This is a genomic window from Escherichia sp. WS2035 (genome assembly GCF_046487065.1).
Classification (GTDB): Bacteria; Pseudomonadota; Gammaproteobacteria; order Enterobacterales; family Enterobacteriaceae; genus Escherichia; species Escherichia coli.
Genome location: NZ_JBJQKD010000001.1, coordinates 343,137 through 400,807 on the forward strand (window position 1 = coordinate 343,137; position 57,671 = coordinate 400,807).

49 protein-coding genes and 1 pseudogene (2 of these 50 cut by a window edge) are annotated in these 57,671 nt (G+C 52.5%); 22 read left to right on the forward strand and 28 right to left on the reverse strand.

Going from position 1 to position 57,671, the window contains the following annotated elements; translation table 11 throughout:
- From nfrA to cusR, 4 genes are all read right to left on the reverse strand, one after another.
- Nucleotides 1–2,758, reverse strand: partial view of a bacteriophage adsorption protein NfrA gene (nfrA, locus tag ACJHX4_RS01675; RefSeq protein WP_001295846.1) — the 5' portion only. Its footprint begins 215 nt before the window's first position; only the first 2,758 of its 2,973 coding nucleotides appear in the window; its start codon is at nucleotides 2,756–2,758; its stop codon lies beyond the left edge, outside the window.
- On the reverse strand, nucleotides 2,745–4,982 hold the full coding sequence (gene nrfB / locus ACJHX4_RS01680; protein ID WP_000383919.1) for a cyclic di-3',5'-guanylate-activated glycosyltransferase NrfB: 2,238 nt from the start codon (nucleotides 4,980–4,982) through the stop codon (nucleotides 2,745–2,747). Before nrfB ends, nfrA begins: the two co-directional genes overlap by 14 nt.
- A 149-nt stretch (nucleotides 4,983–5,131) precedes the next feature.
- Nucleotides 5,132–6,574, reverse strand: a complete 1,443-nt coding sequence (gene cusS, locus ACJHX4_RS01685; protein WP_000253846.1) for a Cu(+)/Ag(+) sensor histidine kinase CusS — start codon at nucleotides 6,572–6,574, stop codon at nucleotides 5,132–5,134.
- Nucleotides 6,564–7,247 carry a copper response regulator transcription factor CusR gene (gene cusR, locus ACJHX4_RS01690; protein WP_000770953.1) on the reverse strand — a complete coding sequence of 228 codons (684 nt, stop codon included), beginning with the start codon at nucleotides 7,245–7,247 and terminating at the stop codon, nucleotides 6,564–6,566. Before cusR ends, cusS begins: the two co-directional genes overlap by 11 nt.
- 156 nt (nucleotides 7,248–7,403) lie before the next feature.
- Here cusR and cusC point away from each other — a divergent pair, with 156 nt between their 5' ends.
- The 5 genes from cusC to pheP all read left to right on the forward strand — a co-directional run bounded on the left by cusC (nucleotide 7,404) and on the right by pheP (nucleotide 15,020).
- Entirely contained in the window at nucleotides 7,404–8,786 is a 1,383-nt protein-coding gene (gene cusC, locus ACJHX4_RS01695; protein ID WP_000074221.1) for a Cu(+)/Ag(+) efflux RND transporter outer membrane channel CusC, read from the forward strand.
- A gap of 23 nt (nucleotides 8,787–8,809) precedes the next feature.
- Nucleotides 8,810–9,142 (forward strand): Cu(+)/Ag(+) efflux RND transporter periplasmic metallochaperone CusF, encoded by a 333-nt coding sequence (gene cusF / locus ACJHX4_RS01700; protein WP_000709873.1) that lies wholly within the window; start codon nucleotides 8,810–8,812, stop codon nucleotides 9,140–9,142.
- 15 nt (nucleotides 9,143–9,157) lie between these two features.
- A complete protein-coding gene (gene cusB / locus ACJHX4_RS01705; protein WP_000717135.1) occupies nucleotides 9,158–10,381 on the forward strand; it encodes a Cu(+)/Ag(+) efflux RND transporter periplasmic adaptor subunit CusB in 1,224 nt (407 codons plus the stop codon).
- Nucleotides 10,382–10,392: 11 nt separating this feature from the next.
- Nucleotides 10,393–13,536 carry a Cu(+)/Ag(+) efflux RND transporter permease subunit CusA gene (cusA, locus tag ACJHX4_RS01710; RefSeq protein WP_000574008.1) on the forward strand — a complete coding sequence of 1,048 codons (3,144 nt, stop codon included), beginning with the start codon at nucleotides 10,393–10,395 and terminating at the stop codon, nucleotides 13,534–13,536.
- Between the two features lie 101 nt (nucleotides 13,537–13,637).
- A complete protein-coding gene (pheP, locus tag ACJHX4_RS01715; RefSeq protein WP_001295847.1) occupies nucleotides 13,638–15,020 on the forward strand; it encodes a phenylalanine transporter in 1,383 nt (460 codons plus the stop codon).
- Between the two features lie 157 nt (nucleotides 15,021–15,177).
- On the opposite strand, the gene ybdG is transcribed toward pheP, so the two are convergent.
- The 6 genes from ybdG to ACJHX4_RS01745 form a co-directional block, all read right to left on the reverse strand.
- Nucleotides 15,178–16,425: a mechanosensitive ion channel YbdG gene (ybdG, locus tag ACJHX4_RS01720; RefSeq protein WP_001153132.1), complete on the reverse strand. Its 1,248-nt coding sequence runs from the start codon at nucleotides 16,423–16,425 to the stop codon at nucleotides 15,178–15,180.
- Between the two features lie 107 nt (nucleotides 16,426–16,532).
- Nucleotides 16,533–17,186: an oxygen-insensitive NAD(P)H nitroreductase gene (nfsB, locus tag ACJHX4_RS01725; protein ID WP_000351450.1), complete on the reverse strand. Its 654-nt coding sequence runs from the start codon at nucleotides 17,184–17,186 to the stop codon at nucleotides 16,533–16,535.
- Nucleotides 17,187–17,264: 78 nt separating this feature from the next.
- Entirely contained in the window at nucleotides 17,265–17,648 is a 384-nt protein-coding gene (locus tag ACJHX4_RS01730; RefSeq protein ID WP_000360948.1) for an MmcQ/YjbR family DNA-binding protein, read from the reverse strand.
- 64 nt (nucleotides 17,649–17,712) lie between these two features.
- Nucleotides 17,713–17,961 (reverse strand): DUF1158 domain-containing protein, encoded by a 249-nt coding sequence (locus ACJHX4_RS01735; RefSeq protein WP_000682524.1) that lies wholly within the window; start codon nucleotides 17,959–17,961, stop codon nucleotides 17,713–17,715.
- Nucleotides 17,962–18,026: 65 nt separating this feature from the next.
- Nucleotides 18,027–19,145 (reverse strand): YbdK family carboxylate-amine ligase, encoded by a 1,119-nt coding sequence (locus tag ACJHX4_RS01740; protein WP_001130670.1) that lies wholly within the window; start codon nucleotides 19,143–19,145, stop codon nucleotides 18,027–18,029.
- Between the two features lie 204 nt (nucleotides 19,146–19,349).
- Nucleotides 19,350–19,619 (reverse strand): hypothetical protein, encoded by a 270-nt coding sequence (locus ACJHX4_RS01745; protein WP_071550428.1) that lies wholly within the window; start codon nucleotides 19,617–19,619, stop codon nucleotides 19,350–19,352.
- Here ACJHX4_RS01745 and hokE (ACJHX4_RS01750) point away from each other — a divergent pair.
- Nucleotides 19,588–19,740, forward strand: coding sequence for a type I toxin-antitoxin system toxin HokE (hokE, locus tag ACJHX4_RS01750; protein WP_000956455.1), 153 nt, complete (start codon nucleotides 19,588–19,590; stop codon nucleotides 19,738–19,740). The two genes, ACJHX4_RS01745 and hokE (ACJHX4_RS01750), sit on opposite strands and share 32 nt — an antisense overlap.
- 119 nt (nucleotides 19,741–19,859) lie before the next feature.
- On the opposite strand, the pseudogene ACJHX4_RS01755 reads toward hokE (ACJHX4_RS01750), so the two are convergent.
- Nucleotides 19,860–20,121, reverse strand: a pseudogene (locus ACJHX4_RS01755) (hypothetical protein); the annotation flags it as partial.
- On the opposite strand from ACJHX4_RS01755, the gene hokE (ACJHX4_RS01760) reads away from it, so the two are divergent.
- Nucleotides 20,090–20,242: a type I toxin-antitoxin system toxin HokE gene (gene hokE / locus ACJHX4_RS01760; RefSeq protein WP_000956465.1), complete on the forward strand. Its 153-nt coding sequence runs from the start codon at nucleotides 20,090–20,092 to the stop codon at nucleotides 20,240–20,242. The pseudogene ACJHX4_RS01755 and the gene hokE (ACJHX4_RS01760) sit on opposite strands and share 32 nt — an antisense overlap.
- Before the next feature lie 109 nt (nucleotides 20,243–20,351).
- Here the strand turns inward: hokE (ACJHX4_RS01760) and ACJHX4_RS01765 are convergent, their stop codons facing one another.
- The 8 genes from ACJHX4_RS01765 to ACJHX4_RS01800 all read right to left on the reverse strand — a co-directional run bounded on the left by ACJHX4_RS01765 (nucleotide 20,352) and on the right by ACJHX4_RS01800 (nucleotide 29,179).
- Nucleotides 20,352–21,137, reverse strand: coding sequence for an SDR family oxidoreductase (locus ACJHX4_RS01765; RefSeq protein WP_000560684.1), 786 nt, complete (start codon nucleotides 21,135–21,137; stop codon nucleotides 20,352–20,354).
- A 32-nt stretch (nucleotides 21,138–21,169) separates the two neighbouring features.
- A complete protein-coding gene (locus ACJHX4_RS01770) occupies nucleotides 21,170–21,967 on the reverse strand; it encodes an SDR family oxidoreductase (RefSeq protein ID WP_001189480.1) in 798 nt (265 codons plus the stop codon).
- Nucleotides 21,968–22,020: 53 nt separating this feature from the next.
- Nucleotides 22,021–23,088: an ABC transporter permease gene (locus ACJHX4_RS01775; RefSeq protein WP_001072401.1), complete on the reverse strand. Its 1,068-nt coding sequence runs from the start codon at nucleotides 23,086–23,088 to the stop codon at nucleotides 22,021–22,023.
- Between the two features lie 17 nt (nucleotides 23,089–23,105).
- Nucleotides 23,106–24,650 (reverse strand): sugar ABC transporter ATP-binding protein, encoded by a 1,545-nt coding sequence (locus tag ACJHX4_RS01780; protein ID WP_000937457.1) that lies wholly within the window; start codon nucleotides 24,648–24,650, stop codon nucleotides 23,106–23,108.
- Nucleotide 24,651: 1 nt separating this feature from the next.
- Nucleotides 24,652–25,272, reverse strand: a complete 621-nt coding sequence (locus ACJHX4_RS01785; RefSeq protein ID WP_000359101.1) for a DUF2291 family protein — start codon at nucleotides 25,270–25,272, stop codon at nucleotides 24,652–24,654.
- A 46-nt stretch (nucleotides 25,273–25,318) separates the two neighbouring features.
- Nucleotides 25,319–26,254 (reverse strand): D-ribose ABC transporter substrate-binding protein, encoded by a 936-nt coding sequence (locus ACJHX4_RS01790; protein ID WP_000776799.1) that lies wholly within the window; start codon nucleotides 26,252–26,254, stop codon nucleotides 25,319–25,321.
- 103 nt (nucleotides 26,255–26,357) lie between these two features.
- Complete coding sequence (locus tag ACJHX4_RS01795) at nucleotides 26,358–27,878, reverse strand: FGGY family carbohydrate kinase (protein WP_000457341.1); 1,521 nt, start codon at nucleotides 27,876–27,878, stop codon at nucleotides 26,358–26,360.
- 350 nt (nucleotides 27,879–28,228) lie between these two features.
- Nucleotides 28,229–29,179, reverse strand: coding sequence for a sugar-binding transcriptional regulator (locus ACJHX4_RS01800; protein ID WP_001118418.1), 951 nt, complete (start codon nucleotides 29,177–29,179; stop codon nucleotides 28,229–28,231).
- 362 nt (nucleotides 29,180–29,541) lie between these two features.
- Here ACJHX4_RS01800 and ACJHX4_RS01805 point away from each other — a divergent pair, with 362 nt between their 5' ends.
- Complete coding sequence (locus tag ACJHX4_RS01805) at nucleotides 29,542–30,372, forward strand: transketolase (RefSeq protein WP_001070509.1); 831 nt, start codon at nucleotides 29,542–29,544, stop codon at nucleotides 30,370–30,372.
- Nucleotides 30,365–31,300: a transketolase family protein gene (locus tag ACJHX4_RS01810; protein WP_001246063.1), complete on the forward strand. Its 936-nt coding sequence runs from the start codon at nucleotides 30,365–30,367 to the stop codon at nucleotides 31,298–31,300. The genes ACJHX4_RS01805 and ACJHX4_RS01810 overlap by 8 nt, the downstream gene beginning before the upstream one ends.
- 1 nt (nucleotide 31,301) lies before the next feature.
- Here ACJHX4_RS01810 and entD read toward each other — a convergent pair whose 3' ends face one another.
- Both entD and fepA read right to left on the reverse strand, forming a co-directional pair.
- Nucleotides 31,302–31,961 (reverse strand): enterobactin synthase subunit EntD, encoded by a 660-nt coding sequence (gene entD / locus ACJHX4_RS01815; RefSeq protein ID WP_075207775.1) that lies wholly within the window; start codon nucleotides 31,959–31,961, stop codon nucleotides 31,302–31,304.
- Between the two features lie 174 nt (nucleotides 31,962–32,135).
- Nucleotides 32,136–34,376 carry a siderophore enterobactin receptor FepA gene (gene fepA / locus ACJHX4_RS01820; RefSeq protein WP_001034890.1) on the reverse strand — a complete coding sequence of 747 codons (2,241 nt, stop codon included), beginning with the start codon at nucleotides 34,374–34,376 and terminating at the stop codon, nucleotides 32,136–32,138.
- Between the two features lie 242 nt (nucleotides 34,377–34,618).
- On the opposite strand from fepA, the gene fes reads away from it, so the two are divergent.
- The 4 genes from fes to wzz(fepE) all read left to right on the forward strand — a co-directional run bounded on the left by fes (nucleotide 34,619) and on the right by wzz(fepE) (nucleotide 41,300).
- Nucleotides 34,619–35,821, forward strand: a complete 1,203-nt coding sequence (fes, locus tag ACJHX4_RS01825; RefSeq protein WP_000125858.1) for an enterochelin esterase — start codon at nucleotides 34,619–34,621, stop codon at nucleotides 35,819–35,821.
- A gap of 2 nt (nucleotides 35,822–35,823) precedes the next feature.
- Complete coding sequence (gene ybdZ, locus ACJHX4_RS01830) at nucleotides 35,824–36,042, forward strand: enterobactin biosynthesis protein YbdZ (protein ID WP_000885787.1); 219 nt, start codon at nucleotides 35,824–35,826, stop codon at nucleotides 36,040–36,042.
- On the forward strand, nucleotides 36,039–39,920 hold the full coding sequence (gene entF / locus ACJHX4_RS01835) for an enterobactin non-ribosomal peptide synthetase EntF (protein ID WP_000077758.1): 3,882 nt from the start codon (nucleotides 36,039–36,041) through the stop codon (nucleotides 39,918–39,920). Before ybdZ ends, entF begins: the two co-directional genes overlap by 4 nt.
- A 246-nt stretch (nucleotides 39,921–40,166) precedes the next feature.
- A complete protein-coding gene (gene wzz(fepE) / locus ACJHX4_RS01840) occupies nucleotides 40,167–41,300 on the forward strand; it encodes an LPS O-antigen length regulator Wzz(fepE) (protein WP_000096765.1) in 1,134 nt (377 codons plus the stop codon).
- On the opposite strand, the gene fepC is transcribed toward wzz(fepE), so the two are convergent.
- From fepC to fepD, 3 genes are read right to left on the reverse strand one after another with little or no spacing between them, the layout of a single operon-like run.
- Entirely contained in the window at nucleotides 41,297–42,112 is an 816-nt protein-coding gene (gene fepC / locus ACJHX4_RS01845) for an iron-enterobactin ABC transporter ATP-binding protein (protein ID WP_000140634.1), read from the reverse strand. The genes wzz(fepE) and fepC overlap by 4 nt on opposite strands.
- Nucleotides 42,109–43,101: an iron-enterobactin ABC transporter permease gene (fepG, locus tag ACJHX4_RS01850; protein WP_000640932.1), complete on the reverse strand. Its 993-nt coding sequence runs from the start codon at nucleotides 43,099–43,101 to the stop codon at nucleotides 42,109–42,111. Before fepG ends, fepC begins: the two co-directional genes overlap by 4 nt.
- The gene (fepD, locus tag ACJHX4_RS01855) at nucleotides 43,098–44,102 is read right to left on the reverse strand and encodes a Fe(3+)-siderophore ABC transporter permease (RefSeq protein WP_001295850.1); all 1,005 of its coding nucleotides are present in this window, start codon (nucleotides 44,100–44,102) and stop codon (nucleotides 43,098–43,100) included. Before fepD ends, fepG begins: the two co-directional genes overlap by 4 nt.
- A 110-nt stretch (nucleotides 44,103–44,212) precedes the next feature.
- Between fepD and entS the strand changes: the two genes are divergently transcribed.
- Nucleotides 44,213–45,463, forward strand: coding sequence for an enterobactin transporter EntS (gene entS, locus ACJHX4_RS01860; protein WP_001041812.1), 1,251 nt, complete (start codon nucleotides 44,213–44,215; stop codon nucleotides 45,461–45,463).
- A gap of 3 nt (nucleotides 45,464–45,466) precedes the next feature.
- On the opposite strand, the gene fepB is transcribed toward entS, so the two are convergent.
- Complete coding sequence (fepB, locus tag ACJHX4_RS01865) at nucleotides 45,467–46,423, reverse strand: Fe2+-enterobactin ABC transporter substrate-binding protein (protein ID WP_001234367.1); 957 nt, start codon at nucleotides 46,421–46,423, stop codon at nucleotides 45,467–45,469.
- Nucleotides 46,424–46,611: 188 nt separating this feature from the next.
- Here fepB and entC point away from each other — a divergent pair, with 188 nt between their 5' ends.
- The 7 genes from entC to ACJHX4_RS01900 all read left to right on the forward strand — a co-directional run bounded on the left by entC (nucleotide 46,612) and on the right by ACJHX4_RS01900 (nucleotide 54,036).
- Complete coding sequence (gene entC / locus ACJHX4_RS01870) at nucleotides 46,612–47,787, forward strand: isochorismate synthase EntC (RefSeq protein WP_001295851.1); 1,176 nt, start codon at nucleotides 46,612–46,614, stop codon at nucleotides 47,785–47,787.
- Nucleotides 47,788–47,796: 9 nt separating this feature from the next.
- Entirely contained in the window at nucleotides 47,797–49,407 is a 1,611-nt protein-coding gene (gene entE / locus ACJHX4_RS01875; RefSeq protein ID WP_000026831.1) for a (2,3-dihydroxybenzoyl)adenylate synthase EntE, read from the forward strand.
- Nucleotides 49,408–49,420: 13 nt separating this feature from the next.
- On the forward strand, nucleotides 49,421–50,278 hold the full coding sequence (gene entB / locus ACJHX4_RS01880) for an enterobactin biosynthesis bifunctional isochorismatase/aryl carrier protein EntB (RefSeq protein WP_000997105.1): 858 nt from the start codon (nucleotides 49,421–49,423) through the stop codon (nucleotides 50,276–50,278).
- Nucleotides 50,278–51,024: a 2,3-dihydro-2,3-dihydroxybenzoate dehydrogenase EntA gene (gene entA, locus ACJHX4_RS01885; protein ID WP_000347643.1), complete on the forward strand. Its 747-nt coding sequence runs from the start codon at nucleotides 50,278–50,280 to the stop codon at nucleotides 51,022–51,024. Before entB ends, entA begins: the two co-directional genes overlap by 1 nt.
- A 2-nt stretch (nucleotides 51,025–51,026) precedes the next feature.
- Complete coding sequence (entH, locus tag ACJHX4_RS01890) at nucleotides 51,027–51,440, forward strand: proofreading thioesterase EntH (protein WP_000637953.1); 414 nt, start codon at nucleotides 51,027–51,029, stop codon at nucleotides 51,438–51,440.
- 180 nt (nucleotides 51,441–51,620) lie between these two features.
- On the forward strand, nucleotides 51,621–53,726 hold the full coding sequence (cstA, locus tag ACJHX4_RS01895) for a pyruvate/proton symporter CstA (RefSeq protein WP_001043115.1): 2,106 nt from the start codon (nucleotides 51,621–51,623) through the stop codon (nucleotides 53,724–53,726).
- Nucleotides 53,727–53,838: 112 nt separating this feature from the next.
- Nucleotides 53,839–54,036 (forward strand): YbdD/YjiX family protein, encoded by a 198-nt coding sequence (locus ACJHX4_RS01900; RefSeq protein WP_000460431.1) that lies wholly within the window; start codon nucleotides 53,839–53,841, stop codon nucleotides 54,034–54,036.
- 9 nt (nucleotides 54,037–54,045) lie between these two features.
- Here ACJHX4_RS01900 and hcxA read toward each other — a convergent pair whose 3' ends face one another.
- Complete coding sequence (gene hcxA, locus ACJHX4_RS01905) at nucleotides 54,046–55,134, reverse strand: hydroxycarboxylate dehydrogenase HcxA (RefSeq protein ID WP_001120425.1); 1,089 nt, start codon at nucleotides 55,132–55,134, stop codon at nucleotides 54,046–54,048.
- Nucleotides 55,135–55,242: 108 nt separating this feature from the next.
- Here hcxA and ybdL point away from each other — a divergent pair, with 108 nt between their 5' ends.
- A complete protein-coding gene (ybdL, locus tag ACJHX4_RS01910) occupies nucleotides 55,243–56,403 on the forward strand; it encodes a methionine-oxo-acid transaminase (protein WP_000183901.1) in 1,161 nt (386 codons plus the stop codon).
- Here the strand turns inward: ybdL and ACJHX4_RS01915 are convergent, their stop codons facing one another.
- Together ACJHX4_RS01915 and ACJHX4_RS01920 are read right to left on the reverse strand one after the other, a co-directional pair.
- Entirely contained in the window at nucleotides 56,404–57,033 is a 630-nt protein-coding gene (locus ACJHX4_RS01915) for an IbrB-like domain-containing protein (protein WP_000502950.1), read from the reverse strand. It abuts the gene before it with no gap.
- Nucleotides 57,006–57,671 carry the 3' portion of a phosphoadenosine phosphosulfate reductase gene (locus ACJHX4_RS01920; RefSeq protein WP_000029772.1) on the reverse strand. It continues 555 nt past the right edge of the window, so 666 of the gene's 1,221 nt are visible here — the last part of the coding sequence; the start codon falls outside the window, past its right edge — the gene reads right to left on this strand; its stop codon occupies nucleotides 57,006–57,008. Before ACJHX4_RS01920 ends, ACJHX4_RS01915 begins: the two co-directional genes overlap by 28 nt.

The following is a 57,671-nucleotide window of genomic DNA, read 5'->3' on the forward strand; positions in this document are numbered from 1 at the left end:
GAGCATAAGGCTCAATAGTCTGCCCGTTCGCCACCTTCTGATGCCAGCTGACGCGATAATCTGCCGTCCACGCCTGAATATCCTGGCGGATATATTGCGCCGCATCGAGGTACAGGTTTTGGGCAAACCAGCCTGAACCGTTCGGGTGCCATTCGTCGCTGTATTTGCCGCCATTAAAGAATGAGGCGCTGGCGCGCAGCATGGTATCGGATGCGCCATTTTGTCCGTTCAGCGGCAACTGCTGTTCGACGGCGAGGAAAAAGATCTGATCGCGCAGTGGCTTCCAGCGCAGACCGGTGCCGGACATCGGATTTTTCACCGGCATCATCACCCCGTTTTCACCGGTATCGGCAAAGACGCGGCTATAAACTGAGAGCAGGTCGCCTTCCAGCAGCATATTGCGTCCGAGGCGGTACTCGGCTTCCAGTTGCCCGTAGCTACGATAGCTTTTCCCTGGCGCTGCGCCGCCGACATTATTGTTAGCGGTACTCATTGCGCCGGAACGCAAGCCGATAGAAGAATCGAAACTGAACGACCAGCGGCGACCGACCTCCTCATGCAGACGGCGGAAATTGAAGCGTTGCTGATTTTGCTCTGGGGTCAGTGGGGTTATCAGCGCCTGATTATCAATGTCATCAATCACCAGTCGGGCGTAGTGCTGCGTCGCAGGCATGTCATCCAGACGTTGGTTCACGTAGGCCAGTTGTCGGATAAGTGCCGGATCGTCCGGTAGCCCTTTATGCGCCTGTTCGAGCATTTCCCGCGACTGTGCGATATCACCGCTATCCCACAAGGCGTAACCAAGCGCTGCCTGGGTGTTGCTATTATTCGGTTCCAGTTCCAGCGCGGCGCGCAAATCACTCACCGCCGCCGGGATATTATGACGTTGGCGATAAATTGTTGCCCGCGCAACGTAAGCGTTGGCAGAAGGCGCAATATTGATTGAGCGCGTGAGATCGTTCAGTGCGAGTTCCGGCTGACCTGGAATGTAACGTTGCGCATGCAGCCACCAGTAGAGGGCATTGTTTCCCAGTCCACGTTGTTCTGCCTGTTGTAACCAGCGATCGCGAGCCGCGCCATTTCCTGCCGCCTGGGCGGTATTGGCGGCAGCAAGCAGATCCTCATTGCTCATGTCGTGAAGACTGATTTTCTGCCAGGCTGTCAGTGCGGTGGCATAGTCCTCAACCTGATACGCCTGATAGGCTACCGCACGATGTTGCCAGGCGTCCGGTTGTCGTTGTTCGGCCTGAAGCCATGCATACAACGCCACACCGGGTAGCGTGTCCCGATAACACTTTGCCAGACGGTTCCAGGCGGCAGCATCGTAAGAAGGCGACATATCGCCCAGCAAGCGAACTATTGCCGGGCAATTATCAGCAATACCCGGCAACTGACTTTGCCACTGACGTTGCTCCGCCAGCGGTAAAGGTTTCGATAAAATTGCCACCTTCGCCGGCGTTGCCAGGTAAGGATGACTTTCCAGCAGAGACGCCAGTCGCGCCATTAACGTCTGGCTGACACGCGCATCGCCCTGAAAAGGATAGCGTTGCAGCAATAAATCGGCAGCTTCGCGTGACTGCCCGTTCTGCATCAGTTGCCAGGTCAGTTGATCCAGACGGGTAAGACTTGCCGGTTCTTGCTGATACAGCAATCGTGCCAGACGCAGAGCTTCAGCCTTGTTACGGGTTGCTACGCTAACGGCATAACGCTCCTCAAGCATTTCATTGGCGGGGAGGGTGGCGAGCAGTTTTTGCGCTGCGTCGTACTGACCTTCTTTTAACAGCACTGGTAGCGTCGCGCCAACAACATACTGGCGGTTATCGGCAAACTGCACCGTATAATTCGCCAACGCCTGAACGGGGTTGGCGCTGTATTTAGATAACAGATAGAGCCAACTTTTCTCTTGTGCGTCCGTGGTAAACAGCGGCTTATTTTCAATGAGATAATGCTGGAGGCGTGCTTTTTCGCCACGATAAGCCAGCGCGGTCGCATAAGTAATATATGACTGAGGATCGGTGAAGATCCCCTGTGATTGCAGCGCCAGGATCCGATCATCCAGCTGCGCGGCAAGAAGCACGTCAAACCACTGACGGCGTTCTGCCGCGCTTAATGTGTTCTGCTGGCGTGCTTCATTATATAGCGTATCTGCCTGGGACCATTGTTTCAGGTAGATTGCCCGTTGCAGCAGATCGGTTCGCAACGTTTTTCCTTCCGGCGATGCAGCAAACGTCGCATCGTTAAGTTGCGCTCTGGCGACAGGTAATTGTGCCAGCCGCAGGGCATTCTGCCCGACTTCACTGCGACAACGCAGGGTCGGCGCAGCATCGCACGCTTTTTGCTGGGCAAGCAGTTCTTCAACAGTCGTAACGCTTTTCACTTCAACTGGAATAGCCGCCAGACTGCGCTCAAGCCGGTCATCTCCAGGGTGACGTTTCAGTTGATCCTCAAGCAACAGCCGCGCCCGGTCATCATGACCAAAATGGCGATAGGCTTCCGCAAGGTATAAAGTCAGCGGAATATTATCCGGCACCTGCTGGTGTATATATTCAAATTCGCGGATGGCGGTTGCTTCGTCGTTATTTTTCTGTGCCTTCAGCGCCTTATCGAGACGGGGATAAATAACAAAATGGCGATAATCGCTCAGCCCCAGCTCTTCTGCGCTGGTGCCGATATTGTCTGCGAGTGCGCTGGTACTCAATAAAGATGTCAGCAGTAAACCAGACCATCCGATGACGCGATTAAGGTTATTCTCCTTCATTTTCGGACTCCAGTTGTGCAACCTGTTCAGTGTTTAAACCTGCTTTGAGTAATAGTGATTGCATCGAAACTTGTAATTCGCGTTGAATTGTCAGGACGCGATCCAACGTTTCCTGGCTAATAACGCCTTCGGTGACCAAAAACTTGCCGAGCGGCAGAGAACTGCGTTCATGGCGCAATAACAACACGTTAATTGCTGAACGATTAATATGACCGAGCGTGGTCAGTATTTCTGCGAACAGGAACTGATGCGGCACATATTGCCGCCAGATTTCACCGGCCTGCTGTTCCGTGAGCCACTGATGCTGAACTGCATTGTACAACATTGCCCGCGGATCGTGACCGCGTCGGCGTGCATACCAGTGGCGTAATCCGGTGACAATTTGTCCTCGCAGAACAATGACGTAACGCACTTTGCGTCCGACTTTACGCGTCAGGGCCGCCAGCGAAACCGGGTCAATACCATCTTCACTGCCGACAATTAACTCATCATTGTCCAGACGCAGCGGCAGTACCGCATAATGCAACGCCACGGAGGCCGGCATTTCGGCAATCAGCGAGGAAGGGATCTGCCAGGCATCGATGGATTCCCACGCCACGCCGTTTTGCTCTGCCAGCGCCTGTGCCAGTTGCTCGGCGCTAATCAGCCCCTGCATCAGCATTGAACCGCCCAGGCGTAGACCTTCGACGCGATTACGCAGTGCTGTATCGAGTTGTTCTTCAGTGATGACCTGATTTTCCAGCAGGATTTGACCTAACGGACGCAACGAGCGGGTATCGCCAGTCACGCTGGGGAAGTCATGCGTTGTTTTATCCCACGCGACACGACGTGGATCGCCGTGTTGAAGTACCTGTTTTAACGCGCGCCAGTTGGCCATGAAGTTAATCAGGTTGCCCCAGAAAAGACGCAGGACAGATAGCAGCCCCTGCGTCAGGCCGTAGTAGCCAGTAACGAAAATCACCCGCTGCACGATGCGGTTAATCATCAAGCCAAAGTTTAGCCACAGCAGAGTCATTAACCATGCGCTGCCGCTGAAAATAGAAAGGAAATGCCAGGCATCGGGCCACAAACTTTCATACGCCAGCAACAGCAAAAGCTGGATCATCACCAGCATCGCGAGGAAGCTGACAAAGTTACTGATTGCCCCTTTGCGGTCGCGCCAGAGAAAGTAGTTCAGCGTCAGGCTGGAGGTCCATTTGTGGGTTTTAAAGCCCTGGAAAACAATGCCGATGATCCAGCGAGATTTTTGCCGAACCGCAGTCGAAAAGGTATCGGGGAAATATTCGCGCACACAGATCATGTTTGACGTCCGCGCATGCTGTAAAAATTTACGCTGCTCGCGTTCTTTGGCTTCGTCCACCACCGGAAAACGGACAAAAATTTCCGTCATACCTTTCTCTTTCAGGCGGAAGCCAATGTCGTAATCTTCAGTCAGACTCTGCACGTCGAAAGCAATACCGTCACCGTCAGCTAACAGTGCGGTCACGGCGCGGCGGCTGAAACAGGTGCCGACTCCTGCGCTGGGCACCTGTCCGGCGAGGGCTTCACGCACCGGAACATCTTTGCCATGCAGTTCTGAAAACTCATCAATGTAGGTCATGCTGGTGAAGTGCGTCCATTCGCGTTCGAACGGATACACTGGGATCTGAATCAGATCTTTACGCTCGACCAGATAGTTGAACAGACGCAATTCCATTGGTGAAATCACATCTTCGGCGTCATGCAGAATAAAACCAGCAAAAGCGAAATTGGCGCTACGTTCAAATTGGGTGATGGCGTCCAGCACGTTGTTCAGACAGTCGGCTTTGCTGGTGGGGCCAGGACGCGCGCAGACTACCTTATGCACGTTCGGGAAGCGAGCGCACACTTCGTCAACATCACGCTGAGTATCGGGGTCGTTGGGGTAGGTGCCAACAAAGATATGATAGTTTTCGTAGTCGAGCGTGGTCGCCGCCAGCTCGGCCATATTGCCGATGACGCCCGTTTCATTCCACGCCGGAACCATAATCGCTAACGGTTTTTCATCTGGTTTATACAGTTCGCGGTAACTCATTCGCGGGTAGCGGCGATAAACACTCAACTTGCGTTTAATGCGGCGTACCCAGTAGACGACATCAATAAAAAAATCGTCCAGCCCGCTGATGAACATAATGACCGCTAACGTTATCGCGATTACTTTTAAGCCGTAGAGCCAGGTAGCAAAAACATCAAGAAGCCAGTCCACACAAAAACCTTACATTAACGCTGGTTATGTTTAGGGTGGCGTATATTAAGGTTTTTTATGAATTGTGACAGCTTTTTATCATTAATAGGTATTACTATTGCGGCATGTTATTTTTACACTGGTTATAAAAGTTGCCGTTTGCTGAAGGATTAAGCGGGTAATATGATAACAAACCTTGTCCCCCGAGCATCTGACGTTACCGCAACTGTGCCTTTATGCGCGACAACAATCGATTTCACTATCGCCAGGCCAATGCCGCTACCTTCGCCTTTTCGCTGGCGGGAAGGATCAACGCGGTAGAAACGGTCAAACAATCGCGGTAAGTGTTCGGGCGCAATGGGCGTACCGGGGTTTTCGACGGTAACTTGCACCAGGTGATCGACCGTCTGGCAGCGCACAACAATTGTCTCTCCGGTTGGCGTATAACGCAGGGCATTAGAAAGCAGGTTGCTTAACGCCCGACGCAGCATCAGCGGATCGCCCGCAACCTGACACTCGTCGCCAACAAACCGCAGCTCCACGCCGCGATCTTCTGCTAACGCCTCGAAAAAATCGAACACTTTGCCGACTTCATCCGCCAGGTTGAGCATTTTCTTTTCGGGGATTAGCTGGTTGTTATCGGCCTGAGCGAGAAACAGCATATCGCTGACCATTTTCGCCATTCGCGTCAGTTCTTCGAGATTAGAGTAGAGCACATCTTCCAGCTCCTTCTGGCTGCGCGACTGGCTGAGGGCGATTTCCGTTTGCGTAATGAGATTAGTAATAGGTGTGCGAATTTCGTGGGCGATATCCGCTGAGAAATTGGACTGTCGGGTAAAGACATCCTCAATACGCTCGATCATATGGTTGAACGACAGTACCAGCTGTTCCAGCTCAATGGGCACGGTCTGCGGGTCAAGGCGAACGTCGAGATCTTTCGAGGTGATATTCTGGATTTGACGGCTGACGCTGCGGATCGGCGCGTGACCTTTATGTACCGCCAACAGCACGATAAAGACGATCAGGATGCTGATTACCGATGCGGTCATAATAAGTTTATTCATCAAATCATTGATGTAATGAAGATGAAAATCGATCGAAAGCGCGATGTAGAGCGTATAAATCGGTTTGCCGTCAACCAGCGGGCCAACCGGCAAGTTAATCATCCGCCAGTTGCTGTGTTCCATATGCCCGTGACCGTGCCCTGGCATCATCATCGTCGGGCCGGAAAGGAGATACACCTCGCCAGCCTGCGCGTCTTTATCGGGTATGGCGTCACGCGTAAACTCGCGGATATCCGGCGCACCGGGGGAGTGATACACCGTTTTACCGTGGCTATTTGCCAGGGAGATCAACACATTGGAATAACCACTGACGATATCTTCCAGCGTCATTAAGCGTCGGGCTTGCGTTTCGTCAGGGTGATTAAGTACCCGTTCAAGGGTGGCGCTAATCTCCTTTAAATCATTAATATCCTGCTCGGCAAAATGCACTTTTACCGAGTGGATCATGATCCATGCAAAGGCGAAAAACGCCGCGATGGTGGCGAGGCTGATAAAAAAGGTCAGGCGGGTTGCCAGCGAAAACGGGCGCTGAAATGGCTTACTGACCATCCGGCACCTCTAGCATGTAACCCACGCCGCGCACGGTCTGAATCAACTTTGGCTCAAAGTCGTTGTCGATTTTGCCGCGCAGCCGCTTCACCGCCACATCAATGGCGTTGGTATCGCTGTCAAAATTCATGTCCCATACCTGCGAGGCGATAAGCGAGCGGGGCAGCACTTCGCCCTGATGGCGGAGGAAAAACTCCAGCAGAGTAAATTCTTTACTGGTCAGAGTGATGCGCGTGCCGCTGCGGGTGACTTTGCGGCTGACGAGATCGACCATCAGATCGGCAACCTGAAACTGACTTTCGATAATTACCGCCGCTCCGCGCCGCAGTAGAGTGCGCACCCGCGCCAGCAGTTCAGCAAAAGCGAACGGCTTCACCAGATAGTCATCCGCCCCCAACTCCAGCCCCTTGACGCGATGTTCAATGGTGCCAAGCGCGGTAAGCAACAGAATCGGCATCCCCTTATTGGCGGAACGCAACATGCGCACGATATCCCAGCCGTTCACGTCCGGCAGCATAATATCGAGGATTATCAGATCATAATCACCGGTCATCGCCAGATGGTAGCCATTCAGCCCGTTGTCGGCCAAATCGACCACAAAACCGGCTTCGGTTAACCCTTTGGTCAAGTATTCTCCGGTTTTCTTTTCATCTTCGACAATCAACAGTTTCATATTTCCTCCGCATGTTGCCCGGGCAATTCTAGAGTAGCGGGATCAGATGGCAATCGCTTATTGGCAAAATGACAATTTTGTCATTTTCCTGTCACCGGAAAATCAGAGCCTGGCGAGTAAAGTTGGCAGCATAAAATCACCAGAAATTATGAGCCTATGTCTCCTTGTAAACTTCTGCCATTTTGTGTGGCCCTTGCGCTAACCGGTTGTTCACTGGCACCGGATTATCAGCGTCCGGCAATGCCCGTGCCGCAGCAGTTCTCACTCAGCCAGAACGGCCTGGTTAACGCAGCAGATAACTACCAGAACGCGGGCTGGCGCACCTTTTTTGTTGATAATCAGGTGAAGACGCTGATTAGCGAGGCGTTGGTGAATAACCGGGATTTGCGCATGGCGGCGCTGAAAGTGCAGGAAGCGCGGGCGCAATATCGTCTGACCGATGCCGACCGCTACCCACAGCTCAATGGCGAGGGCAGCGGCAGCTGGAGCGGCAATCTTAAAGGCGATTCAGCCACGACGCGGGAGTTATCGACTGGCCTTAACGCCAGCTTTGATCTCGATTTTTTCGGTCGCTTAAAGAACATGAGCGAAGCCGAGCGCCAAAATTATTTAGCCACTGAGGAAGCTCAGCGCGCGGTGCATATTCTGTTGGTTTCTAATGTCGCGCAAAGCTATTTCAATCAGCAACTGGCGTATGCGCAATTGCAAATAGCCGAAGAAACGCTGCGTAATTATCAGCAGTCATATGCGTTTGTCGAAAAACAACTGTTGACCGGTAGCAGCAATGTTCTGGCGCTGGAACAGGCTCGCGGGGTGATAGAAAGTACCCGCAGCGACATCGCTAAACGTCAGGGGGAACTGGCGCAGGCGAATAATGCATTGCAACTGTTATTGGGAAGCTACGGCAAGCTGCCGCAAGCGCAGACAGTAAACAGCGACAGCCTGCAAAGCGTTAAATTACCGGCGGGCTTGTCGTCGCAAATCTTATTGCAGCGCCCTGATATTATGGAAGCTGAACACGCGTTAATGGCGGCTAATGCCAATATTGGTGCTGCGCGTGCGGCATTTTTCCCGTCTATCAGCCTGACCAGCGGAATATCAACCGCCAGCAGCGATCTGTCGTCATTATTTAACGCCAGCAGCGGGATGTGGAATTTTATTCCTAAAATTGAGATCCCCATTTTTAATGCCGGACGCAACCAGGCCAATCTGGATATCACCGAAATTCGCCAGCAGCAGTCGGTGGTGAATTATGAACAGAAAATCCAGAACGCCTTTAAAGAAGTGGCAGATGCGCTGGCATTACGTCAAAGCCTGAACGATCAAATCAGCGCCCAGCAGCGTTATCTTGCGTCGCTGCAAATTACCCTGCAACGGGCGCGGGCATTATATCAGCACGGCGCAGTCAGTTATCTGGAAGTGCTGGATGCTGAACGTTCTTTATTTGCAACCCGACAAACTTTACTTGACCTGAATTATGCCCGTCAGGTTAACGAAATTTCTTTATATACCGCCTTAGGGGGCGGTTGGCAGCAATAATTTTTAACTCCAGGAGAGAATAAATGAAAAAAGCACTGCAAGTCGCAATGTTCAGTCTGTTTACCGTTATTGGCTTTAATGCCCAGGCTAACGAACATCATCATGAAACCATGAGCGAAGCACAACCACAGGTTATTAGCGCCACTGGCGTGGTAAAAGGTGTTGATCTGGAAAGCAAAAAAATCACCATCCATCACGATCCGATTGCTGCCGTGAACTGGCCGGAGATGACTATGCGCTTTACCATCACCCCGCAGACGAAAATGAGCGAAATTAAAACCGGCGATAAAGTAGCGTTTAATTTTGTCCAGCAGGGCAATCTTTCTTTATTACAGGATATTAAAGTCAGCCAGTAATCCGGGTTTAATGAGATGAAAAAAATCGCGCTTATTATCGGCAGCATGATCGCGGGCGGTATTATTTCTGCGGCAGGTTTTACCTGGTTTGCAAAGGAGGAACCGCCCGCAGAAAAAACGTCGACCGCAGAACGTAAAGTCTTATTCTGGTACGACCCGATGTATCCCAATACGCGGTTCGATAAACCAGGGAAATCGCCGTTTATGGATATGGATCTGGTGCCGAAATATGCCGATGAAGAGAGTTCTGCGTCTGGTGTGCGCATTGACCCGACTCAGACGCAGAATCTGGGGGTGAAAACGGCGACCGTCACGCGCGGGCCGCTGACTTTTTCCCAGAGTTTCCCGGCGAATGTCAGTTACAACGAGTATCAGTATGCCATTGTGCAGGCCCGCGCCGCCGGGTTTATCGACAAGGTGTATCCGCTTACCGTGGGCGATAAAGTGCAAAAGGGCGCGCCGCTTCTCGACCTGACCATTCCCGACTGGGTGGAAGCGCAGAGTGAGTATTTACTGCTGCGCGAAACCGGCGGTACGGCGACCCAGACTGAAGGCATTCTTGAGCGACTGCGACTGGCGGGAATGCCGGAGGCTGATATTCGCCGCCTGATCGCCACGCAAAAAATCCAGACTCGCTTTACGCTCAAAGCGCCCATTGATGGCGTGATCACCGCGTTTGATCTGCGCGCGGGAATGAATATCGCCAAAGATAACGTGGTCGCGAAAATTCAGGGTATGGACCCGGTGTGGGTCACTGCTGCGATCCCGGAGTCCATCGCCTGGCTGGTGAAAGATGCCTCGCAGTTTACGCTCACCGTTCCGGCGCGACCTGATAAAACACTCACCATTCGCAAATGGACCCTGCTACCCGGCGTGGATGCCGCGACCCGCACGCTGCAGTTGCGTCTGGAAATCGACAACGCCGACGAGGCGCTAAAACCGGGCATGAACGCCGGGTTGCAACTCAATACCGCCAGCGAACCGATGCTGCTCATTCCGTCACAGGCGCTGATTGATACCGGCAACGAACAGCGGGTGATTACCGTTGATGCTGACGGGCGCTTTGTACCGAAACGCGTTGCCGTTTTCCAGGCATCGCAAGGCGTCACCGCGTTACGCTCTGGTCTGGCGGAAGGTGAAAAGGTGGTTTCCAGCGGCCTGTTCCTGATTGATTCTGAAGCCAATATTTCTGGCGCACTGGAGCGGATGCGCTCTGAAAGTGCTACCCATGCGCATTGAGGGAATAGCCAATGATTGAATGGATTATTCGTCGCTCGGTGGCGAACCGTTTTCTGGTGCTGATGGGCGCGTTGTTTCTGAGTATCTGGGGCACCTGGACCATCATTAACACGCCAGTGGATGCACTGCCGGATCTTTCCGATGTGCAGGTGATTATTAAAACCAGCTATCCCGGTCAGGCACCGCAAATCGTTGAAAATCAGGTGACTTATCCGCTAACCACCACCATGTTGTCGGTGCCTGGCGCGAAGACTGTGCGCGGTTTCTCGCAGTTTGGCGACTCTTATGTGTATGTCATTTTCGAAGATGGCACCGATCCGTACTGGGCGCGCTCGCGGGTGCTGGAGTACCTCAACCAGGTACAGGGTAAGCTGCCTGCGGGAGTCAGCGCCGAGCTGGGGCCAGATGCCACGGGTGTTGGCTGGATCTATGAATATGCACTGGTGGATCGCAGCGGTAAGCACGATCTGGCCGATTTACGCTCATTGCAGGACTGGTTTCTCAAATATGAGCTAAAAACCATCCCTGACGTTGCGGAAGTGGCGTCGGTGGGCGGTGTGGTGAAAGAGTATCAGGTGGTTAGCGATCCTCAGCGCCTGGCGCAGTATGGCATCAGTCTCGCCGACGTAAAAAGCGCGCTGGATGCTTCAAACCAGGAAGCGGGCGGTTCGTCGATAGAACTGGCGGAAGCGGAATATATGGTGCGCGCCAGCGGCTATCTGCAAACGCTCGACGACTTTAATCACATCGTTTTAAAAGCCAGTGAAAATGGCGTGCCCGTTTATCTGCGTGATGTTGCGAAGGTCCAGGTTGGCCCGGAGATGCGCCGGGGCATTGCCGAACTGAACGGCGAAGGCGAAGTGGCGGGCGGGGTGGTGATCCTGCGTTCCGGCAAAAACGCCCGTGAAGTGATCGCCGCTGTGAAGGACAAACTGGAAACGCTGAAAAGCAGTCTGCCGGAAGGCGTGGAGATAGTTACAACATACGATCGCAGCCAGCTCATTGACCGCGCCATTGACAACCTCAGCGGCAAGTTGCTGGAAGAGTTTATTGTGGTGGCGGTAGTCTGTGCGCTGTTTCTCTGGCATGTGCGCTCGGCGCTGGTGGCGATTATTTCGTTGCCGCTGGGGTTGTGTATTGCTTTTATTGTCATGCACTTTCAGGGACTGAACGCCAATATTATGTCGTTGGGTGGCATTGCGATTGCCGTCGGGGCGATGGTCGATGCCGCTATCGTCATGATCGAGAATGCGCATAAACGGCTGGAAGAGTGGCAGCACCAGCATCCTGACGCCACGCTGGATAATAAAACGCGCTGGCAGGTGATCACCGATGCATCTGTTGAAGTGGGGCCGGCGCTGTTTATCAGTCTGCTGATTATCACGCTGTCGTTTATCCCGATCTTCACCCTGGAAGGGCAGGAAGGTCGTCTGTTTGGCCCGCTGGCGTTCACCAAAACCTATGCGATGGCGGGCGCGGCGCTACTGGCGATCGTAGTGATCCCGATCCTGATGGGCTACTGGATCCGTGGCAAAATTCCGCCGGAAAGCAGTAACCCGCTCAATCGCTTTTTGATTCGTGTTTATCATCCGCTGTTGCTGAAAGTACTGCACTGGCCGAAAACCACGCTGTTGGTGGCAGCGCTTTCGGTGCTGACGGTTCTCTGGCCGCTCAATAAAGTTGGCGGGGAATTTTTACCGCAGATCAATGAAGGCGACTTGTTGTATATGCCATCGACGCTGCCGGGGATTTCCGCAGCAGAGGCGGCGAGCATGCTGCAAAAAAACGACAAGCTGATTATGAGCGTACCGGAAGTGGCGCGGGTATTTGGCAAAACCGGGAAAGCGGAAACCGCCACCGATTCAGCTCCACTGGAGATGGTAGAAACGACTATCCAGCTTAAGCCGCAGGATCAGTGGCGGCCTGGCATGACGATGGACAAAATCATTGAGGAACTGGATAACACCGTGCGTCTGCCGGGGCTGGCGAATCTGTGGGTGCCGCCAATTCGTAACCGTATCGATATGCTCTCGACTGGCATTAAAAGCCCTATCGGCATTAAAGTTTCCGGCACTGTGCTGGCGGATATCGACACGATGGCGGAGCAAATTGAAGAAGTGGCGCGAACGGTGCCAGGCGTGGCTTCTGCGCTTGCTGAGCGTCTGGAAGGTGGGCGTTATATCAACGTTGAGATTAACCGTGAAAAAGCCGCGCGTTACGGTATGACGGTGGCGGATGTGCAGTTGTTTGTGACTTCTGCGGTGGGCGGGGCGATGGTTGGCGAAACGGTGGAAGGGATTGCTCGTTATCCAATTAATCTGCGTTATCCGCAAAGCTGGCGCGATAGCCCGCAGGCACTGCGCCAGTTGCCGATCCTCACGCCGATGAAGCAGCAAATCACTCTGGCGGACGTGGCCGACGTTAAAGTCTCTACCGGACCGTCGATGCTGAAAACCGAGAATGCGCGCCCGACGAGCTGGATTTATATCGATGCCCGCGATCGTGACATGGTGTCGGTGGTTCACGATCTGCAAAAAGCGATAGCTGAAAAAGTGCAGTTAAAACCGGGTACCAGCGTGGCATTCTCCGGGCAGTTCGAGCTACTGGAGCGCGCCAACCATAAGCTGAAACTGATGGTGCCGATGACGCTGATGATCATCTTCGTGCTGTTGTATCTGGCGTTCCGTCGGGTGGGCGAAGCGTTGCTGATTATCAGCAGCGTACCGTTTGCGCTGGTGGGCGGCATCTGGTTGCTGTGGTGGATGGGCTTTCATCTTTCCGTGGCGACGGGCACCGGTTTTATTGCCCTTGCCGGGGTCGCCGCCGAATTTGGCGTGGTGATGCTGATGTATTTACGTCACGCCATAGAGGCCGAGCCGTCGTTGAATAATCCGCAAACATTCAGCGAGCAGAAGCTGGATGAGGCGTTATATCACGGCGCGGTACTGCGCGTGCGCCCAAAAGCGATGACGGTGGCGGTGATTATCGCTGGTCTGCTGCCGATTCTGTGGGGAACAGGAGCAGGGTCAGAGGTGATGAGCCGGATTGCCGCGCCGATGATTGGCGGCATGATCACCGCGCCTTTGCTGTCGCTGTTTATTATCCCGGCGGCGTATAAGCTGATGTGGCTGCACCGACATCGGGTACGGAAATAAAAGCAGGATACCCCGTTTAACCGTGTGGATTGTGTCTTGCGACGATGGGCACTAAATGTTAAAAGGTGCCCCTCAACAAAAAAGACACACAGGGGAAAGGCGTGAAAAACGCGTCAACCGTATCGGAAGATACTGCGTCGAATCAAGAGCCGACGCTTCATCGCGGATTACATAACCGTCATATTCAACTGATTGCGCTGGGTGGCGCAATTGGTACTGGTCTGTTTCTTGGCATTGGCCCGGCGATTCAGATGGCGGGTCCGGCTGTATTGCTGGGCTACGGCGTCGCCGGGATCATCGCTTTCCTGATTATGCGCCAGCTCGGCGAGATGGTGGTCGAAGAGCCGGTATCCGGTTCATTTGCCCACTTTGCCTATAAATACTGGGGACCGTTTGCGGGCTTCCTCTCTGGCTGGAACTACTGGGTAATGTTCGTGCTGGTGGGAATGGCAGAGCTGACCGCTGCGGGCATCTATATGCAGTACTGGTTCCCGGATGTTCCAACGTGGATTTGGGCTGCCGCCTTCTTTATTATCATCAACGCCGTTAACCTGGTGAACGTGCGCTTATATGGCGAAACCGAGTTCTGGTTTGCGCTGATTAAAGTGCTGGCGATCATCGGTATGATCGGCTTTGGCCTGTGGCTGCTGTTTTCTGGGCACGGCGGTGAGAAAGCCAGTATCGATAACCTCTGGCGCTACGGCGGTTTCTTTGCCACCGGCTGGAATGGACTGATTTTGTCGCTGGCGGTAATTATGTTCTCCTTCGGCGGTCTGGAGCTGATTGGGATTACTGCGGCTGAAGCGCGCGATCCGGAAAAAAGCATCCCTAAAGCAGTGAATCAGGTGGTGTATCGCATCCTGCTGTTTTATATCGGTTCACTGGTGGTTTTACTGGCGCTCTACCCGTGGGTGGAAGTGAAATCCAATAGTAGCCCGTTTGTGATGATTTTCCATAATCTCGACAGCAACGTGGTAGCTTCTGCGCTGAACTTCGTCATTCTGGTGGCATCGCTGTCGGTGTATAACAGCGGGGTTTACTCTAACAGCCGCATGCTGTTTGGCCTTTCTGTGCAGGGTAATGCGCCAAAGTTTTTGACTCGCGTCAGCCGTCGCGGCGTGCCGATTAACTCGCTGATGCTTTCCGGAGCGATCACTTCGCTGGTGGTGTTAATCAACTATCTGCTGCCGCAAAAAGCGTTTGGTCTGCTGATGGCGCTGGTGGTAGCAACGCTGCTGTTGAACTGGATTATGATCTGCCTGGCGCATCTGCGTTTTCGCGCGGCGATGCGACGTCAGGGGCGTGAAACACAATTTAAGGCGCTGCTCTATCCGTTCGGCAACTATCTTTGCATCGCCTTCCTCGGCATGATTTTGCTGCTGATGTGCACGATGGATGATATGCGCTTGTCAGCGATTCTGCTGCCGGTGTGGATTGTGTTCCTGTTTGTGGCGTTTAAAACATTGCGTAGGAAAGTGAATTAAGCTGATGTGAGGCTGATTTGCCCGATGCGCAAGCTTATCGGGCCTACAATTTGTAACGATTCTGTAGGTCGGATAAGGCGTTCACGCCGCATCCGACAAAATGATGTCAACAATCTGAAAGCCGCTCTCATCCATTCGATGAGAGCGGTTTTTTTAATTACTGCTTAAATGCACCCGCCAGAGAGCGAATATCATTGCCGGTTGGCGACTGATGAAGTCGCAGACCAAACTCTTCGACAATCGCAAATATGTGATCGAATATATCAGCCTGAATGCTTTCATATTCCAGCCACACCACGGTGTTGGTAAACGCATAGATCTCAAGCGGTAAACCGTTATCACCAGGAGCCAGTTGGCGTACCATTAAGGTCATATCTTTGCGAATCCGCGGATGATTCCGCAGATATTCGTTCAGATAGGCACGAAAGGTTCCAATATTGGTCATTCGGCGCAGGTTTAATACCGACTCCGTAGAACCTTGCTGGCGATTCCACTCATTAATTTCCTGATGGCGGCTGGTTAAATAAGGCTTTAACAAATGCGCTTTATTCAGGCGTTGCATTTCGTCTTCATCAAGAAAACGAATACTGGTGACATCAATACTGATACTGCGTTTAATACGTCGCCCGCCAGAAGCTGACATCCCGCTCCAGTTTTTAAAGGAGTCAGAAACCAGAGACCAGGTGGGAATAGTGGTAATGGTATTGTCCCAGTTACGCACTTTGACGGTGGTTAACCCAATATCGATCACCGCGCCATCCGCGCCGTATTTCGGCATCTCCAGCCAGTCACCCAGTTTCAGCATATCGTTCGCGGAAAGCTGAATACCTGCCACCAGACCAAGAATCGGATCTTTAAATACCAACATTAGCACGGCAGCCATTGCACCAAGACCACTGATCAGAATCGCTGGCGACTGACCAATCAGCAGCGAGATCATCAAAATGCCGACCAGAATCGCGCCGATCAGTTTAATCCCCTGAAAAATCCCTTTCAGCGGTAACTGAGATGCCGCCGGGAATTTCTGCGCCAGATTCAAAATCACATCCAGCAACGAGAAGACTGAAAGCAGCGCATACATCATGATCCACAACTGCGCGCAGGTAGTCAGAATATCTGCCGCTTCGGTGCCTTTTTGTAGCCAGAATACCGCCTGAATATTGACGATAATCCCCTGCAGGGTAAAAGCTAAACGGTGGAAGAGTTTATTCTGGGTAATGATTTGCAACCAAAGCCGTGAACTGGCGATGGCACGTTTTTCGAAGGTCCGCAGTACCACCCAGTGCAAAAAAATATGCACCACGACGGCGGTCAGAAAAATAATACCGAAAATCATCACCATCGAGGTGGTGTGATCAATCTCAATACCCGCTAAATCTTCAACCTGGGATATTAAATCCTGCATAACGTCTCCTTTATACAACAGCAGCCTATGATGACGGCTGAAACAGGGTTATGCAAATCAGGAGAATCTGAGGGGAAATAGCCGGGCAGATGCCCGGCAAGGGAGAATTACACTTCGGTTAAGGTAATGTTTTGCGGCAGACGAGATTTCGGCAGCGTAGCGTTAAAATCTTCAACGCTGTGATGACCCACCGGAACAACCACCAGACTGGTGTAGCCTTTCTCTTTCAGACCAAATTCTTCATCGAGGATGGCGGCGTCAAAACCTTCGATGGGCACCGCGTCCAGACCCAGCGCCGCCACGCCCAGCAGAAAGTTACCGACGTTGAGATAAACCTGTTTTGCCATCCACTCTGCATCATCATGCAGATCTTTACGGTGCATATCGGCGAAGAACTTGCGACCTTTATCGTTCGCGGCTTTCGCTTCCGGCGTGGCAAAGCGGCCATCGGCATCTTCCTGGTCAACAACCAGCTTCAGCCAGGCATCGTCCATCGCGGTTTTTGCACAGAACACCACGACGTGCGAGGCATCAAGCATTTTACGCTCGTTGAACACGTAATTATCGGCAGCGGATTTGGCAACACGCGCTTTACCTTCTTCCGTGCTGGCAACAATAAAATGCCACGGCTGGGAGTTGGTGCTGGATGGGCTGTATTGCAGTAGAGTTTTGATCTGCTCGGCCTGTTCCGGGGTAAGTTTTTTGCTGGCATCAAATGCCTTAGTGGAATGACGCTTTAAGGCGACAGAAATGATATCCATAAAGACTCCATGTGAAAGTAATTTTGCGTGCCAGCAGATTACAAGGATCGAGATGAAATGGTAAGCGAGAAAAATGCGCTATTGATTTACGGTTGAGTCAGGACGCAGTCGTTTTTGATCGCGTTTAGCCAGACCATCAACCACCAGATTCCACGAATCGTTGATCAGATCGCGAAGTAACGCTTCGGAGATTTCCTCGCCGGGATACACCGAAATCCAGTGCTTTTTATTCATGTGATACCCTGGCTTGATGCTTGGGTATATTTGCTGATTTAGCAGGGATTTTTGTGGATCGGACTTCAGATTAATAAAGGGGACGCCGCGCAGCTCCGACGACAGCATAAAAATCTTGCCGCCAATTTTAAAAACATCGAACTCCGGGCCAAAAGGCCAGCAAAGCTCGACAAAGGGTAACTCAAGAGCCAGGCGTTTCGCCGTTTCGTGCAGTGATTGCTTATCCATAAATGTTCCTTTAGGCGAAGGAGAATAAGCAAAGTATGCCGCGAAGTTCGGCGATAATCGACGTTTAATCCGCCAGCGAGAACCAGCGTCGCCAGATAAAGCGTAGAACAAAATACTCAATAGCGCCCAGCACTAAAAACCACAGACAAAACAATAACGTGTAAAGCTGGCTAAGATCCATCAGATGGAACGTGGTCACCAGTTTTTGTGCCAGCGTCAGCCCCAGTGCGGGGGCGGGCAGCAGCAGGCAAGAGAGGAAAGCCATCAGCAAAATGCCTGCTGCGGTGGTCAAGGTTTCTAAAGGGTGTTTCATAACATTGTTAAATGTAAGTTAAAACACCATTGTCAGGGATATTCTTCTGTAAGGCAATTCCCGACTTATTCTCCGGCCCAGATCTCACAATGCTTTTTCACCAGCCCAATTAGCGAGCCACCATCGGCGACGAAATCACGCATTAGCTGCGCTTCATTCAGACCACTGACGACCTGACGGTGCAGTGCTTCAATTGCGCTCGATGCGCCAATTTTATGTGCAGAAGGGGCGATTTTTTCCAGTAAACGCAAGGTGGCTTCCGTTAGTGACCGACGATCGCCAGTATGCGGATCGGTAATGACACCTTCCAGCCCATAGCGACAGGCCTGGAAACGGTTGAATTTATACAGCAGGTAATCTTTCTCCTGATGTTTAAACGGGCGTTCCGTCAGTAACCAGTGGGCGGTAGCCTGAATTAATCCCGCCATATTTACCGCGTGGCTAAGGGTTAACGGGGTATCCATCACCCGAACTTCCACCGTACCAAAATGGGGGCTGGGGCGAATATCCCAGTGCAGATCTTTAATGCTGTCGATCATCGTGGTGTAACTCAGGCAGCGAAACAGGGCTTCAAATTGTTGCCAGTTACTGACCCACTGCATCGGGCCATTATCGGGAAAGGCGGAAAAAATATTCGGTCGTGAAGAGGCAAAACGCGTATCCGTTCCTTGCATATATGGCGACGCGGCGGAAAGGGAGATAAAGTGCGGCACAAACCGTGACAAGCCGTGCAGCAAATAAATGGCGTCATCGCCACTGGCGCAGCCAACATGGACATGCTGACCAAAAACGGTCGCCTGCTGGATGAGATAGCCAAAGTTTTCCAGCGTTCGTTGATAGCGTTCGTTATCGCATACCTCCTGACGCTGCCATTTCTGAAACGGATGCGTGCCACCGCCGCAAATTTCCAGATGATGGTCTGCCGCTGCCTGCAATACGACTTTCTGCATCGCTGAAAATTGCCCGGCAGCCTGGTTGATATCACGGCAAACATCCGTCGCCAGCTCCAGCATACTTTCGGTGATATCGTGCTTTACCTCTCCGGCCGTGATCTGATTTTTAACCGTGTCAATCAGCATTGATGAGTCCTGGCTTAAGTCATAGCCCGGCGGATTAACCACCTGCATTTCCAGTTCAATACCGAGGGTAAAAGGTTCAGAAACATGAAAATCGGGTAATGGCATAGGTTTCTCTTATGTTGGCGTTTTCTATTCAGTATAGAAGTGGGAGCGGCTGGGCGAGATGCGGAAGTTCTGGAATGTTTCTTTTTTTGGTGATGGTGACTGAAGCAAATTGGCTACATTTTGCAATGTGACAAGTTATGGCAGAGCTGGCTGGCGGCGAAGAATTTTGACGATTGAGGCATGCAGAAAAAAACGGGTTCAGCTTCAGTTGATTAAATGGGGAGTGAGAAGTCCGAAACAGGATTTACTGTATAAATAAACAGCTATTTTGTTGAGGAAGGGTAAGATAACTGCGGGTGCCTGAAGCTTTCCGGTTTCAGGTTTACTCTGAGGTCTGGAAAGATGAAGCCCCAGGACGATATTTCTATCAACCCTGGGGCTACCTACCCAAACCTGAACAATTTGGATGGTAGTCCCTTCTTCGCATGGAGGCAATATAAACATGCTGACGAAATATGCCCTTGCGGCAGTCATAGTGCTGTGTTTGACGGTGCTGGGATTTACGCTTCTGGTCGGAGACTCGCTGTGTGAGTTTACGGTGAAGGAACGTAATATTGAGTTTAAGGCTGTTCTCGCTTACGAACCGAAGAAGTAGCCGTTGTGCGGGGAGTAATCCCCGCATATCCGGTTGTCAGGTCAGGGTGGTAAGGCACCTGCTTTACACTTTCGCCCGCGGTCAGTGATGGCTGCGGGCGATGTCGTTTTAAGGGCAATGATCAGTTTTGCCAACAGAAGTCCGAAACAGGACTTACTGTATAAATAAACAGCTATTTTGTTGAGGAAGGGTAAGATAACGGCGGGTGCCTGAAGCTTTCCGGTTTCAGGTTAACTTTGAGGTCTGGAAAGATGAAGCCCCAGGAGTTATTTCTATCAACCCTGGGGCTGCCACTCCAAACCAGACAATTTGGATGGTAGTCCCTTCTTCGCATGGAGGCAATATAAACATGCTGACGAAATATGCCCTTGTGGCAGTCATAGTGCTGTGTTTGACGGTGCTGGGATTTACGCTTCTGGTCGGAGACTCGCTGTGTGAGTTTACCGTAAAGGAACGTAATATTGAGTTTAAGGCTGTTCTCGCTTACGAACCGAAGAAGTAGCCGTTGTGCGGGGAGCAATCCCCGCATATCCGGTTGTCAGGTCAGGGTGGTAAGGCACCTGCTTTACACTTTCGCCCGCGGTCAGTGATGGCTGCGGGCGAAACCATTTTTACCAGCAGACAAAGCCACCATCGACCACCAGATCCACACCCGTGCAGAACGACGCCGCATCGCTGGCAAGGAACAGCGCTGGACCCGCCATCTCTTCCACTTTCGCCATCCGTTGAATCGGCGTCTGGCTTTCAAACTCCCGAGTCTGATGTACCATTTCAGGTCGTGTATTCATTGGTGTCGCGGTATATCCTGGGCTGATTGAGTTCACGCGGATCCCCTTACTCACCCATTCCATCGCAAGACTTTTAGATAAATGAATCACGCCGGCTTTGGAACTGTTGTAGTGGGCCTGTTCCAGACCACGATTGACAATAATCCCGGACATTGACGCAATATTTATAATCGAACCGTCTCCGTTCTCTACCATTAACTCAGCTTCCGCCTTACAGGAATTCCACACACCAGTCAGGTTGATATCGATAACGCGTTGCCATTGCTCGCTTTCCATCTCCAGCGCCGGGTTTGCGTTAGCGATTCCAGCGGCGTTTACGGCAATATCCAGACGACCAAAATGTGTTTTTGCCAGAGCGACTGCTGCGCGAAGATCTCTCAATTCCCGAACATCGCCCGTGTAATACAAGGCTTGTCCGCCAAGTGCTTCGATATGATTAACCGTCTCTTTGAGTCCGCCATCTTCCCGTAGATCAAAACACACCACTCGTGCGCCTGCGCTGGCTAAAGCCAGAGCGATCATTTGTCCGATACCGCTACCTGCGCCAGTGACAAAGGCGACGCGATCGTGGAGATCAAACAATTGTTGAGCAAAATCTTTTGCGATCATTTTGATATCTCTCTTAGTAGCCCGCAGGGGCATTACGACATAATCAGGCCGCCGTCGATGTTGATGGTTTGACCGGTGAGATAACGCGCATCGTCAGAGGCGAGGAAGGCAACCAGTCCGGCAACATCTTCAGGTTTACCGGCACGCTTCATCGGAATACCTTCCACCCATTCCGCCATAAGCTCGCCTTTGCCATAACGCTTGTCATCGGTACTGAGAATTTCTCCCCATACGCGGTCGTTGTAGTCCCACATTTCGCTTTCGATAATACCCGGGCAGAAGGCGTTAACAGTGATATTCCACTGCGCTAACTCGTGCGCCAGGCTTTGCGTAATGCCGATCACACCCATTTTGCTGGCTGCATAGTGTGGGGTATAGATAAACCCCTGACGTCCCTGGCCAGAAGAGGTGTTGATCAGGCAGCCGTGATTCTGTTTCACCATATATTTGGCTGCTTCCCGGCAGCAGAGCCAGACTGCCGTAGTGTTCACCGCCAGCACTTTTTCGAAATCAGCAGCCGGCATTCGATCAAAATAATCGATGGTGATAATGCCTGCATTCTGAATGGAAACATCGATGCTGCCAAAACGTGCAGCCGCTTGTTCATAGAGTGCCTGTACTTGCGCTTCATCTGTCACATCGACTTCTAATGACAAAATGTCAGCCTGATAACATTGGCGCAGTTGCTCTGCAGTTTCATGTACGCGTTCAGCGTTAGAAACCATCACCAGATTTGCGCCATCGCGGGCGAAGCGTTCAGCGATCCCGGCCCCAATTCCCCGGCATGCCCCGGTAATAACTACAGTCTTACCCTGAAAATTACGTTGCATATTTTTTCCCCTGTATAAGCCGGGCAATTTAATGCCCGGTGGAATGATGTTAATTAACTGGAAAGCGGTTTTACGGCAGGTGCGGCGGCCATCTTTTCTTCATGGCGACGCATCAAAATGACTTTGTTTTGCAATTTTTGCTGGAACTGATCGACCACCACGGCGGTGACGATAACGAGGCCTTTAATGACCATTTGCCAGAAGTCACTGACACCCATCATCACCATGCCATCGGCGAGGAAGACAATGACAAAGGCACCGATAATCGAGCCAGAGACACGTCCCCGACCACCCGCCAGTGCAGTTCCACCAAGAACCGTGGCGCCAATAGCATCCATTTCGAACATATTGCCGGTCATTGGGTGAGCAGTTTGCAGCTGCGAGGCAACAATCAAACCGACAAATGCGGCGCATAACCCGGAGAACGCATAGACGAACACTTTAACTTTTACGATGGGGACGCCTGCCAGTCGCGCGGCAGATTCATTGCCACCAATGGCATAGATATAACGACCGAGCGGCGTTTTAGTCGTGATCCAGTAGCCTAAAATCAAAAAGCCAATCATCAGCCAGATTGGTAGATAAATGCCTAAAAACGTGCCAGAACCAAGGGTGGCGAAACCCGTGTTGCCCAGCGTTTCCATGCCGTTGAGATTGGGATAAGTGCTGCCGTCATTAAACAGCAGGGCAGAGCCACGAGCGACGTACATCATACCGAGGGTGCAGATAAAGGGCGCGACACCAAAGCGGGTGATTACCGCGCCATTCACCAGTCCCACTAAAATGCCAAATACCGCCACGCAGAGGATCACTTCCGGCACGTTGAAGAAAATAATATTGCCGCTCCACAATGGCAGGCCGTTTGTTAGAAGAGCCCCGGCAACCATTCCGCAGATCCCCGCTACCGCGCCGACGGAAAGATCGATGCCGCCGGTCAGGATCACCAGCGTCATTCCGATTGCCAGCAGCCCGGTAATCGCAACGTGTTGAGTCATGATCAACAGGTTAGAGGCTGTCAGGAAGTTAGGCACCATCACGCTAAAGAAGGCGATCACTAATAGCAGAGCGATAAACGTTCTGGCCTTCAACAGGTACATATAGATCATATATTTCTGATTCATAAGAAATTCCAGCCTGATTAATCTTGAGGTGTTGAAGCCGCAATCAGTTTCTCTCGGGTGACTTCGCCCCGGGGGAGATCAGCGGTAATACGGCCATCAGCCATCACCAGAATGCGATCTGCCAGTGCCATGACTTCATCGAGTTCTGAAGAAGAGAACATGACTGCCAGCCCCTGTTGTGCCATTTTTCCCACCAGCTGATAGACATCTGTTTTTGCGCCAACATCAATGCCGCGTGTGGGTTCATCAAGAAACACCACCTGTGGCTGGGTCATCAACGCTTTGCCAAGTACCACTTTTTGCTGGTTACCGCCGCTGAGTGAGGTAATAGGGAGTTCGGCATCGCTGACTTTGATCGCCAGTTGCAGGATCATCTCTTTCACACTGGCGCTCTCTTTTTGCGGATTCAGCCATTTCCAGGCACGGCGAAAACCTTGCAGGCTGAAATCGGATAGCGTCATATTGGACTGAATCGACATCATCTGAACGACGCCTTCGCCCTGGCGATCTTCTGGCACCAACGCCAGCCCCTTTTTGAGCCGCGCCTGGAAATGGCATTTGTCGATGGTTTCACCATTAAGCTGGATCTTCCCACTCTGACAGGGCATCAGGCCCACCAATCCCTTAAATAGTTCAGTACGTCCTGCGCCCAGCAAGCCGTAAATGCCGATAACTTCGCCTTTATGCAGGCTGAATGTCACATCATTGAGTTTGTAACCACCGCTGGGATGCAGCGCCGTTAACCCTTGTACCGCCAGTACAGTGTCACCTTGTGTAGCTGGTTGATAATCGAAATGTTTTTTCTTATCACCGACCATTTGCTCGATGATCCATGGAATACTGGCATCGCTCACGGCGCGTTCACTAATAAAGCGACCATCACGGAAAATGGTGATGAAATCGCCAATCTCCATCAACTCTTCCAGACGATGGGAGATATAAATGATGGTGACACCACGGCGCTTCAGTTGTGCGATCACATTGAAAAGGACTTTTACTTCCGACTGGCTGAGGGCCGATGTCGGTTCATCCATAATCAGTACCCGGGTATCTTTAGAAAGGGCACGGGCAATCTCCACCAGTTGCTGATGGCCAATACCTAGCTCTCCCAGTTGGGTATAGGGATCAACATTCAGTTCCAGTCTTTCTAATAGAGATTTGGCTAATTCATATTGATATTTTTCGTTAATCTTCCCTTTCTGAAAAAATTCATTCGCCATGAAAATATTATCCATGACATTCATATTCGGGAATAAATTCAGCTCCTGAAAAATGATACTAATTCCATGTTTTTCGGCCTGATGGGTAGAATTTAGGGTGACTTCTTTACCATCAAGAATGATCTTGCCTGAGGAAGGTGTTTCAACCCCCGCCAGCATTTTCATCATTGTGGATTTACCCGCACCGTTTTCACCAATAAGCACATTTACTTTATTGCGATAGACTCGGTAATTCACGTTATCTAACGCCACCACACCCGGATAAATACGCGATAAGTCATGCGTTTCTATGATTACAGGTGATTCATCAGTCTGGGGGGGGGCAATTTCTTGCGGCAACATATTACTCGCCTCCCGCCCTGGCTATTTTCGCAGGCGTTATATCCGGGATAGTTTGCGGAATATCCCATGCAGAAAATACGCCATAAACCTGAACCGTTTCCCCGGTTTTAAGCTTTGCCGACTGAATCATATTGATGGCTTGCTCATTGATAGCACGACCATATTCACCAAATAAAACCTGATCGTTAAAATGCTCATAGCTTGCACCTTTATATGCATCTCGCAGAAGCGTGCCGCGAAGAGTTGGCCCCGTCTGCACGACAATATTTGTGCCGCTGATATCTGTGATGGTCATTTTTCCGCTACGGGATTTCGCATCAATATTGGTGATGCCACCTTCGACCTTAACGTAGAAAATACACGGGTTTTCTTCCTGAGAACGATAGCCCAGCGTTTTACAGGCAGCATCGACATCTTTTTCTGCCTGTAGCGCCGCCATTAACTCCGCAACCGGACGCGCATTTTCTACCACCTGCGGCACGATGTTTTTCTGCCAGGTCTGATCGATATTTGCCATATGAGGATTAGGCGGGGATTTGAGATCGGCAAGTTCCTGCTGCGAGACGATGCGACATCCACCCAGGCTCAGAATTGCCAGCGCCAGCCAGACTTTTTTATCCATAATATTCTCCTCTGCGCCCTCATTGTGAGGGCGCAACGACCTGGGATCAGGATTTGATATTGAAATCCTGGACTTTATCTGCGTTATCTTTGGTTATCAGAATGCCGCGGAACATCACCCGCTGTTTGGCTGGTTTAACTCCTTTTTGCAGGTAATTATCCAGATCGGTAACACCCTGCGCGGCAATGGCTTGTGCTTGTAACATCACGGTAGCCTGCAATGATTCGGCTTTCACGGCATCGCGCTCATCGTTACTGCCATCAATGCCGACAACAATAACGTCATTGCGATTGGCGGCTTTCAGTGCTGCGATAGCTCCCAGTGCAACCGGACCATTACCACAAATCACCCCTTTAACATCGGGATGGGCTTGCAGAATACTGTCCATTATTCGTTTGCCATCAATTAACGTGCCTTTGGCATCTTGCTTCGCCACGCTGACCATTTCAGGGAACTGGTCAATAACCTGGTGGAAAGATTTCGAGCGAGTTACGCAATTATTATCAGCAAGATTACAGGTGAGTTCGGCATATTTTCCTTTCTCTCCCATTTTCTCGACAAATGCGTTGGCAACTTCCGAGCCAGCCTGGAAGTTATTATGGGTAATTTGCACCAGTGCAACATCATCCACAGGTATTTCGCGATTAATTAATATAACGGGAATACCTGCTTTTTTTGCTTTTTCAATGGCTGCAACACTGGCAGTGGAGTCGGCATTATCTAAAATAATGCCCTGAACTTTTTTACCAATTGCAGTATCGATCAGTTCATTCTGTTTTTTGACATCTTCACCATGAGAAAGAATGGTCGTTTTATATCCCAGTTGCTGGGCTTTTTCACTGGCACCTTTCGCTTCCGAGGCGTAATAAGGATTATCCAGTGAATTGACCATAATCATAATGGTTCCTTTTTCTACCGCATGAGCAGAAAAAGAAAGAGCAGTCAGGGTCGCAGCGGTTAACAGTGTTAAACGTAATTTCATGACAATGTTCTCTCTGTGTTGTTATTGTCGGGTACGGTGAAACAACGTAAAGCCTGAATTATTTATGGGCCGGTATTCTCCTTACGTTGGTTAGTCTTGTTCGTCAAATTGACGATGCCGGTTTCCATAATGTTCTGTTTACCGCATGACGCCACTCCTGCCATCTCTTTTGCAGTCGCTGATGACGCGCCATGTCCGGTTTAAATTCACTGTGTTCAGTTAATAACGCTTTTAAATCTGCAACGGTACCGGGGATAAGCGCTTTGCGGGCGAGCAGGCCCGCACCAATGGCTGAAAGCTCTGGCACATCACTGCACATCACCGGGCAACCCAGCAGATCCGCCTGATATTGCATCAACCAGTCATTTTTGGTCGGGCCGCCATCCACCATTAACGCCGATAAGTGAAAATCATCATGCTGTTGCATTGCCTCCACTACATCTGCAATTTGATAAGTGATTGATTCCAGTGCGGCACGAATCAAATGCGCGCGCTTTACGCCACGGCTTAAGCCACACACCACGCCGCGAGCGCTGTCATCCCACCATGGCGCGCCCAGGCCAGTGAGAGCAGGAACAAAATAAACACCCATAGTCGAATCCACTGAGGCTGGCAGGGTATTCAGTTCGAGGGCCAGCTCCGCGTCTGTCAGTTCACTTAAACCGGTGCTGTCAGCCATCCATGCCACGGCATCGCCGGTGTGGGGGATATTTCCTTCCAGACCGTAAATAATATTTTCGCCATCATGCCAGGCAATGGTTGTGGCAAGTGTGGCGATATCACACTGAGCAGAGTTGACGGGGGCCATGACGGAAGAACCGGTCCCATAGGTCGCTTTCACACATCCCGCTTCTCCCAACGCATGACCAAAAAGAGCGGCGTGAGAATCGCCCACCATCGCCATGACGGGAATACCATCCGGAATTGTTTTAAGCCCTCGGGTATAACCGAACAGGCCACTGGAAGGTTTAATTTCTGGCAATGCAGCGCGTGGAATGTGAAACAACGCCAGCATTTCCTCATCCCACTCGCCTGTTTTCAGGTTAAGTAATTGAGTTCGCGCGGCGTTAGAGTAGTCGCAGCAAAATGAATCGCCAGCAGTCAAGTTCCATAGCAACCAGGCATCAATGGTGCCGAGACAAATTTCACCCTGGTCGGCAAGTTGCACACCCTCAGGTGTAGATTCCAGTAGCCAACGCATCTTGGACGCGGAAAATAGCGGGGCGATAGGAAGACCCGTAGTCGTTTTAATTTGCTGCTCTTTGCCCTCGCGACGCAGTGTTTCACAAAACTCGGCACTGCGCGTGCATTGCCAGGTAATCGCCGCATTGAGTGGTTTTCCACTCTGACGATACCAGCCGATAGCCGTTTCACGCTGATTACTGATAGCCAGAGCCGCTACATTTTCTGCCCCCACGTGGTTGATGGCCTGGGCAATAACATCAAGCGAGGCAGAGATTAACGCTTCCCCGGATTGCTCAACCCAGCCTTCACGTGGCGTCTGAATAGCCAGTGGTTGAGAAAACTTCGCCACCACGTTACCGAAACCATCAAGTGCGATGGCTTTTGCATTGGTGGTACCCTCATCCAACGCAATAACGAACTCTTTATTTCCTGCAAACATAGGTAGTCTCCTGAGTCACATTGCATCCTGGCGTGGAAGGAGATGAGGCGTTCCTCATGGTCACGTTATTACTTCATCAGGCCCTGCTGTGACATTTTGTGTTAAGGCATGAATATATATTCGATACTGATTATTTATTTATACCTTAGCCAGATTATTCTTCCTGAGCTAGAGAAAAAATCATCAAATGTGCTGGCTATCACACTTAGAAGCGTGGTGACAGGGTGAGAAAGCCTCGAGAAACAGGATTGTTGAATCCTTTCAGTTTATTGATATTAAAGGCTTTTTAAGCAATCACCTTTGCGAGAAGATTTTTTCGCAAAGGCGGGCAGAAGAAAGGGAGGAGAGGATTAATCCGCAATCAGCATTCTGGCGGTGGGGAAATCAGTGATCAAAACATCAATATAACCACCCTGCATGGCGCCTTTGATGGCGGCAACTTTGTCTTTGCCGCCCGCCAGTGCCACCACATTCGGGCATTTTTTGATTTTATCCAGTGCCATACCAATCACTGGATCTTCATCGTCCTGCAACACGGGCTGACCATGTTTATCGTAGTAGTGCAGGCAGATATCGCCCACAGCACCGCGATCCGCTAGTACCTGTAACATATCCTCGTGATAATAGTTGCCCGAGGTTTTTAGCAACTGCGAGGGTTCAAGGATACCGATGCCGACAATGGCGATATCGACGTCGTCAAATCTGGCGATAACGTCAGCCACATCCTGGCTTGCCACCAGGCGTTTTTTCTCTTCTACCGAACCTTCAATGCTTTGAGAAGGAAGCAACCAGGCTTCGCAATTCAGATGCTGGGCCAGGGTCTGTGTCAAAATAGTTGCCTGCACATTGCCGTTTGGCCCCACGCCGCCCAGCAGCTGAATAACGCCGCTGGCTTTTAAGTTTTGGGCGTGAACTTCATCGACCATCGCGCGAATCGTAGAACTCCACGAAGAGACGCCAATGAAATCTTTTGGCCTTAAACGCGTTTCCAGATAGTGCGCGGCGGCAGAGCCGATGGCGCGTTTAATGGTGTGATCACTGGCATCATCTTCGGTATCGACAACAATCGCTTGTTTAATGCCGTAACGCTCTTCAATGCCTTTTTCCAGATTGAGAAAGATATTTGACGGCTGGACAACGCTGATTTTAACCACGCCTTCTTTCTGGCAACGGGTTAGCGCTCTGGATATAAATGACTGAGAAAGCGAGAGAAGTTGGGCGATGTCAGACTGTTTTCGCCCCTCAAGATAGTAAAGAGTGGCGATCTTCACCAGTAGCCGCTGTTCATCCTGCTTAGCCATATATTTCCCCGTAAATCATTAACGTACCGCCCTTATCTTAGAGGCTTTTATCATACGCGAAAAAAGAAGACAGTTAAGTGTGATGGAGTTCTAACTTTAACCAATCCTTAAAATCAGCGATGGACAAAAATAAAAAACAGGCGGCATAATTGAATAAAGAATCATTATTGAATATATATTCAAGATGATATCAGGTCAACTGATGATTACCCGGACATGTAACTGACGGTGTAAGGAGGCAGAATGTTCCTGAGTATGATGCAGCAGCGTAAGTCTTGCCGCGCAACGCCCTGGGATTTCTGGTTTTTTTAGTCCCCGGTGGAATAAATATTCCATGTTGAAAATAAATTCAGAGGTATTAAATGAATCCCTATAGCTATGATATCCAGACCCTTGAGCGTAAAGCGCGGGCGGTACGCCGCCATATCGTGCGCTTAAATGCCAATAGCCCGGCAGGTGGACACACCGGGGCCGATCTCTCTCAGGTTGAATTACTGACCGCACTCTATTTTCGTATTCTCAATGTCGCACCGGATCGCCTTCACGACGATGACCGGGATATATACATTCAGTCAAAAGGCCATGCTGTTGGATGTTACTACTGCGTGCTGGCGGAAGCAGGATTCTTCCCACTGGAATGGCTTTCCACTTATCAGCAGCCAAATTCACACTTACCCGGCCATCCGGTTCGGCAAAAAACGCCAGGTATTGAACTGAATACCGGAGCACTGGGGCATGGTTTCCCTGTGGCTGTAGGACTTGCGCTGGCGGCGAAAAAAAGTCAAAGCCGTCGTCGTATCTTCTTAATTACTGGCGATGGTGAGCTGGCTGAGGGCAGTAACTGGGAAGCTGCACTGGCGGCGGCGCATTACGGGCTTGATAACCTGGTCATTATTAATGACAAAAATAATCTGCAATTAGCCGGGCCAACGCGCGAAATCATGAACACCGATCCTCTGGCAGAGAAATGGCTGGCATTCGGTATGCAGGTTACTGAATGTCAGGGCAATGATATGGCTTCGGTTGTCGCGACGCTTGAAGAGCTTAAACAGGAAGGCAAACCGAATGTGGTGATTGCCCACACCACTAAAGGGGCAGGCATTTCCTTTATACAAGGGCGTGCGGAATGGCATCACCGGGTGCCGAAAGGCGATGAAATTGAACAGGCACTGGAGGAACTCAAAGATGCGTAACAGTGAACATCTGGCAAATGTGATGGTTCAGGCGTTTATCGATGCCGTAAATGAGGGGATCGATTTGGTGCCTGTGGTGGCTGATTCAACGTCTACGGCAAAAATTGCTCCCTTTATTAAGCAATTCCCTGACCGACTGGTGAATGTGGGTATTGCCGAACAGAGCATGGTTGGTACAGCTGCCGGGCTGGCGCTGGGCGGCAAGGTGGCTGTTACCTGCAATGCCGCGCCGTTTCTTATCGCTCGCGCTAACGAGCAAATCAAGGTTGATGTCTGCTACAACTTTACCAACGTAAAATTGTTCGGTCTGAATGCCGGGGCGAGTTATGGACCGCTGGCGAGCACGCATCATGCGATTGATGACATTGCGGTTATGCGTGGTTTCGGCAATATTCAAATCTTTGCCCCGTCTTCACCGCGGGAGTGCCGTCAGGTGATTGATTATGCTCTTCGCTATCAGGGGCCTGTTTATATCCGTATGGACGGTAAAGCCCTGCCGGAAATCCACGATGAGGACTACCGATTTGTACCAGGTGCCGTGGTGACTTTGCGCGAGGGCAGCGAACTGGCGCTGGTAGCCACAGGCTCTACCGTTCATGAAGTGGTCGATGCCGCAGAACTTTTAGCGCAGTCTGGTATCGCGGCTACAGTTGTCAGCGTACCGTCGATTCGCCCATGCGACACCAAAGCATTGCTGGCAGCGTTAAAAGGATGCAAAGCAGTGATGACGGTTGAAGAGCATAACGTCAATGGCGGCCTTGGTAGCCTGGTCGCGGAAGTGTTGGCAGAGGCCGGAACGGGGATCACATTAAAACGCGCAGGCATTATGGATGGAGAATATGCCGCAGCGGCGGATCGTGGGTGGTTGCGTCAGCATCATGGATTTGATGCTGCCGGAATTGCAGCTCAGGCACGGGAAATGCTTTGAATTACCCGCCAGATAACCCGCATGCTGCAGTGTGCGGGTGTTTATCTGCCAGGCACAAGGTAATAACATTATTACCCCTTACTAACCACTGCACGATATGGTCGCCATTCGGCCCGCTTATATTCATCTGTTGATGCTGACAATTTCTGATTTGGTAGCGCAGAAATCCTGCATCAGTTTGTCTTTCACATGCCTTAAATGCGCTCTCTTTGGCGGAAAATGCCAGTGTCAGCGCCAGAGAAAAGGTTAAACCGCATTCTGCGAGTCGCTCGTGTTCTGCTGGTGTAATAATGTTGTCTGTCAATTCTCTTGCGGTTTGTACAGAGAAAATCTCTTCGATATCAATGCCAATCGGTTGACGAGATACCACGGCTAATGCCGTAGTCCCACAGTGACTAATGCTGCCGTATACCCCCGTAGGCCACACAGGTTGGCGTAGCTCGCCGATTGCAGGCACACATTTATAGCCATATTCCCGCAGCGCATAAATTGCAGCGATCCGCCCGGCTAAATGCTCTGTTTTACGTTTACGTCCAGCGTGTTGAAGTTGTGCGTAGTGCGGCAGCCAGAGTAAATCCTGCTCGCGAAAACTCGCCGGATCGAACTCAACAAAATGCAGCGTATGTCCGGCAAAGGGGAGGGAGGTATGCGTAGTTTTCATGTCAACCATATTAGAGAATGATGACAAACGCAAAACTGCCTGATGCGCTACGCTTATCAGGCCTACGTGGTCCTGCAATATATTGAATTGGCAAGATTTTTGTAGGCCGGATAAGGCGTTCACGCCGCATCCGGCATGAACTACGCGCACTTTGTCAACAATCTGACGTTAGCTTCAGAAGTGAGTATTAATGCTCATATACCACGTACGTCCCGGCTCGTTATAGGTATACGCCCCGGCACCTGCGATATAGTTGGCTCCTGCCAGATCGCCCGTGGTCTGGGCATTACCCGCACGCCACAAACGTTTGTCGAACAGGTTGTCCACGCCGCCGGTCAGACTGACATTCTTGGTCACATCCCAGGTCGCGCTCAGGCCAACAATGCTGTACGGACTGATTTCTTTGGTTTCCGGTCCAACCGCTGGCTGACCTTTATAGTTGTACTTCTTCGGCTGCTGTTTGCCGTACCAGGTGAAGGTCGTTTGCATCGACAAATCTTCCCGTGCCTGCCAGCTCAGCGTTGAGTTCAACGTATACTCCGGGATGATCGACAAACGGTCGCCCGTGGTTTTGTTTTCACTCTTCAGCATATAAGTGATGTTATTGGTCCACATCACCGTTTCGCTAACCGGTACGTTTAACGATCCTTCCAGACCTTCAACCACCGCTTTCGGCACGTTATCCCACTGATAGAGATCGGTGCCGACTGCGTTTTTCCCTACAGCTACATAGCCCGCTTCAATCTTATTGCGATAATCGTTACGGAACCAGGTCACGCCCGCCAGCCAACCGTCGCGTTTGAACTCCAGACCAATCTCCTTGTTGATGCTGGTTTCTGCTTTCAGGTCATCGTTACCTTGCAGATAGCAGCCGCCCGCGCTGGCATAGCAGCCCTGACCTTTACTGTAGAGAATGTAGTTTGGGTTAGTCTGGTACAGGCTCGGCGCTTTATAGGCGCGGGCGATGCCCATTTTCAGCGTGAAGTCATCGCCTAAACCTTGCGATATGTTCAGCGCCGGGCTCCAGTTATTGCCGACAATACTGTGATGATCGAAACGCAGCCCCGGCGTTACGATGGTGCTGTCAGTCAGCTCCATATTGTTTTCGGCAAACAGCGAGAAAATTTCTGCTTTTGAATATGGGCTACGGTCGGTGGCACTCACACCATCAATAGCACCGCCGGTATTCGTTCCGGTGAGTGCCTGGGTGTTGGAACTCAAGTCCTTCATCCGTTGCTGATTCCACTCTGTACCCAGCGTCAGCGTTTGGTTTACGAGGAAATCAATCGGCAGGTTAACTTCGCTGTGCAGCATCACGTCATCAAGATCGATATCGACAAAATCCTGTGCCGCTTTTTCGTTAAATTTCCCTTCGGTACCGCCCGCCAGACCTTCCGGAATACGCGAGTTACGGGTGTGTTCGTACTGCACCCAGTTGCTGGTGGTCACGCCGTTATCCCAGCCGCCGTTCCAGGTCAGCGAGTAGTTCTGGCGATACAGGCGGTTGGTTTCATCGCCATATTTCGAGCGAGTGTAAGCGTCAGAGTTGGTGTTCTGCGTATCACCCGCATACAGGTTACCCTGGCGGCTGTAGCCCGCTTCCAGTTCGAGTGATTGCAGAGGCGCGAAGTCCCAGCGCACCACGCCGTTAATATCTTTATTGATCACCCCTTCGCGCCCGGCTGGTAACGTCGTGGCATACGTTCCGGCACGCGCGGACTGATGGCCCTGGTTGATATCCCACGCGTCAGCCTGGGTTTTGTCGAGGTTGCCATACAAGCGGAAGCTGAATTCGTCGCCCAGCGGACCGGTCAGGCTGAAGTTGGTGCGTTTGGTGGCACCTTCCTCTTTATGTTCTGGCGCATTGAAATAAGCATCCCAGGAGCCGTGCCACTCACCGCTGCCTTTTTTGGTAATGATGTTAACCACGCCGCCCGCCGCGCCGTTGCCATAACGCGCAGCTGCCGGACCACGTAGAACTTCAATACGTTCAATCATTTCAGGCGGCACCCAGGAGGTATCACCACGGGTATCGCGCTCGCCACGCCAGCCCTGACGCACAGAGTTACGGCTGCTTACCGGCTTGCCGTCAATCAAAATCAGCGTGTTTTCCGGACCCATGCCGCGAATATCAATCTGGCGGTTATTACCACGCTGACCACTGGTGGAATTACCGGTCAGGTTAACGCCAGGCATGGTACGAATGATCTCCGATACATCGCGGGCAACCGGGTTTTTGCGGATTTCATCTGCGGTAATGGTCGAAACGCCGGGCGCCTGCAAGTTCTGCTCGGCGGCGGTAACAACAATAGTATCGTCATGTGAAACAGGAGTATCGGTCGGCTCTTGTGCCTGTGCTACCCCATAAATCCCCAGATTGACCAACAAGGCCAGGGAATGAATCTTCTTGTTCATTGTTTTATTCCTGCATTTTTGCCACGAATTGCAACTGTCGGGCATGGTCGTCATCAACACGACGCATCCCGCTACCGCGAAAACCTTTGATCCTGAAAGACACGCAGTGCAGCTGATTAATTAATGTCCGCGCTTCCCACGGCGCGCCATTACGCTATTGCAAATGCAAATAGTTATCAATAATATTATCAATATATTTCTGCAATCAATAAAAAATTGCACAGTAAACATGGGGTTATGGTGTGACGGCGTTAAAAGTAGGAAGTGAGAGCTGGTGGCAGTCGAAACATGGCCCGGAATGGCAACGTCTGAATGACGAAATGTTTGAAGTCACTTTTTGGTGGCGTGATCCACAAGGTTCTGAAGGCCACTCGGCGATAAAGCGCGTATGGGTCTATATCACTGGCATGACCGATCACCATCAGAACAGCCAGCCCCGGTCGATGCAGCGAATTGCAGGAACCGATGTTTGGCAGTGGACGACACAACTCAATGCCAACTGGCGCGGCAGCTACTGCTTTATTCCTACCGAACGCGATGACATTTTTTCTGCACCATCCCCCGATCGCCTCGAATTACGCGAAGGCTGGCGAAAACTATTACCCCAGGCGATAGCCGATCCGCTGAATCCACAAAGCTGGAAAGGCGGGCGAGGGCACGCTGTTTCTGCACTCGAAATGCCGCAAGCGCCTCTGCAACCGGGATGGGATTGTCCGCAAGCGCCAGAAACGCCTGCCAAAGAAATTATCTGGAAAAGTGAACGGTTGAAAAATTCACGCCGTGTATGGATTTTTACCATCGGCGATGCAACAGCAGAAGAACGCCCGCTGGCAGTTTTGCTTGATGGCGAATTTTGGGCGCAGAGTATGCCCGTCTGGCCTGCGCTGACTTCGCTGACCCATCGTCGGCAACTTCCGCCCGCCGTGTATGTGTTGATCGACGCTATCGACACCACGCACCGCGCCCACGAACTGCCGTGTAATGCGGATTTCTGGCTGGCAGTACAGCAAGAGTTATTACCCCAGGTGAAAGCTATTGCCCCTTTTAGCGATCGCGCCGATCGCACCGTGGTCGCCGGACAGAGTTTTGGTGGGCTTTCCGCGCTGTATGCCGGACTGCACTGGCCTGAACGCTTTGGCTGTGTATTAAGCCAGTCAGGTTCGTACTGGTGGCCGCATCGGGGCGGGCACCAAGAGGGCATGTTACTTGAACAGCTAAAAACTGGTGAAGTTAGCGCCGAAGGTCTGCGCATTGTGCTGGAAGCGGGTGTTCGCGAGCCGATGATCATGCAGGCCAATCAGGCGCTGTATGCGCAATTACACCCCCTAAAAGAATCCATTTTCTGGCGTCAGGTTGACGGCGGACATGATGCGCTTTGTTGGCGCGGTGGCTTGATGCAGGGGCTAATCGACCTCTGGCAACCACTTTTCCATGACAGGAGTTGAATATGGCATTCAGTAATCCCTTCGATGATCCACAGGGAGCGTTTTACATTTTGCGCAATGCGCAGGGGCAATTCAGTCTGTGGCCGCAACAATGCGCCTTACCGGCAGGCTGGGACGTTGTGTGTCAGCCGCAGTCACAGGCGTCCTGCCAGCAGTGGCTGGAAGCCCACTGGCGTACTCTGACACCGGCGAATTTCACCCAGTTGCAGGAGGCACAATGAGCCAGCATTTACCTTTGGTCGCCGCACAGCCCGGCATCTGGATGGCAGAAAAACTGTCGGATTTACCCTCCGCCTGGAGCGTGGCGCATTACGTTGAGTTAACCGGAGAGGTTGATGCGCCACTACTGGCCCGCGCGGTGGTTGCCGGACTAGCGCAAGCAGATACGTTGCGGATGCGTTTTACGGAAGATAACGGCGAAGTCTGGCAGTGGGTCGATGATGCGCAGACGTTCGAACTGCCAGAAATTATCGACCTGCGAACCAACATTGATCCGCACGGTACTGCGCGGGCATTAATGCAGGCGGATTTGCAACAAGATCTGCGCGTCGATAGTGGTAAACCACTGGTCTTTCATCAGCTGATACAGGTGGCGGATAACCGCTGGTACTGGTATCAGCGTTATCACCATTTGCTGGTCGATGGCTTCAGTTTCCCGGCCATTACACGCCAGATCGCCAATATTTACTGCGCATTGCTGCGTGGCGAACCAACGCCTGCTTCGCCGTTTACGCCTTTCGCTGATGTAGTGGAAGAGTATCAGCAGTACCGCGAAAGTGAAGCCTGGCAGCGTGATGCGGCATTCTGGGCGGAACAGCGTCGTCAACTGCCACCGCCCGCGTCACTTTCTCCGGCACCTTTACCGGGGCGCAGCGCTTCGGCAGATATTTTGCGCCTGAAACTGGAATTTACCGACGGGGAATTCCGCCAGCTGGCTACGCAACTTTCAGGTGTGCAGCGTACCGATTTAGCACTTGCGTTGGCAGCCTTGTGGCTGGGGCGATTGTGCAACCGCATGGACTACGCTGCCGGATTTATCTTTATGCGTCGACTGGGCTCGGCGGCGCTGACGGCTACCGGACCCGTGCTCAACGTTTTACCGTTGGGTATTCACATTGCGGCGCAAGAAACGCTGCCGCAACTGGCAACCCGACTGGCAGCACAACTGAAAAAAATGCGCCGCCATCAACGCTACGACGCCGAACAAATTGTCCGTGACAGTGGGCGAGCGGCAGGAGAGGAACCGCTGTTCGGTCCGGTACTCAATATCAAGGTATTTGATTACCAACTGGATATTCCTGGTGTTCAGGCGCAAACCCATCCCCTGGCAACCGGTCCGGTTAATGACCTTGAACTGGCCCTGTTCCCGGATGAACACGGAGATTTGAGTATTGAAATCCTCGCCAATAAACAGCGTTACGATGAGCCAACGTTAATTCAACACGCTGAACGCCTGAAAATGCTGATTGCCCAGTTCGCCGCGGATCCGGCGCTGTTGTGCGGCGATGTCGATATTATGCTGCCAGGTGAGTATGCGCAGCTGGCGCAGATCAACGCCACTCAGATTGAGATTCCAGAAACCACGCTGAGCGCGCTGGTGGCAGAACAAGCGGCAAAAACACCGGATGCTCCGGCGCTGGCAGATGCGCGTTACCAGTTCAGCTATCGGGAAATGCGCGAGCAGGTGGTGGCGCTGGCGAATCTGCTGCGTGAGCGCGGCGTTAAACCGGGCGACAGCGTGGCGGTGGCTCTACCGCGCTCGGTCTTTTTGACTCTCGCGCTACATGCAATTGTTGAGGCTGGTGCGGCCTGGTTACCGCTGGATACCGGCTATCCGGACGATCGCCTGAAAATGATGCTGGAAGATGCGCGTCCGTCGCTGTTAATCACCACTGACGATCAACTGCCGCGCTTTGCCGATGTTCCAGATTTAACCCGCCTTTGCTATAACGCCCCGCTTACACCGCAGGGCAGTGCGCCGCTGCAGCTTTCACAACCGCACCACACGGCTTATATCATCTTTACCTCTGGCTCCACCGGCAGGCCGAAAGGGGTAATGGTCGGGCAGACGGCTATCGTTAACCGCCTGCTTTGGATGCAAAACCACTACCCGCTTACAGGCGAAGATGTCGTTGCCCAAAAAACGCCGTGCAGTTTTGATGTCTCGGTGTGGGAGTTTTTCTGGCCGTTTATTGCCGGGGCTAAACTGGTGATGGCTGAACCGGAAGCGCACCGCGACCCGCTCGCTATGCAGCAATTCTTTGCCGAATATGGTGTAACGACCACGCACTTTGTGCCGTCGATGCTGGCAGCATTTGTTGCATCGCTGACGCCGCAAACCGCTCGTCAGAATTGCTCGACGTTGAAACAGGTTTTCTGTAGTGGTGAAGCCCTACCGGCTGATTTATGCCGCGAATGGCAACAGTTAACCGGCGCGCCGTTGCATAATCTATATGGCCCGACGGAAGCGGCGGTAGATGTCAGTTGGTATCCGGCTTTTGGCGAGGAACTGGCAGAGGTGCGCGGCAGCAGTGTGCCGATTGGTTATCCGGTGTGGAATACGGGCCTGCGCATTCTCGATGCGATGATGCATCCGGTGCCGCCGGGTGTGGCGGGCGATCTCTATCTCACCGGTATTCAACTGGCGCAGGGGTATCTTGGACGACCCGATCTGACCGCCAGCCGCTTTATTGCCGATCCTTTTGCCCCAGGTGAACGGATGTACCGTACCGGAGACGTTGCCCGCTGGCTGGATAACGGCGCAGTGGAGTACCTCGGGCGCAGTGACGATCAGCTAAAAATTCGCGGGCAGCGTATCGAACTGGGCGAAATTGATCGCGTGATGCAGGCGCTGCCGGATGTCGAACAAGCCGTTACCCACGCCTGTGTGATTAACCAGGCGGCAGCCACTGGTGGTGATGCGCGTCAGTTGGTGGGCTATCTGGTGTCGCAATCAGGTCTGCCGTTGGATACCAGCGCATTACAGGCGCAGCTTCGAGAAACATTGCCACCACATATGGTACCGGTGGTTCTGCTGCAACTTCCACAGTTACCACTTAGCGCCAACGGCAAGCTGGATCGCAAAGCCTTACCGTTGCCTGAACTGAAGGCACAAACGCCGGGGCGTGTGCCGAAAGCGGGCAGTGAAACGATTATCGCCGCGGCATTCTCGTCGTTGCTGGGTTGTGACGTGCAGGATGCCGATGCTGATTTCTTTGCGCTTGGCGGTCATTCGCTACTGGCAATGAAACTGGCAGCGCAGTTAAGTCGACAGTTTGCCCGTCAGGTGACGCCGGGGCAGGTGATGGTCGCGTCAACTGTCGCCAAACTGGCAACGATTATTGATGGTGAAGAAGACAGCACCCGACGCATGGGATTCGAAACCATTCTGCCGTTGCGTGAAGGTAATGGCCCGACGCTGTTTTGTTTCCATCCGGCATCCGGTTTTGCCTGGCAGTTCAGCGTGCTCTCGCGTTATCTCGATCCACAATGGTCGATTATCGGCATTCAGTCGCCGCGCCCTCATGGCCCCATGCAGACGGCGGCAAACCTGGATGAAGTCTGCGAAGCGCATCTGGCAACGTTATTTGAACAACAACCGCACGGCCCTTATTACCTGCTGGGTTATTCACTTGGCGGTACGCTGGCGCAGGGCATTGCGGCGCGACTGCGTGCCCGTGGCGAACAGGTGGCATTTCTTGGCTTGCTGGATACCTGGCCGCCAGAAACGCAAAACTGGCAGGAAAAAGAAGCCAATGGTCTGGACCCGGAAGTGCTGGCGGAGATTAACCGCGAGCGCGAAGCCTTCCTGGCGGCACAGCAGGGAAGTACTTCAACGGAGTTGTTTACCACCATTGAAGGCAACTACGCTGATGCTGTGCGCCTGCTGACGACAGCTCATAGCGTAGCGTTTGATGGTAAAGCGACGCTATTTGTTGCCGAACGCACGCTTCAGGAAGGTATGAGTCCTGAACAGGCCTGGGCACCGTGGATTGCTGAGCTGGATATCTATCGTCAGGATTGTGCGCATGTGGATATTATTTCCCCGGAGTATTTTAAAGAAATAGGACCACTAATAAATACACAAATTAATAACTAACCGTACGTTAGTAAAGAACTTGCCATAACCTCATTTAAAACCATAATCCGACTAAATGATTATGGTTTTTTTATTCTTAAAATTTATTTATTTTTCTGAGAGCAGCGTCATTGCTGGGGTTGCTAAGTTTGTTATTCATTTTGAGAATAATAATAGTGAAAGAGTGCTTTCGGATAAATCTCAGTTCCTGTTAGAATGCTATGTACATCGTTGTGCTTTACGGACTAAAACCTCAGGTTTCACTACATGTCATCACTGAATATTAAACAGGGAAGTGAAGCTCATTTTCCCGAGTATCCTCTGGCGTCGCCCAGTAATAATGAAATTGATTTACTTAATCTAATCGAGGTTTTATGGCGGGCAAAAAAAACGGTCATGGCGGTCGTTTTTGCGTTTGCCTGCGCAGGCTTGCTGATCTCTTTCATCCTGCCGCAAAAATGGACTAGCGCGGCGGTTGTCACGCCTCCAGAACCTGTTCAGTGGCAAGAGCTGGAGAAAACATTCACTAAGCTTCGTGTGCTGGATCTGGATATCAAAATTGATCGTACAGAAGCATTTAACCTGTTTATCAAGAAATTTCAGTCTGTTAGCTTGCTTGAGGAGTACCTGCGTTCATCACCTTATGTGATGGATCAATTAAAAGAAGCGAAAATCGACCCACTGGATCTGCATCGCGCCATTGTTGCATTGAGCGAAAAAATGAAAGCGGTTGATGACAATGCCAGTAAGAAAAAAGATGAGTCTGCATTGTATACTTCCTGGACGCTAAGTTTCACCGCACCCACCAGTGAAGAGGCACAGAAAGTGTTGGCCGGGTATATCGATTATATCTCTGCGTTGGTGGTGAAAGAGTCGATAGAAAACGTCCGTAATAAACTGGAGATCAAAACCCAGTTTGAAAAAGAAAAACTGGCTCAGGATCGCATTAAAACGAAAAATCAACTTGATGCAAACATTCAGCGCCTCAATTATTCACTTGACATTGCCAACGCGGCAGGAATTAAAAAGCCCGTATACAGTAATGGTCAGGCCGTTAAAGATGACCCCGATTTCTCTATTTCTCTCGGTGCAGACGGTATTGAACGCAAACTGGAAATTGAAAAAGCAGTCACTGACGTTGCGGAATTGAACGGTGAATTACGTAATCGTCAGTATCTAGTCGAGCAATTAACAAAAACAAATGTCAACGATGTGAATTTTACACCGTTTAAATATCAGTTGCGTCCGTCATTACCCGTAAAAAAAGACGGTCAGGGTAAGGCGATTATCGTGATCCTTTCTGCGTTGGTCGGCGGGATGGTGGCTTGTGGTGGTGTGTTGTTGCGTCATGCGATGGCATCCAGAAAACAGGATGCCATGATGGCAGACCACTTAGTTTAAATCTTTGCGGTTGAAGGTGCCGTTCGTCCGAGCGGCACCACGAGCGGCGTTCCGGCAACCGGATCGTCAATTATCATGCAGCGCAGACCATAAATGCGCTCGATCAGTTCAGCAGTGACAATCTCTTTCGGCGCTCCCTGAGCAACAATTTTCCCTTCCCGCAATGCAATCAAATGGCTGGCGTAACGACAGGCCTGATTAAGATCGTGCAGCACCGCCGCCAGGGTATAGCCTTTCTCGCGGTTCAGTTCGCTTAACAGTTCCAGTAGATCAATCTGATGACTGATATCCAGCCAGGTCGTGGGTTCGTCGAGCAGCATAATTGCCGTTTCCTGGGCCAGCACCATCGCGATCCACGCTCGCTGGCGTTGTCCGCCAGAAAGGGTGTCCACGCTTTGATCCGCCAGATGAGTTATTCCCGTGGCCTGCATCGCTTTTGTTACCGCGTCTTCATCTTCTTTGCGCCAGCGGGTAAACAGCGGTTGATGCGGGTAACGCCCACGCGCCACCAGCTCCTGCACGGTGATATCGCCCGGTGTGGTAGCATTTTGCGCCAACAGACCAATCCGGCGTGCAACCTCTTTACTGGCGTAATGTTGAATGTGCTCGCCATCCAGCCAGACATGCCCGTGAGCAGGCGTCATCAGGCGGCTTAAGGTACGCAGTAACGTGGATTTACCGCAGCCATTTGGCCCGATAATTGCCGTGAAGTGACCATCAGGTATTTCTACAGTCAGATTTTCCGCAACGGTATATTTGCCATATCCGAGGGTTAACTGTTCGCCACGCAAACGGGCTACTGATTCGGTCATTTTTTGCGAGACTCCTGAATTAACAAGACGATAAGGTAAATACCGCCGAGGCTGACGGTAACGACGCCAACCGGAAGTTGATACGGCATAAACAGTTGTTGGGCGCAGAGATCGGCCGCCAGCAGTAAAAGTGCCCCGCACAGCGCCGCCTGGGTCAGCCCCCAGCGAGCGGTGCCACTGATGCGGCGGGCAATGTGTGGCGCGACTAAAGCAATAAAGGAAATTGGCCCCGCCAGGGCAGTGGCAGCTGCGGTAAGCACTACGGCGACCAGCATCATTAACAGCCGCGAACGTTCGACGCTGACGCCCAGCGCACACGCGGTATCATCGCCCATTTCCAGCAAGCGCATTCGCCGCACCAGCAAGGCGGCGGCAATTAACATTAATATAATGATGGGTGCGGAAGGTGAGGTTTTTGCCCACGTCAGGCCATTGAGCGATCCGGCATTCCACAAACCCGCTGTTAGCGCCGTTTCTAAAGACGCTTTCAGCAACAGCCAGGTATTAAAGGCCACCAGCATGGCGCGAACGCCGATACCGATAATAATCAACCGAAAGGTGTCGATACCGTTACGCCAGGCGAGCAGCCAGACCAGCAGCGAGGTGACAATACCCCCCGCCATTGCTGCCAGCGCGATAGCCGTCAGATCCTGACCAAACAGCACCATCGCCACCAGCACGCCGCTCCACGCCCCGGTGTTAAAGCCCATTACGTCAGGGCTGCCGAGCGGGTTACGCATCAGCGACTGAAAAATCGCGCCGCTGACGCCCAGCGCCGCGCCAATCAACAGCGCCATCAGCACGCGTGGTAAACGCCATTCGGTGACCACCATCGTCATACTGCGCGGCGCATCGCCCATCAGCGCGGCGAATACCTGCGAGGTTTCCAGCGTGACGGCACCGCTGCGTAATCCCCACACGCCTGCCATTACACAAGCTATTAGCAACAGTAGACAGGTGATAATTAATCGGCGAGAGACGTAAATCATGCGCCACCTCGCGTTTTACGTCGTACGAGGAAGATCAGCACTGGTGCACCAATAAAGGCACTGACTACAGAAACGCGCAGTTCGCCGGGAACAATCACCCGCCCAATGATATCGGCAAACAGCAGCAGGGCAGGGGTAGCGAGTAGCGTGACGGGCAGCGACCAGCGATGATCGGCACCTACCAGCCAGCGCGCCATGTGCGGCATCATCAGGCCAATAAAGGCAATCGGGCCAACTACCGCCGTTGCACTACCACAAAGCACGGTAATTGCCAGCAGACCAATCAACTGTGTGCGCGCTACGCGACTGCCCAGCGCCGTCGCGGTGTCACTGCCAAGGCTTAAACTGTTCAGCGCGCGGCTCAGTAATAGCGCGGTTGCTCCGGCGGTAAGCACCGGGATCAGCACCACTTTTAAGGTATGTAGATTGCGAATATCCAGCGAACCGGCTTGCCAGAAACGCAGTTGATCGTAGACGTCAGGATTAAGCAGGGCGATGCCGCTGGTCAGTCCTTCCAGCACCGCCGCCAGCGCCACGCCCGCCAGGGTTAAACGCACCGGACTTAACTGCCCGCCGCCCTGGCTGCCGGTAAAGGCAACAATCAATGACGCCACCAGCGCGCCGGCGAAGGCCATCATCAGTTGTTCCTGCGCGGAAGAGTAACCAAACAGCGCCGCACCCAGCACAATGGCAAAGCTGGCTCCGGCATTCACGCCAAGCAAGCCGGGGTCGGCAAGTGGGTTTCGGGTGAGGGTTTGCATTAACGCCCCGGCAAGGCCAAGCGCACCGCCTGCCAGTAAACCGGCAAGGGTGCGCGGCAGTCGTGCGTCGAGCACGATGGTGCAGTCGGCGCTCTGGCAGGTGCCGGAGAGGGCTTCCAGCACTACGGAAGCGGGGAGTGATTTTGCTCCAATGAGCAGGCTTAATGCCGTCGCGATAATCAGTAATAACAGCAATCCGGGCACGGCAATGGCGCGTGTCACGGCAACAGAACCAGACATACGAACTTCCATGATAATGAAATTAATTATCGTTATCGATCTTATTTGGATATGTTAGCATGTGCAGCCTAAGAATAGGTATTTAAAATATTTGATGGCAAGGCATTGTAATGAATAAACAATCCTGGCTGCTTAACCTCAGCCTGTTAAAAACGCACCCGGCGTTTCGCGCAGTATTCCTCGCTCGTTTTATCTCAATTGTGTCTCTGGGTTTGCTCAGCGTCGCGGTGCCGGTGCAGATCCAGATGATGACACATTCTACCTGGCAGGTGGGGCTTTCGGTGACGCTGACCGGCGGTGCTATGTTTGTCGGTCTGATGATCGGTGGTGTGCTGGCGGATCGCTATGAGCGCAAAAAAGTGATTTTGCTGGCGCGCGGCACCTGTGGCATTGGCTTCATTGGACTGTGCCTGAATGCGCTGCTGCCGGAGCCGTCTTTGCTGGCAATCTATTTACTTGGTTTATGGGATGGTTTTTTCGCATCACTTGGCGTTACGGCGCTACTGGCGGCGACACCTGCACTGGTAGGACGTGAAAACCTAATGCAGGCCGGGGCGATCACCATGTTGACTGTGCGTCTGGGGTCGGTGATTTCGCCCATGATTGGTGGTTTACTGCTGGCGACCGGAGGCGTAGCCTGGAACTACGGGCTGGCGGCGGCGGGCACGTTTATTACCTTGCTACCGTTGTTAAGCCTTCCGGCGTTGCCACCACCGCCGCAGCCGCGTGAGCATCCGTTGAAATCATTACTGGCAGGATTTCGTTTTCTACTCGCCAGCCCGCTGGTGGGAGGGATTGCGTTGCTGGGGGGTTTATTGACGATGGCGAGCGCGGTGCGGGTACTGTATCCGGCGCTGGCTGACAACTGGCAGATGTCGGCGGCGCAAATTGGCTTTCTCTATGCGGCAATCCCGCTCGGTGCGGCTATTGGCGCGTTAACCAGTGGAAAACTGGCGCATAGCGTACGGCCAGGTCTGTTGATGTTGCTCTCCACATTGGGGGCGTTCCTCGCCATTGGTCTGTTTGGCCTGATGCCGATGTGGATTTTAGGCGTGGTTTGTCTGGCACTGTTCGGCTGGCTGAGCGCGGTTAGTTCGTTGCTGCAATATACAATGCTGCAAACGCAAACCCCGGAAGCGATGTTAGGGCGGATTAACGGTTTGTGGACGGCGCAAAACGTGACGGGCGATGCCATAGGTGCGGCGCTGTTAGGCGGTCTGGGAGCGATGATGACACCGGTTGCTTCCGCAAGCGCGAGCGGTTTTGGTTTGTTGATTATCGGCGTGTTGTTGTTGCTGGTGCTGGTGGAGTTGCGGCGTTTTCGCCAGACGCCGCCGCAGGTGACAGCGTCCGACAATTAATGCTTAAAACAGCGCCTTAAGTCGTTCCAGCACTTGCATGGCGCTGTAGTAATCCAGGCGGAATGTCTCGGTTCCCAGCGCATAAACCTGCTTGTTTTGTACTGCAGGCAGGTGCGCGAGCAGCGGATTAGCATAAATAGCATCGGCGTCTTTCTGATCACCGGCGAACAGGAATAGTGACTCGCCATTTAACCCTGCAGCCAGATTTTCTCCACCAAGCTGAATGATGTCATGGCGTTTGCCCTGGCTTTGGCTGGCGTTTAAGCCTGCGGGCAACTTCGCCAGCGTAAAGCCGAGTTGTTCCAGCATCTGCCCTTGTGCTGATTCCGGCGTCCAGAGATTGGCACTGTGTGCAGCGGCGGTATAGACAAGGGCAGTGACCGGCTGCGGCGGTAATTTGATTTGCTCTTTCGCCGCTGCCAGTTGCTTATCAAACAGTGCAATCCGCTCTGCCGCTTGTTTCTCATGCCCGGTAATTTCGCCAAGCTGCGTTAACAGCGACTGCCAGCTTTTGTCGTCGTAATTGATGATTAATGTTGGGGCGATGGTAGAAAGCTGATCGTACAGCGCCAGCGCCGAATCGCCGCCGGTTGCGCTAATTAAAATCAGATCCGGCATTTGCGCGGCAACGGCTTCTGCACTCGGTTCGCCGATATAGAGCCGTTGCAGTTTGCGTTCTTTCGCCACCTTGCTCCACTGGCGTAAAAAGCCCTGGTCATCCGCTACGCGGTTATTTGGTGTGGTCGCGCCGCTGGCGATCACCGGAGCATCAATCGCCAGCAGTGAGCCAGTCAGGGTGACGCTGGTGGATACAATACGCTGCGGCTGGCTTTCCAGGGTATGAGTGCCACGGCTGTCAGTAATCTGACGCGGCCAGTCGGCGGCCTGAACTGCGGCTATTCCTGAAAGCAAAAGTCCTGTTAATAGAAGGGCGTTGCGGTAGAGCGAGGCGAGTCTCACAAATCAGCTTCCTGTTATTAATGAAGTTAATGCTTCTCATTTTCATTGTAACCACAACCAGATGCAACCCCGAGTTGCAGATTGCGTTACCTCAAGAGTTGACATAGTGCGCGTTTGCTTTTAGGTTAGCGACCGAAAATATAAATGATAATCATTATTAAAGCCTTTATCATTTTGTGGAGGATGATATGGATACGTCACTGGCTGAGGAAGTACAGCAGACCATGGCAACACTTGCGCCCAATCGCTTTTTCTTTATGTCGCCGTACCGCAGTTTTACGACGTCAGGATGTTTCGCCCGCTTCGATGAACCCGCTGTGAACGGGGATTCACCCGACAGTCCCTTCCAGCAAAAACTCGCCGCGCTGTTTGCCGATGCCAAAGCGCAGGGCATCAAAAATCCGGTGATGGTCGGGGCGATTCCCTTCGATCCACGTCAGCCTTCGTCGCTGTATATTCCCGAATCCTGGCAGTCGTTCTCCCGTCAGGAAAAACAAGCTTCCGCACGCCGTTTCACCCGCAGCCAGTCGCTGAACGTGGTGGAACGTCAGGCCATTCCGGAACAAACCACGTTTGAACAGATGGTTGCCCGTGCTGCCGCACTTACCGCCACGCCGCAGGTCGACAAAGTGGTGTTGTCACGGTTGATTGATATCACCACTGACGCCGCCATTGATAGTGGCGTATTGCTGGAACGGTTGATTGCGCAAAACCCGGTTAGTTACAACTTCCATGTTCCGTTGGCTGATGGTGGCGTTCTGCTGGGGGCCAGCCCGGAACTGCTGCTACGTAAAGACGGCGAGCGTTTTAGCTCCATTCCGTTAGCCGGTTCCGCGCGTCGTCAGCCAGATGAAGTGCTCGATCGCGAAGCGGGTAATCGTCTGCTGGCGTCAGAAAAAGATCGCCATGAACATGAACTGGTGACTCAGGCGATGAAAGAGGTACTGCGCGAACGCAGTAGTGAGTTACACGTTCCCTCCTCTCCACAATTGATTACCACGCCGACGCTGTGGCATCTCGCAACTCCCTTTGAAGGTAAAGCGAATTCGCAAGAAAACGCACTGACTCTGGCCTGTCTGCTGCATCCAACTCCTGCGCTGAGCGGTTTCCCGCATCTGGCCGCGACTCAGGTTATTGCTGAACTGGAGCCGTTCGACCGCGAACTGTTTGGCGGCATTGTGGGTTGGTGTGACAGCGAAGGTAACGGTGAATGGGTGGTGACCATCCGCTGCGCGAAGCTGCGGGAAAATCAGGTGCGTCTGTTTGCCGGAGCGGGGATTGTGCCTGCGTCCTCACCGTTGGGTGAGTGGCGCGAAACAGGCGTCAAACTTTCTACCATGTTGAACGTTTTTGGATTGCATTAAGGAGCGAGGATGAGCATTCCATTCACCCGATGGCCGGAAGAGTTTGCCCGTCGCTATCGGGAAAAAGGCTACTGGCAGGATTTGCCACTGACCGACATTCTGACTCGCCACGCTGCGAGTGACAGCATCGCGGTGATCGACGGCGAGTGGCAGTTGAGTTACCGGGAGCTGAATCAGGCGGCGGATAACCTCGCCTGTAGTTTGCGCCGTCAGGGCATTAAACCTGGTGAAACCGCGCTGGTACAACTGGGTAACGTCGCTGAACTTTACATTACCTTTTTCGCGCTGCTGAAACTGGGCGTTGCGCCGGTGCTGGCGCTGTTCAGCCATCAGCGTAGTGAACTGAACGCCTATGCCAGCCAGATTGAACCGGCGTTACTGATTGCCGATCGCCAACATGCGCTATTTAGCGGGGATGATTTCCTCAACACATTTGTTGCAGAGCATTCTTCCATTCGCGTGGTGCAGCTGCTCAACGACAGCGGTGAGCATAACTTGCAGGATGCGATTAACCATCCGGCTGAGGATTTTACTGCCACGCCATCTCCTGCTGATGAAGTGGCCTATTTCCAGCTTTCCGGCGGCACCACCGGCACTCCGAAACTGATCCCGCGCACTCATAACGACTACTACTACAGCGTGCGTCGTAGCGTCGAGATTTGTCAGTTCACACAACAGACGCGCTACCTGTGCGCGATCCCGGCGGCTCATAACTACGCCATGAGTTCACCGGGATCGTTGGGGGTATTTCTCGCTGGCGGCACTGTCGTTCTGGCTGCCGACCCCAGCGCCACGCTTTGCTTCCCATTGATTGAAAAACATCAGGTGAACGTCACCGCGCTGGTGCCGCCAGCAGTCAGCCTGTGGTTGCAGGCACTGGCTGAAGGCGAAAGCCGGGCGCAGCTTGCCTCGCTGAAACTGTTACAGGTCGGCGGCGCACGTCTTTCTGCCACGCTTGCGGCGCGTATTCCCGCTGAGATTGGCTGCCAGTTGCAGCAGGTGTTTGGCATGGCGGAAGGGCTGGTGAACTACACCCGTCTTGATGATAGTGCGGAGAAAATTATCCATACCCAGGGTTACCCAATGTGCCCGGACGATGAAGTATGGGTTGCCGATGCCGAAGGAAATCCACTGCCGCAAGGGGAAGTTGGACGCCTGATGACGCGCGGGCCGTACACTTTCCGTGGCTATTACAAAAGCCCGCAGCACAATGCCAGCGCCTTTGATGCCAACGGTTTTTACTGTTCCGGCGATCTGATCTCTATTGATCCAGAGGGTTACATCACTGTGCAGGGGCGCGAGAAAGATCAGATCAACCGTGGCGGCGAGAAGATCGCTGCCGAAGAGATCGAAAACCTGCTGCTGCGCCATCCGGCGGTGATCTACGCCGCACTGGTGAGCATGGAAGATGAGCTGATGGGCGAAAAAAGCTGTGCTTATCTGGTGGTAAAAGAGCCGCTGCGCGCGGTGCAGGTGCGTCGTTTCCTGCGTGAACAGGGTATTGCCGAATTTAAATTACCGGATCGCGTGGAGTGTGTAGATTCACTTCCGCTGACGGCGGTCGGGAAAGTCGATAAAAAACAATTACGTCAGTGGCTGGCGTCACGCACATCAGCCTGAAGGAGAGAACACGATGGCTATTCCAAAATTACAGGCTTACGCACTGCCGGAGCCTCACGATATTCCGCAGAATAAAGTCGACTGGGCCTTTGAACCGCAACGTGCCGCGTTGTTAATCCATGATATGCAGGACTATTTTGTCAGCTTCTGGGGTGAGAACTGCCCGATGATGGAGCAGGTGATCGCGAATATTGCGGCACTACGCGACTACTGCAAACAGCACAATATCCCGGTTTATTACACCGCCCAGCCGAAAGAGCAGAGCGATGAAGATCGGGCGCTGTTGAATGATATGTGGGGGCCTGGCCTGACCCGTTCGCCGGAACAGCAAAAGGTGGTGGATCGCCTGACGCCAGATGCCGACGACACGGTGCTGGTGAAATGGCGCTACAGCGCATTTCATCGTTCTCCGCTGGAGCAAATGCTCAAAGAGAGTGGACGTAACCAGCTGATTATTACCGGGGTATATGCCCACATTGGCTGTATGACCACCGCAACGGACGCATTTATGCGCGATATTAAACCGTTTATGGTGGCGGATGCGCTGGCCGATTTCAGCCGTGACGAGCATTTGATGTCGCTGAAATATGTGGCCGGACGTTCTGGTCGGGTGGTGATGACCGAAGAATTGCTGCCAGCACCTATCCCCGCCAGCAAAGCGGCGCTGCGTGAGGTGATCCTGCCGTTGCTGGACGAGTCCGATGAACCCTTCGATGACGACAACCTGATCGACTACGGTCTGGATTCGGTGCGCATGATGGCGCTGGCGGCGCGCTGGCGCAAAGTGCATGGCGATATCGACTTTGTCATGCTGGCGAAAAACCCGACCATCGACGCCTGGTGGAAGCTACTCTCCCGCGAGGTGAAATAATGGATTTCAGCGGTAAAAATGTCTGGGTAACTGGCGCGGGGAAAGGTATAGGCTACGCCACGGCGCTGGCATTTGTTGAGGCGGGGGCGAAAGTTACAGGTTTTGATCAAGCGTTTAGTCAGGAGCAATATCCTTTTGCGACCGAAGTAATGGATGTTGCCGATGCTGCGCAGGTGGCGCAGGTATGTCAGCGACTGTTAGCTGAAACGGAGCGACTGGACGTGCTGGTCAATGCGGCGGGAATTTTGCGCATGGGCGCGACCGATCAGCTCAGTAAAGAGGACTGGCAGCAGACTTTTGCGGTCAACGTCGGCGGTGCGTTTAACCTGTTTCAGCAGACCATGAACCAGTTTCGCCGTCAGCGGGGCGGGGCGATTGTTACTGTTGCGTCCGACGCCGCACACACGCCGCGTATTGGTATGAGTGCTTATGGCGCGTCGAAAGCGGCGCTGAAAAGCCTGGCGTTGAGCGTCGGGCTGGAACTGGCGGGTAGCGGCGTGCGCTGTAATGTGGTTTCGCCGGGCTCCACCGACACCGATATGCAACGCACGCTGTGGGTGAGCGATGACGCCGAAGAGCAGCGTATTCGCGGCTTTGGCGAGCAGTTTAAACTCGGCATTCCGCTAGGGAAAATCGCCTGTCCACAAGAGATCGCCAACACGATTTTGTTCCTCGCCTCTGACCTCGCCAGCCATATTACCCTACAGGATATTGTGGTCGATGGCGGCTCAACGCTGGGGGCATAAGCATGATCTGGAAACGTCATTTAACGCTCGACGAGCTGAACGCCACCAGCGATAACACAATGGTGGCGCATCTGGGAATTGTGTATACCCGTCTGGGCGATGATGTACTCGAAGCCGAAATGCCGGTTGATACCCGTACTCATCAGCCGTTTGGCCTGCTGCATGGCGGCGCGTCGGCGGCGCTGGCGGAAACGCTGGGATCGATGGCCGGATTTATGATGACCCGCGACGGACAGTGTGTGGTGGGCACGGAACTTAACGCCACACATCATCGCCCGGTGTCTGAGGGAAAGGTGCGCGGTGTCTGCCAGCCGCTGCATCTTGGACGACAAAATCAGAGCTGGGAAATCGTCGTTTTCGATGAACAGGGGCGGCGCTGCTGCACCTGTCGGCTGGGTACGGCAGTTTTGGGATGAGCCCGACAGAATTAAATGAGATTGCAGGAAAACTCGGTTAACGGAGTGATCGAGTTAACATTGTTAAGTTAAATATTGGTTTCAATTCCGATTTACATGGTTGCTGTGTTGTTAAATTGTACAAAGATGTTATAGAAACAAAATGTAACATCTCTATGGACACGCACACGGATAACAACTATGAACAAATCAGGGAAATACCTCGTCTGGACAGTGCTCGCTGTAATGGGAGCATTTGCTCTGGGATACATTGCTTTAAATCGTGGGGAACAGATCAACGCGCTGTGGATTGTGGTGGCGTCGGTCTGTATCTATCTAATCGCCTACCGTTTTTATGGCCTGTATATCGCCAAAAATGTGCTGGCGGTTGACCCGACGCGTATGACGCCAGCGGTGCGCCATAACGACGGGCTGGACTATGTGCCGACGGACAAAAAAGTGCTGTTCGGTCACCATTTTGCGGCCATTGCCGGAGCAGGTCCGTTGGTTGGGCCGGTACTGGCGGCGCAAATGGGTTACCTGCCAGGGATGATCTGGCTGCTCGCCGGGGTGGTTCTCGCCGGTGCGGTGCAGGATTTCATGGTGCTGTTTGTTTCTACGCGCCGTGACGGTCGCTCGCTGGGTGAGCTGGTCAAAGAAGAGATGGGACCAACCGCCGGGGTGATAGCGCTGGTGGCCTGCTTTATGATCATGGTCATTATCCTTGCCGTGCTGGCGATGATTGTGGTGAAAGCCCTGACTCATAGCCCGTGGGGAACGTATACCGTTGCGTTCACCATTCCGCTGGCGCTGTTTATGGGGATCTACCTGCGCTATTTGCGTCCGGGGCGTATTGGCGAAGTGTCGGTAATTGGTCTGGTGTTCCTGATTTTCGCCATTATCTCTGGCGGCTGGGTGGCAGAAAGCCCGACCTGGGCACCGTACTTTGACTTTACCGGCGTGCAGCTGACCTGGATGCTGGTGGGCTACGGTTTTGTGGCGGCGGTGCTGCCGGTGTGGTTGCTGCTGGCTCCGCGTGACTACCTCTCAACCTTCCTGAAAATCGGGACTATCGTCGGTCTGGCGGTGGGCATTTTAATTATGCGCCCGACGCTGACCATGCCTGCGCTAACTAAATTTGTCGATGGCACTGGCCCGGTATGGACCGGTAACCTGTTCCCGTTCCTGTTTATCACCATCGCCTGTGGCGCGGTGTCTGGCTTCCATGCGCTGATCTCTTCCGGCACCACGCCGAAGATGCTGGCGAACGAAGGGCAGGCGTGCTTTATCGGCTACGGCGGGATGTTAATGGAATCCTTTGTGGCGATTATGGCACTGGTTTCCGCCTGTATCATCGATCCGGGTGTGTACTTCGCCATGAACAGCCCGATGGCGGTGCTGGCTCCGGCAGGGACGGCGGATGTGGTTGCTTCTGCCGCGCAGGTGGTGAGTAGCTGGGGCTTTGCGATTACCCCGGATACGCTAAACCAGATTGCCAGCGAAGTGGGTGAACAGTCGATCATTTCCCGTGCGGGCGGTGCGCCGACCCTGGCGGTGGGGATGGCCTACATTCTGCACGGTGCGCTGGGCGGCATGATGGATGTGGCGTTCTGGTATCACTTCGCCATTCTGTTTGAAGCACTGTTTATTCTGACGGCGGTGGATGCGGGTACGCGTGCTGCGCGCTTTATGTTGCAGGATCTGCTGGGCGTGGTGTCTCCGGGCCTGAAACGGACCGATTCACTGCCTGCTAACCTGCTGGCAACGGCGCTGTGCGTGCTGGCGTGGGGCTACTTCCTGCATCAGGGCGAGGTCGATCCGCTGGGCGGTATTAACACCTTGTGGCCGCTGTTTGGTATTGCCAACCAGATGCTGGCAGGGATGGCGCTGATGCTTTGTGCTGTGGTGCTGTTCAAAATGAAACGTCAACGTTACGCCTGGGTGGCGCTGGTACCAACGGCCTGGCTGCTGATTTGTACCCTGACCGCAGGCTGGCAGAAAGCGTTTAGCCCGGATGCGAAAGTCGGATTCCTGGCGATTGCTAACAAGTTCCAGGCAATGATCGACAGCGGCAATATTCCATCGCAGTATACTGAGTCACAACTGGCGCAACTGGTGTTCAACAACCGTCTTGATGCCGGGTTAACCATCTTCTTTATGGTGGTCGTGGTGGTTCTGGCGCTGTTCTCGATTAAGACGGCACTGGCGGCATTGAAAGAGCCGAAGCCAACGGCGAAAGAAACGCCATATGAGCCGATGCCGGAAAATGTCGAGGAGATCGTGGCGCAGGCGAAAGGCGCGCACTAAAGTCAGAGTGAGGGGGGATGTGCTGAACGTTCCCCTTACTCTCAGCCCGAGCGTGTTGATAGCAATTAAGCCCTCTTAATTCAGGAGGGCATTTGTATTACCGGAGGTTTAGATGTTTGATTCACTGGCAAAAGCCGGAAAATATTTAGGTCAGGCGGCGAAACTGATGATTGGTATGCCTGATTACGACAACTATGTCGAACATATGCGGGTTAACCATCCCGATCAAACGCCGATGACCTACGAGGAGTTTTTCCGTGAGCGGCAGGACGCGCGCTATGGTGGAAAAGGCGGCGCGCGCTGCTGCTAAATTTGTACGTCAGGCTTTAAACGATTCCACTTTTTCGAACGCTGCACGCAAGGTATCTGGTGTCAGCGTGACTGGCAGGTAATGAATGGATTCCACCGGACGTAGGGTGTGGGCAATCATTTTGTCGATCTCCACCTGATTATTGATATCCACTTCCAGCTCCGCCAGCGTAGTCGGCAGATGAAAACGCTGATACGCCCCGGTTAATTGCGCCAGCACATCATCCTGACCCAGCAAGGCGCTTTGCACCAGAATTCCGTAGGCGACTTTGGTGCCGTGGAGAAACTTCTCGGTTTGCGGCAAAACGGTCAGACCGTTATGCACGGCATGGGCCGCCGCCACACGCGTAAAACGATCGCCCAGACCACCGACCATCCCACCACCAGCAATAATCGCATCCACCACATCGCAAAATGATTGCGTTAATTGCTGATTTTGCTGATCGGCAAGCGCCTGTTCGCTACTGTTTAACAAGACGTCGCGAATGGCCTGCGCATTATTGATTCCCAGCCGCACGGTTAGCGGCAACGTTTCTGGTTGCGGAGCCAGCACCACCGCTTCATACCATTTCGCCAGCGTGTCACCGATCCCCGCCAGTAGATATTCTTGTGGCGCATTGAGGATAATCTCCGGTTCCACCAGCACCATAAAATTGGCGTCGTCGAAAATCTCATAATGCAGCGCTTGTCCGGCATCGTTATACCAGACGGAGAGCGGTGTCCAGGCGGCGCAGGTAGCGGCGATCGTCGGAACGGCAACAAACGGCAGACCGAGACGGCGGGCGAGGGCTTTCGCGGTGTCGAGTAGTGCGCCGCCGCCGACGCCAATCACCACGCTGCGATCGTCACCGGACTCCGCCGCCAGTTGTTGCACGTCGCTTTCGCTGCAATGACCACGAAACAAAATATGCTTTACCCCTGGCAGTTCAAACGCAGGCGGCAGTTTGGTTTGTGCCGCAGCAATGGCGCGTTCGCCGTAGATCCACACCGCGCGAGAAAGTTGTTCATCAGTGAAAAAATCGTGCAGGTGATTGAAACTTCCGGGATGTGAAAAGTAGTTAGCCGGGCCGACGACCACGCGGATAGGATTGTGAGGCATGTTGTGTTGTCCTTATTGTTTTATTTAGACATCTAAACGTCTTGATTGCCAAATACTAGCATCGTGTTATAGTGCCTTCAACACGCAACTTCGTCAGGTACAATAAAAATGACAAATAACCCTCTGATTCCACAAAGCAAACTTCCACAACTTGGCACCACTATTTTCACCAAGATGAGCGCGCTGGCGCAGCAACACCAGGCGATTAACCTTTCGCAAGGCTTTCCTGATTTTGATGGTCCGCGCTATTTACAGGAGCGGCTGGCGTACCACGTTGCCCAGGGGGCAAACCAATACGCACCCATGACCGGCGTGCAGGCCTTGCGCGAGGCGATTGCTCAGAAAACGGAACGTCTGTATGGCTATCAACCGGATGTCGACAGCAATATCACCGTGACGGCAGGGGCGACGGAGGCGTTATACGCGGCGATAACCGCATTGGTGCGCAATGGCGACGAAGTGATTTGTTTTGATCCCAGCTATGACAGTTACGCCCCCGCCATCGCACTTTCGGGGGGAATAGTGAAACGTATTGCACTGCAACCGCCGCATTTTCGCGTTGACTGGCAGGAATTTGCCGCATTGTTAAGCGAGCGCACCCGACTGGTGATCCTCAACACCCCGCATAACCCCAGTGCAACTGTCTGGCAGCAGACTGATTTCGCCGCTCTGTGGCAGGCGATCGCCGGGCACGAGATTTTTGTCATTAGCGATGAAGTCTACGAGCACATCAATTTTTCACAACAGGGCCATGCCAGCGTGCTGGCGCATCCGCAATTGCGTGAGCGAGCGGTGGCGGTGTCATCGTTTGGTAAGACCTATCATATGACCGGCTGGAAAGTGGGTTATTGCGTTGCGCCTGCGCCCATCAGCGCCGAGATCCGCAAAGTGCATCAGTATCTGACCTTTTCGGTGAATACCCCGGCACAACTGGCGCTTGCCGATATGCTACGTGCAGAACCTGAGCATTATCTTGCATTACCGGACTTTTATCGCCAGAAGCGCGATATTCTGGTGAATGCCTTAAATGAAAGTCGGCTGGAGATTTTACCGTGCGAAGGTACATACTTTTTGCTGGTGGATTACAGCGCCGTATCTACGATGGATGATGTTGAGTTTTGCCAGTGGCTGACGCGGGAGCACGGCGTAGCGGCGATTCCGCTGTCGGTGTTTTGCGCCGATCCCTTCCCACATAAACTGATTCGTCTCTGTTTTGCCAAGAAGGAATCGACGTTGCTGGCAGCAGCAGAACGCCTGCGCCAGCTGTAGTTATTTAACCGTCCAGGCGCGGGAAAATTGACGGTCGGCAAACAACTCTTGCAGGCCGTTAATTTGCTTCAGGCGTAACACTTCGTCGCTGTCCATTCCCAGCTCTTTGCCAATTTTATTATCGTCCCATCCCAACTGGCTGAGTTCTCGGACGATTTCTGACATGGCAGTGATTTGGTGACGTCCACGAGCGCGATTATGACGAATAGTCGCGGCGATGCGTTGATTACGCGTACCTTCCAGACAGGTCACCGGCAAATAACCTTTTAAGCGTAATTTTAACGATGATGAGCCTTTACCAATTTCATGGCGGTGAAAACCATCCACGATTTCCAGGGCATTTTTATCCGTATGCGTGACCACAATGGGTTGGGTAAAACCATCTATTTCAATGGATTTTTTCAGCAGTTTTTTTTCGGGTGGTGCCACGTTGTTTGGGTTGTAATCATTAGGCATAAGTTGGCTGTTTTTAACCCACAGAACGCAATCCACTGGCTCTTCACGAAAGGGGCTAACCTGATGGATCGCCATGCGGATTTCATTAATCGCGTTGATGCGATCATCTTCCGGCAAGCTGGCGAGAAATTGGGTTAAATCCTGCGTTAATCGTTGTTGCATAGTATCCCCCATTCCTTACGTTTTCCTTTTATCCGTTCGTTATAACGCTGATAGTTCTTCGCTTTCGTAGGGCTAAATGATAATGCCCGACACCAGTAATCGTTATTGAGTAAAACTTTGCATATTCGCCGCCAGGAGGGGATATCTTTCGCCCCAATGTCCCCTTGCTGAGTTTGTGGAACCGTGATGCTTTTTTTCTGATACCAGTGCAAATAAATGGCGATTTTATTGCGGTAATGCTCCGCTGTTTTTTCCGGCATGCTATTGAGCAGCAATAATGCATATTCTTGCCAGTCTAAATGTTCTGGCTTGAGGATTTTCCGATGACCATAAAAATGATTATCATGTCCGGCGTAAATGCCGCCACTTTTTACCCCGCTGACTCGTGCGCACATAGCAGCCCAGCGATCCGGTTCGATAACGTGATAGAGCCATAATCCTTGCCGTTGCTCCGGGCCAAAAGGTTCGCAAATTCGCATATGACGCAGAGGGACGCCTGCCTGATACATTATATTATACAGTGGGTTACAGAGCTGTTGATGGTTAGCATACCAGGTCCAGATATCAGCCACTTTCCAGTCGTAGATGGGGTAAATGTACCAGCTATGACCGCCTGGTGCGGCGGTGGTCCAGGGCTTATCATCGGCAAA

Coding starts and splice junctions, on each gene's coding strand:
- cusS (WP_000253846.1), bottom strand. CDS start 6,574: ATGGTCAGTAAGCCATTTCAGCGCCCGTTTTCGCTGGCAACCCGCCTG.
- cusR (WP_000770953.1), bottom strand. CDS start 7,247: ATGAAACTGTTGATTGTCGAAGATGAAAAGAAAACCGGAGAATACTTG.
- cusC (WP_000074221.1), top strand. CDS start 7,404: ATGTCTCCTTGTAAACTTCTGCCATTTTGTGTGGCCCTTGCGCTAACC.
- cusF (WP_000709873.1), top strand. CDS start 8,810: ATGAAAAAAGCACTGCAAGTCGCAATGTTCAGTCTGTTTACCGTTATT.
- cusB (WP_000717135.1), top strand. CDS start 9,158: ATGAAAAAAATCGCGCTTATTATCGGCAGCATGATCGCGGGCGGTATT.
- cusA (WP_000574008.1), top strand. CDS start 10,393: ATGATTGAATGGATTATTCGTCGCTCGGTGGCGAACCGTTTTCTGGTG.
- ybdG (WP_001153132.1), bottom strand. CDS start 16,425: ATGCAGGATTTAATATCCCAGGTTGAAGATTTAGCGGGTATTGAGATT.
- nfsB (WP_000351450.1), bottom strand. CDS start 17,186: ATGGATATCATTTCTGTCGCCTTAAAGCGTCATTCCACTAAGGCATTT.
- ACJHX4_RS01730 (WP_000360948.1), bottom strand. CDS start 17,648: ATGGATAAGCAATCACTGCACGAAACGGCGAAACGCCTGGCTCTTGAG.
- ACJHX4_RS01735 (WP_000682524.1), bottom strand. CDS start 17,961: ATGAAACACCCTTTAGAAACCTTGACCACCGCAGCAGGCATTTTGCTG.
- ACJHX4_RS01740 (WP_001130670.1), bottom strand. CDS start 19,145: ATGCCATTACCCGATTTTCATGTTTCTGAACCTTTTACCCTCGGTATT.
- hokE (WP_000956455.1), top strand. CDS start 19,588: ATGCTGACGAAATATGCCCTTGCGGCAGTCATAGTGCTGTGTTTGACG.
- ACJHX4_RS01745 (WP_071550428.1), bottom strand. CDS start 19,619: ATGACTGCCGCAAGGGCATATTTCGTCAGCATGTTTATATTGCCTCCA.
- hokE (WP_000956465.1), top strand. CDS start 20,090: ATGCTGACGAAATATGCCCTTGTGGCAGTCATAGTGCTGTGTTTGACG.
- ACJHX4_RS01765 (WP_000560684.1), bottom strand. CDS start 21,137: ATGATCGCAAAAGATTTTGCTCAACAATTGTTTGATCTCCACGATCGC.
- ACJHX4_RS01770 (WP_001189480.1), bottom strand. CDS start 21,967: ATGCAACGTAATTTTCAGGGTAAGACTGTAGTTATTACCGGGGCATGC.
- ACJHX4_RS01775 (WP_001072401.1), bottom strand. CDS start 23,088: ATGAATCAGAAATATATGATCTATATGTACCTGTTGAAGGCCAGAACG.
- ACJHX4_RS01780 (WP_000937457.1), bottom strand. CDS start 24,650: ATGTTGCCGCAAGAAATTGCCCCCCCCCAGACTGATGAATCACCTGTA.
- ACJHX4_RS01785 (WP_000359101.1), bottom strand. CDS start 25,272: ATGGATAAAAAAGTCTGGCTGGCGCTGGCAATTCTGAGCCTGGGTGGA.
- ACJHX4_RS01790 (WP_000776799.1), bottom strand. CDS start 26,254: ATGAAATTACGTTTAACACTGTTAACCGCTGCGACCCTGACTGCTCTT.
- ACJHX4_RS01795 (WP_000457341.1), bottom strand. CDS start 27,878: ATGTTTGCAGGAAATAAAGAGTTCGTTATTGCGTTGGATGAGGGTACC.
- ACJHX4_RS01800 (WP_001118418.1), bottom strand. CDS start 29,179: ATGGCTAAGCAGGATGAACAGCGGCTACTGGTGAAGATCGCCACTCTT.
- ACJHX4_RS01805 (WP_001070509.1), top strand. CDS start 29,542: ATGAATCCCTATAGCTATGATATCCAGACCCTTGAGCGTAAAGCGCGG.
- ACJHX4_RS01810 (WP_001246063.1), top strand. CDS start 30,365: ATGCGTAACAGTGAACATCTGGCAAATGTGATGGTTCAGGCGTTTATC.
- entD (WP_075207775.1), bottom strand. CDS start 31,961: ATGAAAACTACGCATACCTCCCTCCCCTTTGCCGGACATACGCTGCAT.
- fepA (WP_001034890.1), bottom strand. CDS start 34,376: ATGAACAAGAAGATTCATTCCCTGGCCTTGTTGGTCAATCTGGGGATT.
- ybdZ (WP_000885787.1), top strand. CDS start 35,824: ATGGCATTCAGTAATCCCTTCGATGATCCACAGGGAGCGTTTTACATT.
- entF (WP_000077758.1), top strand. CDS start 36,039: ATGAGCCAGCATTTACCTTTGGTCGCCGCACAGCCCGGCATCTGGATG.
- fepC (WP_000140634.1), bottom strand. CDS start 42,112: ATGACCGAATCAGTAGCCCGTTTGCGTGGCGAACAGTTAACCCTCGGA.
- fepG (WP_000640932.1), bottom strand. CDS start 43,101: ATGATTTACGTCTCTCGCCGATTAATTATCACCTGTCTACTGTTGCTA.
- fepD (WP_001295850.1), bottom strand. CDS start 44,102: ATGTCTGGTTCTGTTGCCGTGACACGCGCCATTGCCGTGCCCGGATTG.
- entS (WP_001041812.1), top strand. CDS start 44,213: ATGAATAAACAATCCTGGCTGCTTAACCTCAGCCTGTTAAAAACGCAC.
- entC (WP_001295851.1), top strand. CDS start 46,612: ATGGATACGTCACTGGCTGAGGAAGTACAGCAGACCATGGCAACACTT.
- entE (WP_000026831.1), top strand. CDS start 47,797: ATGAGCATTCCATTCACCCGATGGCCGGAAGAGTTTGCCCGTCGCTAT.
- entB (WP_000997105.1), top strand. CDS start 49,421: ATGGCTATTCCAAAATTACAGGCTTACGCACTGCCGGAGCCTCACGAT.
- entA (WP_000347643.1), top strand. CDS start 50,278: ATGGATTTCAGCGGTAAAAATGTCTGGGTAACTGGCGCGGGGAAAGGT.
- entH (WP_000637953.1), top strand. CDS start 51,027: ATGATCTGGAAACGTCATTTAACGCTCGACGAGCTGAACGCCACCAGC.
- cstA (WP_001043115.1), top strand. CDS start 51,621: ATGAACAAATCAGGGAAATACCTCGTCTGGACAGTGCTCGCTGTAATG.
- ACJHX4_RS01900 (WP_000460431.1), top strand. CDS start 53,839: ATGTTTGATTCACTGGCAAAAGCCGGAAAATATTTAGGTCAGGCGGCG.
- hcxA (WP_001120425.1), bottom strand. CDS start 55,134: ATGCCTCACAATCCTATCCGCGTGGTCGTCGGCCCGGCTAACTACTTT.
- ybdL (WP_000183901.1), top strand. CDS start 55,243: ATGACAAATAACCCTCTGATTCCACAAAGCAAACTTCCACAACTTGGC.
- ACJHX4_RS01915 (WP_000502950.1), bottom strand. CDS start 57,033: ATGGGGGATACTATGCAACAACGATTAACGCAGGATTTAACCCAATTT.